Origin of the sequence: Prauserella sediminis, from assembly GCF_014195435.1 — a bacterium.
Lineage (GTDB): Bacteria > Actinomycetota > Actinomycetes > Mycobacteriales > Pseudonocardiaceae > Prauserella > Prauserella salsuginis.
The window spans coordinates 1-52,280 of record NZ_JACIBS010000009.1 but is presented as its reverse complement, the minus strand read 5'-3'; the positions used below and the strand labels follow the sequence as shown (position 1 = coordinate 52,280).

Annotated in this window: 80 protein-coding genes and 1 tRNA gene (1 of these 81 running past the window's edge); 26 read left to right on the top strand and 55 right to left on the bottom strand. The window is 67.8% G+C overall.

Going from position 1 to position 52,280, the window contains the following annotated elements:
* From FB384_RS24360 to FB384_RS24340, 5 genes are all read left to right on the top strand, one after another.
* A protein-coding gene (locus FB384_RS24360) for a hypothetical protein (protein ID WP_183787185.1) crosses the window boundary here: on the top strand, positions 1-76 show its end. The gene continues 1,025 nt to the left of window position 1, outside the view; 76 of the gene's 1,101 nt are visible here — the last part of the coding sequence; the start codon falls outside the window, past its left edge; it ends in the stop codon at positions 74-76.
* 3 nt (positions 77-79) lie between these two features.
* The gene (locus FB384_RS24355) at positions 80-262 is read left to right on the top strand and encodes a hypothetical protein (protein WP_183787184.1); all 183 of its coding nucleotides are present in this window, start codon (positions 80-82) and stop codon (positions 260-262) included.
* Positions 263-299: 37 nt separating this feature from the next.
* Positions 300-2,408 carry a hypothetical protein gene (locus FB384_RS24350; RefSeq protein ID WP_183787183.1) on the top strand — a complete coding sequence of 703 codons (2,109 nt, stop codon included), beginning with the start codon at positions 300-302 and terminating at the stop codon, positions 2,406-2,408.
* Between the two features lie 81 nt (positions 2,409-2,489).
* A complete protein-coding gene (locus tag FB384_RS24345) occupies positions 2,490-4,616 on the top strand; it encodes a hypothetical protein (RefSeq protein ID WP_183787182.1) in 2,127 nt (708 codons plus the stop codon).
* Positions 4,617-4,741: 125 nt separating this feature from the next.
* Complete coding sequence (locus FB384_RS24340; RefSeq protein WP_183787181.1) at positions 4,742-5,392, top strand: hypothetical protein; 651 nt, start codon at positions 4,742-4,744, stop codon at positions 5,390-5,392.
* Between the two features lie 64 nt (positions 5,393-5,456).
* On the opposite strand, the gene FB384_RS24335 is transcribed toward FB384_RS24340, so the two are convergent.
* The 30 genes from FB384_RS24335 to FB384_RS24190 all read right to left on the bottom strand — a co-directional run bounded on the left by FB384_RS24335 (position 5,457) and on the right by FB384_RS24190 (position 22,976).
* A complete protein-coding gene (locus FB384_RS24335) occupies positions 5,457-5,645 on the bottom strand; it encodes a hypothetical protein (protein WP_183787180.1) in 189 nt (62 codons plus the stop codon).
* Between the two features lie 222 nt (positions 5,646-5,867).
* Complete coding sequence (locus FB384_RS24330; RefSeq protein ID WP_183787179.1) at positions 5,868-6,857, bottom strand: hypothetical protein; 990 nt, start codon at positions 6,855-6,857, stop codon at positions 5,868-5,870.
* Between the two features lie 494 nt (positions 6,858-7,351).
* Positions 7,352-7,678, bottom strand: a complete 327-nt coding sequence (locus FB384_RS24325) for a WhiB family transcriptional regulator (RefSeq protein ID WP_407676110.1) — start codon at positions 7,676-7,678, stop codon at positions 7,352-7,354.
* A 29-nt stretch (positions 7,679-7,707) separates the two neighbouring features.
* Complete coding sequence (locus FB384_RS24320) at positions 7,708-7,956, bottom strand: helix-turn-helix domain-containing protein (protein WP_183787178.1); 249 nt, start codon at positions 7,954-7,956, stop codon at positions 7,708-7,710.
* Positions 7,957-7,999: 43 nt separating this feature from the next.
* Complete coding sequence (locus tag FB384_RS24315) at positions 8,000-8,260, bottom strand: hypothetical protein (protein ID WP_183787177.1); 261 nt, start codon at positions 8,258-8,260, stop codon at positions 8,000-8,002.
* Positions 8,261-8,288: 28 nt separating this feature from the next.
* Positions 8,289-8,708, bottom strand: a complete 420-nt coding sequence (locus FB384_RS24310) for an SsgA family sporulation/cell division regulator (protein WP_183787176.1) — start codon at positions 8,706-8,708, stop codon at positions 8,289-8,291.
* Positions 8,709-8,809: 101 nt separating this feature from the next.
* On the bottom strand, positions 8,810-9,076 hold the full coding sequence (locus FB384_RS24305) for a hypothetical protein (protein WP_183787175.1): 267 nt from the start codon (positions 9,074-9,076) through the stop codon (positions 8,810-8,812).
* Complete coding sequence (locus FB384_RS24300) at positions 9,073-9,672, bottom strand: hypothetical protein (protein ID WP_183787174.1); 600 nt, start codon at positions 9,670-9,672, stop codon at positions 9,073-9,075. The genes FB384_RS24305 and FB384_RS24300 overlap by 4 nt, the downstream gene beginning before the upstream one ends.
* Before the next feature lie 77 nt (positions 9,673-9,749).
* On the bottom strand, positions 9,750-11,237 hold the full coding sequence (locus FB384_RS24295) for a UvrD-helicase domain-containing protein (protein WP_183787173.1): 1,488 nt from the start codon (positions 11,235-11,237) through the stop codon (positions 9,750-9,752).
* The gene (locus tag FB384_RS24290) at positions 11,234-11,740 is read right to left on the bottom strand and encodes a hypothetical protein (RefSeq protein ID WP_183787172.1); all 507 of its coding nucleotides are present in this window, start codon (positions 11,738-11,740) and stop codon (positions 11,234-11,236) included. The genes FB384_RS24295 and FB384_RS24290 overlap by 4 nt, the downstream gene beginning before the upstream one ends.
* A gap of 117 nt (positions 11,741-11,857) precedes the next feature.
* Positions 11,858-12,130 carry a hypothetical protein gene (locus tag FB384_RS24285; RefSeq protein ID WP_183787171.1) on the bottom strand — a complete coding sequence of 91 codons (273 nt, stop codon included), beginning with the start codon at positions 12,128-12,130 and terminating at the stop codon, positions 11,858-11,860.
* A gap of 109 nt (positions 12,131-12,239) precedes the next feature.
* Entirely contained in the window at positions 12,240-12,416 is a 177-nt protein-coding gene (locus FB384_RS24280) for a hypothetical protein (protein WP_183787170.1), read from the bottom strand.
* Positions 12,417-12,434: 18 nt separating this feature from the next.
* A complete protein-coding gene (locus FB384_RS24275) occupies positions 12,435-13,187 on the bottom strand; it encodes a DUF2786 domain-containing protein (protein ID WP_183787169.1) in 753 nt (250 codons plus the stop codon).
* Positions 13,188-13,276: 89 nt separating this feature from the next.
* Positions 13,277-13,600, bottom strand: coding sequence for a hypothetical protein (locus FB384_RS24270; RefSeq protein WP_183787168.1), 324 nt, complete (start codon positions 13,598-13,600; stop codon positions 13,277-13,279).
* Positions 13,601-13,741: 141 nt separating this feature from the next.
* The gene (locus FB384_RS24265; protein ID WP_183787167.1) at positions 13,742-14,044 is read right to left on the bottom strand and encodes a hypothetical protein; all 303 of its coding nucleotides are present in this window, start codon (positions 14,042-14,044) and stop codon (positions 13,742-13,744) included.
* Positions 14,045-14,438: 394 nt separating this feature from the next.
* A complete protein-coding gene (locus tag FB384_RS24260) occupies positions 14,439-14,597 on the bottom strand; it encodes a hypothetical protein (protein WP_183787166.1) in 159 nt (52 codons plus the stop codon).
* Positions 14,598-14,600: 3 nt separating this feature from the next.
* On the bottom strand, positions 14,601-14,840 hold the full coding sequence (locus FB384_RS24255) for a hypothetical protein (RefSeq protein ID WP_183787165.1): 240 nt from the start codon (positions 14,838-14,840) through the stop codon (positions 14,601-14,603).
* 85 nt (positions 14,841-14,925) lie between these two features.
* Positions 14,926-15,648, bottom strand: coding sequence for a hypothetical protein (locus FB384_RS24250; protein ID WP_183787164.1), 723 nt, complete (start codon positions 15,646-15,648; stop codon positions 14,926-14,928).
* Positions 15,645-15,845: a hypothetical protein gene (locus FB384_RS24245; RefSeq protein WP_183787163.1), complete on the bottom strand. Its 201-nt coding sequence runs from the start codon at positions 15,843-15,845 to the stop codon at positions 15,645-15,647. Before FB384_RS24245 ends, FB384_RS24250 begins: the two co-directional genes overlap by 4 nt.
* Positions 15,842-16,087, bottom strand: a complete 246-nt coding sequence (locus FB384_RS24240) for a hypothetical protein (protein WP_183787162.1) — start codon at positions 16,085-16,087, stop codon at positions 15,842-15,844. Before FB384_RS24240 ends, FB384_RS24245 begins: the two co-directional genes overlap by 4 nt.
* The gene (locus tag FB384_RS24235; RefSeq protein ID WP_183787161.1) at positions 16,084-16,314 is read right to left on the bottom strand and encodes a hypothetical protein; all 231 of its coding nucleotides are present in this window, start codon (positions 16,312-16,314) and stop codon (positions 16,084-16,086) included. Before FB384_RS24235 ends, FB384_RS24240 begins: the two co-directional genes overlap by 4 nt.
* A gap of 191 nt (positions 16,315-16,505) precedes the next feature.
* Complete coding sequence (locus FB384_RS24230; protein ID WP_183787160.1) at positions 16,506-16,736, bottom strand: hypothetical protein; 231 nt, start codon at positions 16,734-16,736, stop codon at positions 16,506-16,508.
* A gap of 2 nt (positions 16,737-16,738) precedes the next feature.
* Positions 16,739-17,209, bottom strand: coding sequence for a hypothetical protein (locus tag FB384_RS24225; protein WP_183787159.1), 471 nt, complete (start codon positions 17,207-17,209; stop codon positions 16,739-16,741).
* 108 nt (positions 17,210-17,317) lie between these two features.
* Complete coding sequence (locus FB384_RS24220; protein ID WP_183787158.1) at positions 17,318-18,694, bottom strand: tyrosine-type recombinase/integrase; 1,377 nt, start codon at positions 18,692-18,694, stop codon at positions 17,318-17,320.
* Entirely contained in the window at positions 18,687-18,872 is a 186-nt protein-coding gene (locus tag FB384_RS24215; protein WP_183787157.1) for a hypothetical protein, read from the bottom strand. The genes FB384_RS24220 and FB384_RS24215 overlap by 8 nt, the downstream gene beginning before the upstream one ends.
* Positions 18,869-19,198 carry a WDGH domain-containing protein gene (locus tag FB384_RS24210; RefSeq protein ID WP_183787156.1) on the bottom strand — a complete coding sequence of 110 codons (330 nt, stop codon included), beginning with the start codon at positions 19,196-19,198 and terminating at the stop codon, positions 18,869-18,871. Before FB384_RS24210 ends, FB384_RS24215 begins: the two co-directional genes overlap by 4 nt.
* A gap of 141 nt (positions 19,199-19,339) precedes the next feature.
* A complete protein-coding gene (locus tag FB384_RS24205) occupies positions 19,340-20,803 on the bottom strand; it encodes a hypothetical protein (protein WP_183787155.1) in 1,464 nt (487 codons plus the stop codon).
* Positions 20,804-20,814: 11 nt separating this feature from the next.
* Positions 20,815-21,627, bottom strand: coding sequence for a hypothetical protein (locus FB384_RS24200; RefSeq protein WP_183787154.1), 813 nt, complete (start codon positions 21,625-21,627; stop codon positions 20,815-20,817).
* The gene (locus tag FB384_RS24195) at positions 21,624-22,427 is read right to left on the bottom strand and encodes a terminase large subunit domain-containing protein (protein WP_183787153.1); all 804 of its coding nucleotides are present in this window, start codon (positions 22,425-22,427) and stop codon (positions 21,624-21,626) included. The genes FB384_RS24200 and FB384_RS24195 overlap by 4 nt, the downstream gene beginning before the upstream one ends.
* Positions 22,428-22,430: 3 nt before the next feature.
* A complete protein-coding gene (locus FB384_RS24190; RefSeq protein WP_183787152.1) occupies positions 22,431-22,976 on the bottom strand; it encodes a hypothetical protein in 546 nt (181 codons plus the stop codon).
* A gap of 121 nt (positions 22,977-23,097) precedes the next feature.
* Between FB384_RS24190 and FB384_RS24185 the strand changes: the two genes are divergently transcribed.
* The 4 genes from FB384_RS24185 (at position 23,098) to FB384_RS24170 (ending at position 26,048) form a co-directional block, all read left to right on the top strand.
* Positions 23,098-23,169: transfer RNA gene (locus FB384_RS24185), tRNA-Gly, on the top strand.
* A gap of 64 nt (positions 23,170-23,233) precedes the next feature.
* A complete protein-coding gene (locus FB384_RS24180) occupies positions 23,234-24,565 on the top strand; it encodes a putative antirestriction adenine methyltransferase (RefSeq protein WP_183787151.1) in 1,332 nt (443 codons plus the stop codon).
* Positions 24,562-25,152 (top strand): hypothetical protein, encoded by a 591-nt coding sequence (locus FB384_RS24175; RefSeq protein WP_183787150.1) that lies wholly within the window; start codon positions 24,562-24,564, stop codon positions 25,150-25,152. The genes FB384_RS24180 and FB384_RS24175 overlap by 4 nt, the downstream gene beginning before the upstream one ends.
* Positions 25,149-26,048, top strand: a complete 900-nt coding sequence (locus FB384_RS24170; protein WP_183787149.1) for a ParB N-terminal domain-containing protein — start codon at positions 25,149-25,151, stop codon at positions 26,046-26,048. Before FB384_RS24175 ends, FB384_RS24170 begins: the two co-directional genes overlap by 4 nt.
* 78 nt (positions 26,049-26,126) lie before the next feature.
* Here FB384_RS24170 and FB384_RS24165 read toward each other — a convergent pair whose 3' ends face one another.
* The 12 genes from FB384_RS24165 to FB384_RS24110 form a co-directional block, all read right to left on the bottom strand.
* Positions 26,127-26,393 carry a hypothetical protein gene (locus FB384_RS24165; RefSeq protein WP_183787148.1) on the bottom strand — a complete coding sequence of 89 codons (267 nt, stop codon included), beginning with the start codon at positions 26,391-26,393 and terminating at the stop codon, positions 26,127-26,129.
* A complete protein-coding gene (locus FB384_RS24160) occupies positions 26,393-26,692 on the bottom strand; it encodes a hypothetical protein (protein ID WP_183787147.1) in 300 nt (99 codons plus the stop codon). Before FB384_RS24160 ends, FB384_RS24165 begins: the two co-directional genes overlap by 1 nt.
* A gap of 30 nt (positions 26,693-26,722) precedes the next feature.
* Positions 26,723-27,190, bottom strand: coding sequence for a DUF488 family protein (locus FB384_RS24155; RefSeq protein WP_183787146.1), 468 nt, complete (start codon positions 27,188-27,190; stop codon positions 26,723-26,725).
* Positions 27,191-27,399: 209 nt separating this feature from the next.
* Positions 27,400-27,678, bottom strand: coding sequence for a hypothetical protein (locus FB384_RS24150; RefSeq protein WP_183787145.1), 279 nt, complete (start codon positions 27,676-27,678; stop codon positions 27,400-27,402).
* Positions 27,679-27,703: 25 nt separating this feature from the next.
* A complete protein-coding gene (locus FB384_RS24145; protein ID WP_183787144.1) occupies positions 27,704-27,994 on the bottom strand; it encodes a hypothetical protein in 291 nt (96 codons plus the stop codon).
* Positions 27,995-28,036: 42 nt separating this feature from the next.
* The gene (locus tag FB384_RS24140; protein WP_183787143.1) at positions 28,037-28,264 is read right to left on the bottom strand and encodes a hypothetical protein; all 228 of its coding nucleotides are present in this window, start codon (positions 28,262-28,264) and stop codon (positions 28,037-28,039) included.
* Positions 28,265-28,371: 107 nt separating this feature from the next.
* Positions 28,372-28,635 (bottom strand): hypothetical protein, encoded by a 264-nt coding sequence (locus FB384_RS24135; RefSeq protein ID WP_183787142.1) that lies wholly within the window; start codon positions 28,633-28,635, stop codon positions 28,372-28,374.
* A gap of 74 nt (positions 28,636-28,709) precedes the next feature.
* Positions 28,710-29,021, bottom strand: coding sequence for a hypothetical protein (locus FB384_RS24130; protein ID WP_183787141.1), 312 nt, complete (start codon positions 29,019-29,021; stop codon positions 28,710-28,712).
* A 119-nt stretch (positions 29,022-29,140) separates the two neighbouring features.
* The gene (locus FB384_RS24125; protein WP_183787140.1) at positions 29,141-29,401 is read right to left on the bottom strand and encodes a hypothetical protein; all 261 of its coding nucleotides are present in this window, start codon (positions 29,399-29,401) and stop codon (positions 29,141-29,143) included.
* Positions 29,402-29,404: 3 nt separating this feature from the next.
* On the bottom strand, positions 29,405-29,632 hold the full coding sequence (locus FB384_RS24120) for a hypothetical protein (protein WP_183787139.1): 228 nt from the start codon (positions 29,630-29,632) through the stop codon (positions 29,405-29,407).
* On the bottom strand, positions 29,629-30,735 hold the full coding sequence (locus FB384_RS24115) for a DNA methyltransferase family protein (RefSeq protein WP_183787138.1): 1,107 nt from the start codon (positions 30,733-30,735) through the stop codon (positions 29,629-29,631). Before FB384_RS24115 ends, FB384_RS24120 begins: the two co-directional genes overlap by 4 nt.
* Positions 30,735-31,586, bottom strand: coding sequence for an ERF family protein (locus tag FB384_RS24110; RefSeq protein WP_183787137.1), 852 nt, complete (start codon positions 31,584-31,586; stop codon positions 30,735-30,737). The genes FB384_RS24115 and FB384_RS24110 overlap by 1 nt, the downstream gene beginning before the upstream one ends.
* Positions 31,587-31,974: 388 nt before the next feature.
* On the opposite strand from FB384_RS24110, the gene FB384_RS24105 reads away from it, so the two are divergent.
* The 14 genes from FB384_RS24105 (at position 31,975) to FB384_RS24040 (ending at position 43,865) form a co-directional block, all read left to right on the top strand.
* A complete protein-coding gene (locus tag FB384_RS24105) occupies positions 31,975-32,661 on the top strand; it encodes a hypothetical protein (protein ID WP_183787136.1) in 687 nt (228 codons plus the stop codon).
* Positions 32,648-33,238: a hypothetical protein gene (locus tag FB384_RS24100; protein WP_183787135.1), complete on the top strand. Its 591-nt coding sequence runs from the start codon at positions 32,648-32,650 to the stop codon at positions 33,236-33,238. The genes FB384_RS24105 and FB384_RS24100 overlap by 14 nt, the downstream gene beginning before the upstream one ends.
* Before the next feature lie 100 nt (positions 33,239-33,338).
* A complete protein-coding gene (locus FB384_RS24095; RefSeq protein WP_183787134.1) occupies positions 33,339-35,987 on the top strand; it encodes a phage tail tape measure protein in 2,649 nt (882 codons plus the stop codon).
* 12 nt (positions 35,988-35,999) lie between these two features.
* Complete coding sequence (locus tag FB384_RS24090; protein WP_221213633.1) at positions 36,000-37,352, top strand: hypothetical protein; 1,353 nt, start codon at positions 36,000-36,002, stop codon at positions 37,350-37,352.
* The gene (locus tag FB384_RS24085) at positions 37,352-38,566 is read left to right on the top strand and encodes a hypothetical protein (RefSeq protein WP_183787132.1); all 1,215 of its coding nucleotides are present in this window, start codon (positions 37,352-37,354) and stop codon (positions 38,564-38,566) included. Before FB384_RS24090 ends, FB384_RS24085 begins: the two co-directional genes overlap by 1 nt.
* A 10-nt stretch (positions 38,567-38,576) precedes the next feature.
* Complete coding sequence (locus tag FB384_RS24080; protein ID WP_183787131.1) at positions 38,577-38,786, top strand: hypothetical protein; 210 nt, start codon at positions 38,577-38,579, stop codon at positions 38,784-38,786.
* An 11-nt stretch (positions 38,787-38,797) separates the two neighbouring features.
* On the top strand, positions 38,798-39,130 hold the full coding sequence (locus FB384_RS24075) for a hypothetical protein (protein WP_183787130.1): 333 nt from the start codon (positions 38,798-38,800) through the stop codon (positions 39,128-39,130).
* Complete coding sequence (locus FB384_RS24070; RefSeq protein WP_183787129.1) at positions 39,127-40,083, top strand: peptidoglycan recognition protein family protein; 957 nt, start codon at positions 39,127-39,129, stop codon at positions 40,081-40,083. The genes FB384_RS24075 and FB384_RS24070 overlap by 4 nt, the downstream gene beginning before the upstream one ends.
* Before the next feature lie 13 nt (positions 40,084-40,096).
* On the top strand, positions 40,097-40,327 hold the full coding sequence (locus FB384_RS24065; protein ID WP_183787128.1) for a holin: 231 nt from the start codon (positions 40,097-40,099) through the stop codon (positions 40,325-40,327).
* A 31-nt stretch (positions 40,328-40,358) separates the two neighbouring features.
* On the top strand, positions 40,359-42,179 hold the full coding sequence (locus FB384_RS24060) for a hypothetical protein (protein ID WP_183787127.1): 1,821 nt from the start codon (positions 40,359-40,361) through the stop codon (positions 42,177-42,179).
* A 30-nt stretch (positions 42,180-42,209) separates the two neighbouring features.
* Positions 42,210-42,677 (top strand): hypothetical protein, encoded by a 468-nt coding sequence (locus FB384_RS24055; protein WP_183787126.1) that lies wholly within the window; start codon positions 42,210-42,212, stop codon positions 42,675-42,677.
* Between the two features lie 144 nt (positions 42,678-42,821).
* Complete coding sequence (locus FB384_RS24050) at positions 42,822-43,193, top strand: hypothetical protein (protein WP_183787125.1); 372 nt, start codon at positions 42,822-42,824, stop codon at positions 43,191-43,193.
* Between the two features lie 40 nt (positions 43,194-43,233).
* Positions 43,234-43,449 (top strand): hypothetical protein, encoded by a 216-nt coding sequence (locus FB384_RS24045; RefSeq protein ID WP_183787124.1) that lies wholly within the window; start codon positions 43,234-43,236, stop codon positions 43,447-43,449.
* Entirely contained in the window at positions 43,446-43,865 is a 420-nt protein-coding gene (locus tag FB384_RS24040) for a hypothetical protein (protein WP_183787123.1), read from the top strand. The genes FB384_RS24045 and FB384_RS24040 overlap by 4 nt, the downstream gene beginning before the upstream one ends.
* Positions 43,866-43,874: 9 nt before the next feature.
* Here FB384_RS24040 and FB384_RS24035 read toward each other — a convergent pair whose 3' ends face one another.
* Positions 43,875-44,750: an endonuclease/exonuclease/phosphatase family protein gene (locus FB384_RS24035; RefSeq protein ID WP_183787122.1), complete on the bottom strand. Its 876-nt coding sequence runs from the start codon at positions 44,748-44,750 to the stop codon at positions 43,875-43,877.
* A 104-nt stretch (positions 44,751-44,854) separates the two neighbouring features.
* Here FB384_RS24035 and FB384_RS24030 point away from each other — a divergent pair, with 104 nt between their 5' ends.
* Positions 44,855-45,136: a hypothetical protein gene (locus FB384_RS24030; RefSeq protein WP_183787121.1), complete on the top strand. Its 282-nt coding sequence runs from the start codon at positions 44,855-44,857 to the stop codon at positions 45,134-45,136.
* A 187-nt stretch (positions 45,137-45,323) separates the two neighbouring features.
* Here the strand turns inward: FB384_RS24030 and FB384_RS24025 are convergent, their stop codons facing one another.
* Genes FB384_RS24025 through FB384_RS24015 form a run of 3 tightly spaced genes read right to left on the bottom strand, consistent with a single transcriptional unit; the run spans position 45,324 to position 47,107 of the window.
* Positions 45,324-45,614, bottom strand: a complete 291-nt coding sequence (locus FB384_RS24025) for a hypothetical protein (RefSeq protein ID WP_183787120.1) — start codon at positions 45,612-45,614, stop codon at positions 45,324-45,326.
* Entirely contained in the window at positions 45,611-45,925 is a 315-nt protein-coding gene (locus tag FB384_RS24020; RefSeq protein ID WP_183787119.1) for a hypothetical protein, read from the bottom strand. The genes FB384_RS24025 and FB384_RS24020 overlap by 4 nt, the downstream gene beginning before the upstream one ends.
* A gap of 45 nt (positions 45,926-45,970) precedes the next feature.
* Complete coding sequence (locus FB384_RS24015; RefSeq protein WP_183787118.1) at positions 45,971-47,107, bottom strand: tyrosine-type recombinase/integrase; 1,137 nt, start codon at positions 47,105-47,107, stop codon at positions 45,971-45,973.
* A gap of 154 nt (positions 47,108-47,261) precedes the next feature.
* Between FB384_RS24015 and FB384_RS24010 the strand changes: the two genes are divergently transcribed.
* The gene (locus FB384_RS24010; RefSeq protein ID WP_183787117.1) at positions 47,262-47,624 is read left to right on the top strand and encodes a type II toxin-antitoxin system Phd/YefM family antitoxin; all 363 of its coding nucleotides are present in this window, start codon (positions 47,262-47,264) and stop codon (positions 47,622-47,624) included.
* Here the strand turns inward: FB384_RS24010 and FB384_RS24005 are convergent, their stop codons facing one another.
* Positions 47,625-47,843: a hypothetical protein gene (locus tag FB384_RS24005; RefSeq protein WP_183787116.1), complete on the bottom strand. Its 219-nt coding sequence runs from the start codon at positions 47,841-47,843 to the stop codon at positions 47,625-47,627.
* Between the two features lie 81 nt (positions 47,844-47,924).
* On the opposite strand from FB384_RS24005, the gene FB384_RS24000 reads away from it, so the two are divergent.
* Positions 47,925-48,071, top strand: a complete 147-nt coding sequence (locus FB384_RS24000) for a hypothetical protein (protein WP_183787115.1) — start codon at positions 47,925-47,927, stop codon at positions 48,069-48,071.
* A gap of 19 nt (positions 48,072-48,090) precedes the next feature.
* Here the strand turns inward: FB384_RS24000 and FB384_RS23995 are convergent, their stop codons facing one another.
* From FB384_RS23995 to FB384_RS23960, 8 genes are all read right to left on the bottom strand, one after another.
* Entirely contained in the window at positions 48,091-48,405 is a 315-nt protein-coding gene (locus FB384_RS23995; protein WP_183787114.1) for a hypothetical protein, read from the bottom strand.
* Positions 48,406-48,445: 40 nt separating this feature from the next.
* Positions 48,446-48,763 carry a hypothetical protein gene (locus tag FB384_RS23990; RefSeq protein ID WP_183787113.1) on the bottom strand — a complete coding sequence of 106 codons (318 nt, stop codon included), beginning with the start codon at positions 48,761-48,763 and terminating at the stop codon, positions 48,446-48,448.
* Positions 48,760-49,050: a hypothetical protein gene (locus FB384_RS23985; protein WP_183787112.1), complete on the bottom strand. Its 291-nt coding sequence runs from the start codon at positions 49,048-49,050 to the stop codon at positions 48,760-48,762. Before FB384_RS23985 ends, FB384_RS23990 begins: the two co-directional genes overlap by 4 nt.
* 8 nt (positions 49,051-49,058) lie before the next feature.
* Positions 49,059-49,262: a hypothetical protein gene (locus FB384_RS23980; protein WP_183787111.1), complete on the bottom strand. Its 204-nt coding sequence runs from the start codon at positions 49,260-49,262 to the stop codon at positions 49,059-49,061.
* A complete protein-coding gene (locus FB384_RS23975) occupies positions 49,259-49,747 on the bottom strand; it encodes a hypothetical protein (RefSeq protein WP_183787110.1) in 489 nt (162 codons plus the stop codon). The genes FB384_RS23980 and FB384_RS23975 overlap by 4 nt, the downstream gene beginning before the upstream one ends.
* The gene (locus FB384_RS23970) at positions 49,744-50,241 is read right to left on the bottom strand and encodes a hypothetical protein (protein WP_183787109.1); all 498 of its coding nucleotides are present in this window, start codon (positions 50,239-50,241) and stop codon (positions 49,744-49,746) included. The genes FB384_RS23975 and FB384_RS23970 overlap by 4 nt, the downstream gene beginning before the upstream one ends.
* 7 nt (positions 50,242-50,248) lie before the next feature.
* Positions 50,249-51,142 carry a hypothetical protein gene (locus tag FB384_RS23965; protein ID WP_183787108.1) on the bottom strand — a complete coding sequence of 298 codons (894 nt, stop codon included), beginning with the start codon at positions 51,140-51,142 and terminating at the stop codon, positions 50,249-50,251.
* A partial coding sequence (locus FB384_RS23960; RefSeq protein ID WP_221213632.1) for a hypothetical protein occupies positions 51,139-52,280 on the bottom strand: 1,142 nt, incomplete at its 5' end. The genes FB384_RS23960 and FB384_RS23965, both read right to left, overlap by 4 nt.

Here is a 52,280-nt window from a genome sequence, read left to right as displayed (position 1 = left end):
GCGCTACTCGAAGGGCAAGCTCACCGCCCAGTGCGCCGTCGACATCCTCTCTGACCAGCGGAAAGGGGGTGAATGACTCATGGCAACGATCCTTGGCTACGCCAAGTTCATCCTCATGGCGATCATCTTCTGCGTCATCGCGTGGTTCTTGATCCAGAACCCCGAGCCGGTCGCGCAGTTCTTCGTCACCGTCGCCCGCGCGATCGTCACGTTCTTCACGACGCTCTGGAACGGCGTCATCAGCATCGCGAACTCGTTCTGACCTGCACTAATGCACTCATTGGGAAGGAGGGCCGGTCATGGCCGATAGCGCCACTGGTGGACAGGCACCGCAGACACAGCCGGACGTGTTCGCGCGTCGTGCGGAGCACACCACGCAGCCGCCGGCCAAGCAGGACAAGGCGCCGTCCGAGGACGGCGACAAGACCAGCTCGTCGAAGTCGAAGTCGGAGTCGACGGGCACGACCAGCGGAAACGACAAGACGCAGTCCGGGGTGCCGAAGGCGAAGCTGCTGATGGTGGCGGTGCCGACGGCGGCCCTGGTGGCAGGAGTGGCGATGTATCAGCAGTCTCCGGTCGCCGCTGCTGTGATGTTCGGTCTGGTGTTCCTCGTGCTGGCCGGGATGGGCCTGCACTACCTGCTCAAGGGCAAGGGCGGATCGAAATCGAAGGCAGCGGCGGCGCCGGGCGCCTCGCGCGGTGTCGGCAGTAACCATCGTGGCGGTTCGCGGCTGAACCCGCGGAACTGGGGCGGTGGCGCTGGTCGACGCGGGTCCGGTGGGCCTGGAAGCAGTGGCGGTCTCCGTAGCCGCTTCGGCGGCGGTGGTTCCGCAGGTCGCGGCCCCACCGGCGGGAAGATCGGGCACGGCAAGGCGTCACCGAACCGGCCAACGGGATCGATCGGTCGTGGCAAGGCAGGCGCGGCGCGGGCTGCTCGTTCGACCGGCAACGGTTCTTCGACGGGCACCTCGTCGAAGGCGTCGACCACGGGAAGCGGTACGTCCGGTGGTTCGCGGAACCCATTCAAGCGGGGTTCGAAGTCCACGGCTGGCGGTTCTGGTGGTCAGGCGTCGAAGACGTCGACCACGTCAACGCGTACGACGGGCACGACCGGCGGCGCGACTGGTGGCGCCGGTCGTGCCCGTGGCGGCCAGTCCGGAGCGGCGGGGAGCAGCAATGCGCACAAGCAGTCGCGGAACCCGTTCAAGGCTGGTTCGGGCAGTGGTTCGGGGTCGTCGACGTCGAAACGCTCGTCGGCGAGCCATCACACGGGCAGCGGCTCGGGTGGCAGCGGTTCCGGAGGACGAGGCCGAGGCGGCAGCGGCGCCGGTACTGGCGCCGGTGCTGGTGCTGGTGCGGGCGGTGCTTCCGGGAAGGGTCGTGGCGGTTCGGCCGGCGGGTCGGGCAGCGGTTCCGGTGGAAGCAGGTGGCGCCGCGGCGGCGACCAGCGCAAACAGAACGGTTCCCAGTCGCGCGGCAATGGCCAGGACGGTCGTGGCGGTGGCCAGTCGGGCGGTGCCGGGGCCGCGGTAGCGGACAAGGCGAAGCGGCCGTGGCGACGGAACAAGGGCGCGGATCAGAAGGCCGACTCGAAGTCGGATGAGCAGGGCAACCAGGCCGAATCTGGCCCTGATCAGCAGAACGGTGACGGAGACAAGAAGCGTCGCCGCCGCGGGCGCCGCCGTGGCGGTGGTGACGCCGCCGCTACTGAGGAGACGACCACCGCCAATCAGCAGCAGGCCGTCACGGATCAGCCGCGGAAGTCGCGCAATCAGCGGCGCAAGGACAAGGCACGTCGGCGCGAGATCGACCGCACGATCGACGAACTCGGCATCGACGAGGCCGGGATGCCGACGCGGACGGCGGCTCCGACCAGCAAGAAGACGAAGGACGAGACCACGACCTCGTCGCGGTCGGAAGGCGCCTCGGTGAAGGACGAGGACGTCGCCGACCTCGACGAGAACGGGTTCCCGATGGTGCCGGCCGAGACGGCACCGAGCACGAAGTCGGACAAGGCCAAGAAGTCGGCGCCGGTGTCCGACGAGGACTTCATGAACTCCCCGCCCCCGCCTGTGGAGGACCGGGGATCGCAGGAACACACCACGAAGAAGAAGGGAAACACCATGGCTGACACCGCTGTGTACAGCGCAAACCTGGACCCGACGACGCCGGAGACGATGAGGACGTCGCTGCGTGAGGCATCCGACGAGGCCAGCTCGCAGGCGGTCCAGTACCAGGAGCAGGCCGACAGCCTCCGTGCCGAGGCGGCCGGGCTCGAAGGCAACAAGGGCATGGCCGGCAAGCGCGAGCAGCTGCTGCGCGCTGCGGAGAAGGCCGAGACCGAGGCTCAGGAGCACCGCGGCATGGCCTCCGGCTACCAGGCCAAGGCCGACTCGATCACTCTCTGATCCGACTGGCATTTCCGCTGGTCCGGCCCCGTTTCTTGCCCGGCCCGGGGCCGGACCAGCACCCCACCTTGGAGGGCTTTCGTGATTCCGTACAAGACGTTCTTCGCCGCGCTGGGTGCGCTGGTGACGTTGGCGGTGTCGCTGCTGTTGGCGCTGCTGCACGTTCCGGGACTGCTGGCGTTTCCGCTGGTGATCGTCCTGGCCGGGGTGGTGGCGCTCGGTTCGCGGAAGGCTGTCGACGAGGCGTTCGAGACGCTGTCGATCGAGGACCGCGACCGGATCAAGAACCTGCTGACCTGTGCCGTGCTCGCGAACCTCGCGTTGGCGGTGTTCGTGCTGGTCTCGCCCGGTCTATGGCTGCTGTGGCTCGCGTGCGGGGTGGTGCTGGCAGTCGTCGAGTACGGGTTCGCGCGCTATCAGGAGTACGTGCTCTACAAGGTGAAGCCGAAGCTGGAGAAGCGGCAGGCGTCCGAGGTGGAGGCCGCGCCGCAGCCGGCGCAGTGGGACCCGACGATCCAGATCGCGAACAACGCGTTCAAGCGCTCCGGCCACGGCTGGCTGACGGTGATGAAGTGGGAGTCCGTATCCCGCGGCGACAAAGCCGTCGGAGTGCGGTTCGACGTGCGCGTTCCGTCGAAGATGGCCGCCAAGCAGCGAGCGAAGCAAGAGGCCAACGGCGACAAGGGCGAGGGCAAGGTCGGCCTGTCCAGCTCGGATATCGAGCCGATCGCGATCGCGTTCTCCGAGGAGCTGGGCCAGCCGCTCGAAACCGACTGGGTGCACATCAACAAGTTGGCCGGTGCGGGCACGTACACGGTGACCGTGATGACCGAGGACGTCATGGCCGCGGTCATTCCGTATGTGGACGACCCGTCGCTGGCGCACATCGAAACCGCTGGTCTGGTCGGATACCAGATCGACGGGTCGCCGATCTACGCGCGGTTCGACATTCACTGGGCCGACGTCGGCAAGTCCCGCTCGGGCAAGTCGTCGCTGGTGCACGTGAAGATCGCCTATCTCACCCGGTGCTGGACGTCGGCGCTGGTCATCGCGTGCGGCACCGAGAAGGTCTACGACGCGGTCGGCGGGTGGATTGAGCCGTTCGTCGGCACGAGCTACAAGATGCCGATCCGCGCGGTGCGGGGCGCGCAGGACACCGCCGACCTGCTCGCGCAGATGATGAAGCTGGCCCGGTGGCGGCAGTCGCAGCCGTACTCGGCACGGGGCGACTTCAAGACCGTGATCATCGAGTACGACGAGGCCAGCTTCGGTCTCCAGATCAAGACCACGAAGGCCGAGTTCGACGGCCGGAACTACACCATGTCCCAGCTCGCGGACATGATCACCAAGGGCGCCGGGAGCGCGGGCATCCACCTGCACCTGGCGGCCCAGCGCGGCACCAACGACAACTGGGGGGACGCGGGGGGCAATATCAACGCCAACATCGCAGGTCAGACCCTGTTCCGCACCAAGGACCAGGGCGAGCTCTACCGAGCGTTCGGCGACCAGCAGCTCCCGATGCCGCGCCACAAGGGCGAGTTCTGGTTCGACACCGACGACGCCGAGCCGGTCAAGGTCAAGGCGCCCTACATCCAGGAGATGGACCCGAAGCGGGCGAAGCTGCACGACGGATTGACCGTGGAGGACGTCGCCAGGGCGCGGATGGGCAACGACTACGACCTCGACGCCGGATCGGCGAAGTTCCTGGGTCCGTACTGGGCGGGGATGACGCACTACGCCACCGAGGAGTACGTGGCGTACCTGCGGAACGCGGACGGTGAGGAGACGCCGTCGGAGTCGCCGGAACAGGCCGAGGCGAAGGCCCAGGTGATGTCCGAGGTCGACGCGATCATCGCCGCCGCGGGGTGGAGCAGTGAGCAGCCGGCGGCCGCCGAGTCCGCTCCGGCGCCGGTGCCGTCGGCGACGTCGGTGGGGTCGGCCGGCGCGGCGACGCCGACGGTTCGGGAGCCGCAGTCGAGCGGCGCCGCTACGCGTGCCGCGCGGATCTTCCAGCTCCTCGACGAGGCGCCGGAGGGCATGACGAAGGCCCAGATCCTCGCCGGTCTGTTCCAGCTGGGGGACGAGTCGGTGACGGACGCATCGCTGCAAGTTGAGCTTCGCCGACTCAAGGATTCGGGCCGGTTGGAGCAGGTCGCCGGTCGTGGCAGCGCGTACCGCTCCACCGCCGCTTTGATTACGCAGAGTTGATGAACAAACACAACAAACAAACAGGCGGCGCCTCGCGCGCGCCCGCGCGCATAATGCGCGCGCGAGAGCGGGTCAACGGTGCTTGTTTGTTTGCTTGTTTCGATACAGAAAGTGAGCACACGAACATGAGCTACGACGACGACATCCAGGAGCTGGAGCGGCGGATCAACGAGCTGCACGGGCTGCGTGAGGCTCAAGAGGACGAGGACTCTCCGCGGGCGAGCTACTTCCAGGAGCAGATCAACACGCTGACCGACACGCTCATCGAGACGCAGATGCGGAAGCAGCGGCGGGAGTCGATGGGACCGCAACTCGAGAAGGCCGAGGAGGCGGTGACCCAGGCACGGTCGCGGCAGGCAAAGCTCATCAACGAGGCCGAGGCGGTCGCACAGCAGTGGCTGAACGCGGCCAAGGGCGCCGGCGTCGTCGGCATGGTCGGGGTGCTCGTGGCGCTGACGGTGTCGGTGCCGTGGTGGGTGCCGACGTTCGCGGTCGCGCTGTTGGCGGGGTCGGCCGGTGCGGTGTTCCAGCGGATGCGGGTGCAGCGTGAGGCTGACCCGGCGATCGATGAGGCGGAGGCCGAGTTGAAGGCGGCGCAGGGCTACCGGCAGCGGCTGTTGGCGGAGGTGGAGAACCCGTCGCACGCGTTCGCCGCGGCGCCTGCCGGCTTTTCCCGGCAGCCCCGGCAGGCACATGCCGAAAGGATCACGGGCGATGGTGGAGACCAGCCTGATGCGGCGCGTGAGCGTCGCTTGGAGCTGGCCGAGGGTGATTAGCCGGGCGAACACGAAGAAGCCCCCCAGGAAGATCCTGGGGGGCTTCTTCGTGTCTGGTGCAGGTTCAGGCCGCGGCAGGGGCGGGGGAGGCGGGGAAACCGCAGTCGTCGACCGGGATCTCGCTGATGGGCTCCTGCTCCGCGGCATGCTGGCTGATTGCCGCCATGAGCCAGCCCTTCACGTCCATACCCTGCTCGCGAGCCGCGCTCGTGGCGATGGTCAGGGCCTCGTCTGGGATATCGATGCTGCTCATGGTGGGTTTCTCCTTGGTCATCCGGGTCTGCTCATTGTCTCAGCTCCACGGGCTGTGTCCAGCCGGTCACGCCGAGCGGGGTAGGCCCTGATCGACAAGACCGGCTGAGATGGCCTGTGCGCCTTCGATCAGTGCCGCCCGGTGTATCGGGGGTCGGCGAGGCGCCCCGTAGCGCACACGGCCACGTGGGCAGGCCGGAACTGGCCGCGTCGATCTTGTTGCCTACACCGGCTGGCGACGGCCGAGGACCGATCGCATGTGATCCATTGCTTCTTCCCGAGCGCTCTTCGGCCCAGCTGAACCGCGGTCGTCCTCGCGCGCGTGTGGGTGGTTACTTACCTGGTTGCTTTGATCAGTGTTGGACTGAGCAGAGCGACCAGCTGTGTCGTTAGCAAGAACGTCGGAGCGAAGCGAGACGTTCGCGGTAGTAGATACACCCGTGGTTGTTCCACTCGTGGTTGTTCGTCCAGCCCCGTTGTATTTCGGGCCGCTGTGTGGCGGCCCCCCCTCCGCCGTTGTGTGGCGGCCCCCGGGGGCCGCTGTGTGGCGGCCCCCCTGTTCACCAGGAGTTTCGCCGGACTCGCCCTGGTCAGGGGCAGGCTCCTCCTCAGGGGCCTCGGTCGATTCGTCCGCGCTGAGTTCTTCCTGGTCAGACCCCGGCCGCTGATTTGCGGCCCCCCCTTCACCTGGGGTTTCGCTCTCATCGTCGGAGCGTCGTTGCGACTCCAAACGTGCCGCCATCTTGGACGGCTTGTAGAACTCGCCGACGGAGATCGGGCCGGGATGCGACTGGCCCTTCGGCGGCGCGATGCGAACGCGATAGCGGTTGGGTGCCTGCGCGCGCTTGTTGCCGTAGCTGTCGGTCGGATTCACCGACCGACCCCTGCTGTGGTCCTTGGCGTCGCGCCAGTACATGGGCTTCTTCTGCATGGCGTCCTTCTCGGCGAGCGCCTTCAGCCTCTTATCCACCCAGTCCAGCGACTTACCGAAGCGCTCAGCGATGCGTTTGCGACCGAACCGCGCCGTGAGCTTGCCGGTGTGCGGATTGACGTGGGCCATGATGAATGAGTAAACGCCCAGCTCATCGGCCGTCGCGTCGCCGAACACCACCCAGTGCTGGGTCTGTCCCCAGGGCCAGACGAAGTCCGACTCGAAGTCGTCTTCTGCCTCGAAGTCCTCGAGTGCGCTGGTGTCGAAATCTTCCGTGCTCACGTACGTTTCTCCTCTTCTAAGGAGACCTCTGTGACACGGGCACGAACGGTGCTGTCGCTCTGTAGCAGCAAACCGCTATAGTGGCCACTGTGCGGATGGTGAGTCCGCACGGTCACGAGAGCTCCCACTGGCAGGTGTTGACTTTCTCGTGACTCTGATGAGGAAACGGCCGGGCAAAGGCCTTCAAGCCCCCTGGGTGGTGCCGGGGGGCTTTTCCTTTGCCTAGGCATCCCCCATCAGAGATAGCCCGGATCGTATCGGACAGTGCACGACTTCCTGCGCTGTGACACGAGGAGAACGGGCACTTCGTCCAGCCCGATAACATGGGCGGCGACTCCTATTCATCCGGAGATCAACCCTGCGACCAGCACGTTCGTCTCTGATGTGCGTGCTGGTCGCAGGGTCTCGTTCAGGGGGACGGTGCCGTCACCTGACGAGCCCCAACGCCCACGACGGCCGGGGGATAGGGGAGGCGTCGTGGACGAAGGGGCTCGTCAGGTGCTCGGGGAAACCCCGGCGAGCCGCGGACCGGCCGGCATTCGGGGCTGCCCGCCGTCCGAGTCGGTGTTCGTCAGCGTGCGCTCGTGGGCGCGGACCATGGCCCGGCGCTCGTCTGCATCCAGTCCGCCGAACACGCCCCAGTGCTTGGGGTGCGTGATCGCGTCGGCCAGGCATTCGTTCGCGACCGGGCAGCGGGCGCACACGGATTTCGCCGTGGCCAGCTGCCACTTGCTCATCGCGTCCTTCGTCCCGTCCGGGAAGAACAGGTCCGGGTCCTCATTGCGACATGCGGCGCGGTCTCGCCAATACACGTTCGTCACACCACCTCATGATCAAGTTACTACAATCATCATAACACGATATTGGGCACGGAAACAGGGTGGACCTGCGGTTTCACCCCCTGGCATTTACGCAGGTCGCGCCGCACATTTCGACTCTTGACGTCGAGCTGTCGAGCGATGGCGTCGACGGGGTAGCCGTCGGCATAGAGCCTGGCCACGGCACAGCGCAGCTCGGCCTTGGTGAGCTGGTCTCCGTTCCGCAGCTCGCGAACACGAGTGACGGCGACGTGGTCGAGCGGTTCACGGGTAGTAGGCACTGGCGGTACTCCCTTTCGAGTGGGGTTGATCGTTGGTCGCTGGCTATTCCCAGTCGCTGCCGTCGGGGTTGTAGATGTCGACGGCGTACTCGTCGGGGGAGTCGTTCAGTGCTACAAGGACCTCGCCGGGGACGACGCCCCAGTACGCGCCACGGTCGGACCCGTAGTCCCTGATCCAGACCTCCCACCAGCCGTCGCCGGCGTCCTCGACGACGATCTCGTCTTCGGTCTCGGCGATCTCGGTCGCGAGCTTGTCGACGGTGTCCTGGCTGACCGTTTCGAACATCGCGTGCTTCTCCTTCATCCGGTGATCTGTTGGCCTGCCTGTCTGGTTATCGCTGGTCGACGCGGCTCTCCGACGTGTGCGTGTGACCCGTGAGCAGCGTCGCTACGTCATCGGTGCCCAACACCTCGAAGCCCTCCGGCACCTCGGCGAGCGTGTCGACCAGGAACTCGGCGACGTCGCTGCCGGGCATCGTGAACGTGGCGTCGCCGGTGGGGGACGAGAGGCGCACCTCGAGTTCGCCGTGGTCGCCGCGGTGCAGCTGCACGTCGCCGTCGCCGACTGGCGTTCGGCTGGTGATGCCGTCGAGCAGCAGCTCCCGGCCGATGACCCACTGCACCTCGGACGGCCTGGTCTGGAACGCCCAGGTCACGGCGAACGGGTCGGTCGCGTCGTAGCTCATGCGCACGCGGACTCGGGCTCGTGTTCCGGCGGTCGTGGTGCACAGCGCGAGCGTCGTGGACTCCATGCCAACTCCCTCCGTAGTCGAGTTCATATAATCATCATAACCGGATAATGCGGCGAAGGAAGGGGCCGACCGGGTGAAAACCCAGGTCAGCCCCTTCCCGGTCACGGCGTCTGCCGCTCGACCTCTTGCCGCACCCGATCCAGCCACTCCGGCAACTGGCCACGGTCGACGCCGATCCCGCCGGCCACACGCGTCATCGCCTCGTCGTAGCTGTAACCCTCGTCGGCAAGGTACTCGCGGTCCATCAACACCAGCGCGACCAGCAATTTCTCGCCCGTGGACCACACCCCAAGCGGGTGCCTGTCGTTCTCCCGCACGCTCGTCACGCTGCGGCGAACCGCATCGTCGAAGTACTGATCAGGGCTCATGACGTCTCCTCACCGGGGAATCCCTCGACGTGTTCGGCTAGTAGCTCACCGAACGCGGCCACCGCCTCCGGGTCCGGCTGACGTCCCGAATCCAACACGCGCTCACGAGCGGCCCGCAACAGCCCATTCGTGCAGGTCGACAGGCCCACGCGCACACCGGTCGGCATCTCGCCATAGACCAGCGCCAACGCCCGGCGCGCCTCGTCGAAATCGAACGTGACCGACTCGTCGATCCGGCAATGCGTGGCCTGCTCCGGGTCCAGCCCGAGGCGCTTCACCGACGAGAACTTGCCGACGTTCTCCACCCACGCGAACCGGAAGAACTTCGCCCGATGCCGCTCAAGCGCAGCCTTGTACCCGTCGACCAGGTTCGGGTCGGGCTCGTGCGGCAACTCGCGCTGGTACTGCATCTGCACCGCGTGGTGCAGCCCGTGCCGCAGCTGCATCTCACCCGTCATCACCGTGCCGCCACCGGCGTACAGGCACGCCAACATCCGCGCGGCCTGCTCCTCGCTCAGGTACCGCGGAGCCTCCACCCGCACCGCCGGCCGCCCGTCCGGCTTCGTGTACTTCGCCCTCAGAGGCTCGTGCCCCATCCGTCGCCGCCCCTTCTGGTTATGATCATTTTCAGGCGACGATATACGACGGGGCTGGATGCTGCGCACGGCTGCGGTCACTGGGTCACCTCCTTCACGGTCTTCTCGGGCTGGTCGACGTGGTCGTCGATCCACTCAAGCCCGCCGACGTCCAAGCAGTTCTGAGCGCGGGTCACCGCCACGTACGCCAGACGCACCTCTTCCGCCTCCGGGTCGACCGGCTCGCCGTCCGCGCTCTCCGGCTCCTGAAAGTCACCACCGATCCGCACCGTCGGCCACTCACGCCCCTTGGCCTTGTGCGCGGTCGACACCGTGACCTGGGCACGACTCTCCGGCGACAGCCGCTCCATCGCCTCGATCACCACGTCCGACCCGTGGTTGTCGATCAGCGTGACGAACGCCCGCAGGTCCGAGCCGGACGACTCGTGGGTGGCGTAGTCCTGCACCTCACCCCAGTCGCGGAACGCCACCAGCTCCGGGTGCGACGTCGCCCGACCAGCGCGCAAGTCCTCGCACGCCTCGGCGAGGTTCTTGATCGCCGCACCGCCGCCGACCAGCGCCACCCTGGTGCCGGCCTTCTGCGCCCGCAGCACCTCCTGCGCCGCGCCGCCGTTCGTGCGGCACAGCACCGCGTTCGGCCGCACCACCGGGCCGACCACCGACGTGCCGGTGCCGCTGATCCGCATGTCCGTTCCCAGCAGTGTCAGCCACTTGTTGCCTTCGGCCGCGATCTGCTGGCCGAACCGGAACGACTGCGTCAGCCGCAGCCGCTCCTCGGCAGGCCACCGGTCCAGCGTCTCCATCGACCCACCGGCCCAGCCGTAGATCGCCTGCGCCGCGTCGCCCACCGCGATCAGCTGGGCGTGCGTTTGGGCCATCAGCATCTCCGCCACGACCGGCGACGTGTCCTGGCACTCGTCGAGCAGGATGAAGTCGAACGGCAGCCGCGGCTTCCGCAGCGCGTAGATCTTGCGGTAGTGGCTGTGCGTGAACCGGAACAGGCCGCCACCGTCGGCGTCCGTGTGCTGGAGGTCGGCCCAGATCGCTTGAGCGTGCGGCATGACGAGCCGCTTCACCGCGGCACTGGCCTCCGGGTCGTCCTCCACGGTCAGACCGTTGATCTGCGGCACGTGTGACCAGCCGATCTCGTCGTCGGCGGAGTTGCAGAACCGCTCCACGGCATCGACCGCCAGGCGAGCGATCGTGGCCGGATACAGCTCGACGTCGCTGATCGTCACGGGCTCGCGGATGCCGAGCAGGTGCGCGACCTGCCGCGCCGGCTGCCGCGGCCCGTTCAGCCGGCCCTTGTACCGCGTGCCCACCTGACCGAACGCCAACGAGTGGATCGTCTTGCAGGTCACGTGCTTCGGGAACTTGGCAGCGGCCTCGTCCGCGATCGCCTTGTTGAATGCGCCGTACAGCCCGCGGCCCTTCATCTTCTCGGCCGCCAACTTGAGCACCGACGTCTTGCCCGCCCCGGCGCCGGCCTCAATCACGAGGTTCCGGCCCGCGGCGCACGCGTCGATGATGGCGACCTGCTCATCGGTCGGGGTGAACCCGCTCATCGCCCGATCACCTCGTCCACGGCGAAGGACTCCAGCCGCTCGCCCGTGTCCTCGCGGCGGGCCTCGGCCACGCTGGTGTAGAGCTCCACGACGACCTGCTCGCGGTCCAGGTTGTGCGCGTTGCGGACCAGGTCGGCGATGCGCAGCCCCAGCTCGGCGTCGTTGATGACCTCGAACGTGACCAGCGGGGGAATGCCGACGCCCACGGTGTCGCCGCCCGTGCTACCCGTGCGCACCTCGTAGCGGCGGAGCGGGGAGTCGTAGGCCAGGCGAAGCACCGCGTTGGCCACGGTGCCGAGGAACAGGCCGTACGCACTGCCGCCGTAGCGCTGGTAGGCGTCGTTGGCGCGCTCCATGAACGGCATGGTCGGGGTGTTGGAGGCGTGGGTGAACGTCTCGCGCGGCATGTTGTCGAGGCGCAGCTCAGCGGCCATGCGCTGGACCGCGGGGTCAGCCGCGACCGTGTCCACGGCCTCGGCGTATCGGGGGTGCTCGATCGTCATCTCAACTCCAACTCATCCGGGTTATATAATCATCTTAACACGATAACAGCGATAAGGGGCAAGAGTGTGCCCTGCGAAACAGTCCCGACCAGCAGAAACGCCGTGTCGACGCGCGTCCTAGCGAGGGCGGATCGTCGACGCCCTCACCACCTGCGGACCCAACGGCAGCGACAGCTCGTTGTTCTGCGACCCGAGCTGCAACCCCTCGACAACACCGAGCCAATCGCCCGCGCAGGTCAGCAGCCAGTGCGTCAGCGTTCCCTCGACGTCCTCGTGCAGGTCGACGCCAGACGCGCGAACCCAGATGGGCGTATCCCTCGCCCAGCGAACACCGCGCTCAGGCGGCCACAGGTGCCGCAGCTCGACCACGACAGGGCGCGGCGGCTCCACCGGCCGCAACGCACGCCTTTCAGTATCGAACGCAGTTTCGATTGTGCCACGACATCGGCGGGGCCTCAGCAGGTAGCCGAGGCCCCGCCGGTCGGCGAGAAGCAGCAGGTCACCACATGGGTCGGTGCTTCATCTCGTCATCGTCGATCGGCTCCCGGAGCGCAGCCGGACTGTCAGGGCAGATGTCGTAGTGCCCGTCGTCGCCGACCTCGACCCAACCGACGCCGTCCAGGTGTTCGATCTCCTCGTGGCAGTAGAAGCAGTAGCGGCGCGTCTTGACGATCATCGCTGGTCCCCCTTCTCGTCAGGCGCTGACCGCGGTCTGGCCCAGGTCGGCCTGCTCGCCTGCGGCGTAGCCGGCCTGGTATCCCGCGCGGGACGACGTGGAGGCGGTGCGGGCCTGCGCGTTCGGGTTCTTCGACTGGAAGAACTCCTCGACCAGCGCCTGCCGATCACGCAGCACCAGCGCTGTCGACCGCCCGTCGGACTCGGCGTTCGCCTCACGCTCAGCACGCTGGCGCATCTCCTGCATCCGCGCGCCGACCGAGTCGCAGAACCCGAACAGGAAGCTGCGTCGGTGGGCGCCGGGGTCCTCGCCCGGCTTCGGCATCGACCGCATCATGTCCTTCGTGGCCTGCATCATCAGCAGCGTGAACAGCAGCTCCACGCGCTCAAGATCACTGGGAAAGCCGTAGACCTTCGCGTCCACGCCCTTGCCGTAGTGGAACACCGTCCGGCGGCTGCCGTCGCGGTTGCGGCCCTTGCCGTAACGCCAGTCGCGCGGGTACGCCACCATCCGGCAGTTCGACGTCTGCGCGATCACGTGCAGCAGCATCGACTTCTCCTGCGCGTAGGACGGCTCGATCGCGATCTCGCGGGTCTCGACGTCGCTGCCGGTGACGTGGCCGTCCTCGAGCAGTGCCGTGTCGATGCCGTGCCTCTCGGCGATCTCGATCGCGCGCTGCTGGGCCAGCTCCGCCTCGGCCGGCGGCGTGTTCGGGTGGGCCGCCTTGTCGAGCAGGCGCCGAACGCGCTCCAGAACCTTGTTCTCGGTCACGGTGTCTCCTTCTCCAGTATGGGCATCCGGGAGTTTGTCCTTGTTATATGATTATCTTAACTTGTTTTTCGGGAAAGTGGAGAGGCGAATCACCAGCCCGACTTCATCTCGCCGAACGCCAGGCCAGCAACAACCTCGGCCGCGATCTCGTCGGTGACCTGCGACGCGTCCTTCTTGTCCACCAGCATGGCCAGCGCCTCGACCGCCTGCTCGGACACCTTCGTGGTGCCGGAGAAGATCGAGGAGAGCGTCGTGGTCAGGCTGCGAATGGTGATCGTGCGGTTCGTGTTGGCCAGTCCGATGAACCAGTCGCGGTCGTCGTCCATGCGGCGCTTGCGGGTGACCTGAACGTCAGCCTGAGCCAGGACCGTGTCGGTGGTGAAGATGTCGCGGGCGGTGATGGCGTCCAGCATGTCGTCCTCCGGGTCTGTGTTATCTTTCTTTCTTATATAATCATCATAACATGATATCGGCCACGTGGAAGGGTGTTGTGCTCTGGGGAACACTGAAAGGCCCTGGTCAGAGGGTTGCTGACCAGGGCCTTTCAGTTCGCCTCACCTCGGGAGCTGGCTCTCATCCGCCCTCGGGTACGCCTGCTTGGTCGGATGGAGCCACAAGTAGCCGCTGCGGACGGCCTGACCAGCTTCCGTGACGTAGTGCACGTCGACCGGTACGTCCTCATCCCGCATGTGCAGCACTAGCCGGCGGCTTCCGTCGTCCTGCGTCGTACCGTGCTGCCGGAACAGAGACCTCACCGCCGCCATGGCGAGGTTGGCGGCTTCCCCGTAGTCCACGCCCTCGCAGCGGGCGAACACCGTCACCGCGACGTCGTGCACGGGACGTTCGTCGTCACTCACGCTGACCTCCCCACAACAGCCGCCGTCTCAGGCAAGACCGGCATCCGAACCGCCCGCTCCGGCCGCGGAAACAGCCCCTCCATGTCCAGCGGCTCCGGCTGCGGCCGCGGCTCACCACCACCGCCACCCGGACGCCGATACTCGACACACACGTACTGCTCCGACATCCGGTACCGGCCCTGCTCATCGCGAGGCCCGTCCAACCACTCCGCCGGCGTCCGTTCCGAGAACGCCACCATCACCAGCGGACAGTCCGAACCGGACCCCATGCGGCGATGCGGCGCGTCACGCAGACACGTGCCACACCAGCTCTCGGACCACTCTTCCCACTCGTCCCCGTTCGCGAACGGGGAGACAGGACGGGCACGCTCGTATGCCTCCTCGAAGTTCAGGCTCACCACGCACCTCCGAAGACCTCGGCGACCAGCACCACCATGACCGACACCAACCCGCCAACCAGCGCTGCGACCACCGCCAACGCCACGAGCCCGGCCAAGCACTGCCCGGCCCGCTGCTCCGCGCAACGGGGTCCGCCACGGCACGGGCGGCCCACCGGTCACACCTCCCACGCATGTCCGGTGTCGAAGTCCACGACCCGCACACCGTGGCCATCGACAAGCTCGTCCAACACGTCGTCGGTCAGCACCTCGTCGACCTGCCACGCGGTCTCGAGATCGAGCCCGTCGACGCCGTCCTCGTCGGGGTACAGCCCAACCCACGTTCCATCGCTGTTGACGTTGACCCAGAGCACGTCGGTCTTGTCAGCAATGTCAGCGGCCAGATCCGCAACGTTCATCGGTCTCTCCTGTTCATCCGGGAACCCAGTCGTGAGCTGGGCAGACAGCCCACACAGCGAGGCGTGTGCGGGTTGTCCTCTCAGCTCACGACTCGGCGTCGGGCTCGGGCAGCTCGTCGCCGCGGATGATGCGGACGCCACCAGGCATGTCAGCGGGGTGCCTGCGGCCGGTCTGCCGCCAATTGCCATCGAGTTCGACGAGCTGTTCGACCGGTCCGGCACCGCTCCAGCGGTAGTAGTAGAACGGCTCGTCGACACCGCCGAGACGCAGGTAGACGTACCGCTGGTCGTCGACGGGCTCGACGTCAGGCGTGTCGTCCGGGTCGTGCCACGCGAGAGCCCGAGCCAGGTTCTCGCTGATCCCACGCACAGTGGCCACGAGATCGCGGTGGACCTGCCGGGAGTGTTCAGCGGCGCGGCGCCACTCGTCGCGCTCGGTCCCCACCGAAGCCCGAGCGTCTTTCGCCGAACTGGACTCGACGGCTTCGTTCACGATGGCGGCGACGGTCGAGGCGACACTGGCGCGCTCCACGTCGTTGGCCATCGTTCCGACGGTGAGCACGTGCCGCCCGTTGGCATCGACAACGGTGCCGCCCTTCTGTTCCCACGGCGTCGGCAACAGCGGCTCGTCGTCGCCGTGCTCGGCGAGGACCTTCTCCGCAGCGTCGAGCACAGCCCCGCGCACTGAATCCGGCAGGGAGTCGCTGACGCCCACGAGCGGTTCCGCGTCGCCGGTGAGGTAGTTGCTGCTGCGACTCACCGCGCCGACGTAGTCCGGCTTCGGTCCGATGAGGGGTCGTCTACTCATGGGTTCCGTTCTTCCTCGTCGTACGTGATTTGCCATGTGGGGTGGTAGCGCACGGAACGGCGTTCGCCGTCGAGACGGACAGTCAAGGACGCGTCAGCCGCGCCCGTGATGACGCCGGAGCGGCCCTGGTAATCGCGGATGCGGCCGCCGCGCTTGGCGGGCACGCCGTAGTGCCTGCGGATGTAGTCGAGGCTCATTCGCGGCCTCGCTTGACTCCGAGGAACGCGACACCGGGCCGCGCGTCCTTCGGCGGGTGCAGGTCGCTGGCACCACGTAGCTGACCCTGGCGGCGGACGTACTGGCCGGGGAACGTTCCGGCCCAGTGGGTCACGTCGTCCGGCAAGGCCGCCAATGCTTCGGTGATCGTGGTGGTGCCGAGGACGTAGATCGACGTGTCCTGCTCGTACGTCCGCAGTCGTGTCGCGTGGTGGACGGTCATTCGTACACCTCTTCTGCAAGTTCGGGCCGACGGCAGCCGCAGGGGACACCGGTGGTGGTGTCGAGCGGCGGAACGTCCGGCAGGGTTGTGTGCGCGTGCCCGTCGTCGTCCCAGGCGAGGCCGGGCAGGTGGAGCGTGCGGTGCCATTCGCCGTGCTCGCTGCGGAGGTCGCAGCGCCACGTCAGTGCTCTGATCGACGGGCGGAGCGCGTCGCCGATCGTGACCATGGCGTGCCGGTACGGCTGGCACGTCGCCGTGCACCGCGGCGCGTCTGGTTCGCACCACTGGCCGTCAGCGGTCCGCGTTTCCCACCAGGCTTCGCACGAGGGGCACAGGTGGCCGTATCCGTCGTACACGGTGCCGTCGAAGCACAGCGGGCACCGCGGCCCATCGAGTAGGGGAGGGGGCGGTGTGCGGTTCATGCCGACCTCCCCAGGTATGCGGCGGGGTCGACGTCGTAGCGGGTCATGGCCGGCAGCGACGGCGGCAGCCAGCTCTTGAGCCGGGGTTCCCATCGCCATCCGACGACCGCGGTGCATTCGAACTGGGTGTGGTCGCCTTCCCACATGGTCAGCCAGTTGTCGTCTTCGGACGGTTCCGATTCCGCGCCGCAGGCACAGACCACGATCTGAGTGCGCGGGTGTCGCATGGTCAGTGCACCTCGAATCCATCTCCGGCTGCGGCCCGCTCGAGGAACGGGATCAGCGAGTCGAACGACTCGGGGTGCTCGTAGCCCTGCGCGCGGGCGATCCAGTAGCAGCCGATGGCGGTTGCGGCTTCCCAGCCGGTAACCACCCAGCCGTCGTTCGAGCTGAGCTTGTGCAGCGGGATACCGGCGCGGTCATCGTCGTCGCCGTGCCAGCGCAGCAGCTTCTCGTGTTCTTCCAGCCATGCCTGGCCTTCGCTGGTGATGCCGTACTCGTCGCCGTTCTCGTCGACGCCGATGTGGTCGTCGTAGGAACCGGGAAGGCTGGGGAACGCGACCCCGTGGGGCAGGTCGAAGGCCATGCCCAGGCGTAGGAGGTCGTCGACGACCACGGCGAACCCGCGGTTGTTCCAGTGCAGGTCGCTGCCGTTGGGGCCGCGGCCAGCTTCGCCACGCAGAACCAGGTCGAAGCTCATGTGTATCTCCATTCATCCGGGTCAACAGTTCCTGTTGATATAATCATCATAACACGATATTCAAGGATGGGGAAGTGGTGCGGGCGGGTGAATTCGCAGGTCACGCGCTCACGACTCGTCCCCGACGTCGCGGCGACGCTCCGCGGACCGCTGCATCGCCTCCGGATACCGGTCCCACTCGCGCAGCTGCTCGTCGACCATCTCCGCAGCCTGCGCATCGAACGACCGGTCCGCCCGCAGTCGGAACGGTCCGAGATAGGTCGCCGAACACGTCGCACACACCGGATTCGGCAGCGCCGCCAGCACACCCGGCCCGTACGCCTCGGTGATCTCGATGCGACACCACTCGTCGACACCGACGGCCTCGGCCCACACGCGCGCGTTCTTCCACTGCGGCGTGCAGTCGCACTCGTGCTTCCCGGACGCCACCGGCGTGGCCGGCATGGCGTGCGCCAACGGGCGCGTCAGCTCCTCAGCCGGGTAGTCGTCGTGCACCGCGGCCAGGCGGATCGCCGGGTCCAGCTCCATCGACCACGCCGTGTCGTCGTACAGCTCCGTTGTCGCCGGACTGGAGTGACCGAGCGCCCGCTGGCGGGACTGGAGATCCGACACCGAACGGGTCGCCGTCGCGAAGTAGTGCCGGAAGTCGCGAGCGGTCAACCGCCACGGGTCCGCCACGTCCGCCCGCCTCGCCGCCCGCTTGACCAACGCCAACACGTCGTCACGGTTCACTCGTCGGTACAGCCTCGGATGCACCAGCAGCGCCTCACCCGACGCCGGTTCGACACGCGCCCGCGACAGGTAGGCGTACCAGTCCGCCGCCACCACACGCGGCACCCAGCGCACCAGCTTCTTGTCACCCTTGCCCGTCAGGTCCAGCGCATACGTCCCGCCGTCGGCATCGTGTACATCGTGAAGGTCGAGGCGGCACAGGTCCGTCGGACGCACCCCGACCAGCGCCAACGTCGCCAAGATGGCCTTGGCCTGCACCCCACCCAGCACGTGATCCTCACGCGCCGCCAACACCAGCCGGTGCACGTCATCCCGCCGCAACCGCGCGCTGCGCCCTGAGCGACTCACTGACGGCCGATCCACCTTCGACAGGGGAATCGGACCCTCCGGCCGCTGCCCGGCCGCCTCGCAATACCTCAGCCACCGAACACCAGCCGACAGCACGCCGTTGATCGCCGACGGCGTCCGCACCCGGCCCGTCGACGGCGACGGCGCCGACGCCAACCAATCCACCAGCCGAGCCGATGCCCGCCGATCCAACAACACCGGATCCACCGCCTCGGCCGCACACCAACCCAGCAGCGCACCCAGATGCGAGCAGTACGTATCGCCCGTCGCCACCGACCTGGCGTACACCTCGCCCAACCACTCCCCGAGCAACGCCGACACCTCGGACGACGGCGTCGACGGGAACGAGAGCTCAGCGACGCGCTCACGAAGCACCGCCAGGCGGTGCGGACGGTTCTCAGTCATCGATTTCCACGGGCCGGTGCGTCGCGCGGATGTTCCACCAGCGATTCGCCGGGTCGTAGTAGACGCGGTAGCGGTACCGGGTCAGCGCAGCACGCCGGTCGGCCTGGCCGATGGCGTCAGCGAACTTCTTGAACCACATGTGGCCGTCGGGGCGCGTGTCTTCTGGGGTGTATTTCATGAGCCGAGCTGACTCCTCAGCCGCTCCGCCGCCTCCGACGGCGTGTGCCCATCCCACAGCGGAGACACCTCAACCTCGGGACAGTCGAACAGCTCCCAATCATCTGCCGGGTAGTGATTCGACACCTGCCCCGCTGGCAACTGCGCAGCGACGATGAACCAGCCGCCACCGAAGCACAGCTCACCGTCGTGATGGCGCCACGACTTCGAGACCGGCCAACCGAGCTGGACCCACGCTCGGACGGCGTGCGCGTGGTACAGCATCCGGTACTCGTACAGCTCGCCGAACGTGTGAAAGCCGTCGCTGATCTCGTCGGTGTTCGTCACTCGTCTCCTCCTTGGTTCGGGTTTCATGCGAGGTACCTCGATTAATAGGCATTCAGCGGGTCGGATAAGCACTCATCACGCGAGCCGTGAAAGACGAACGAGAGCCCCGACCGGAACCCGGCCGGGGCGAGAGGGCGAGAGCTACGCGGAGTTCATCTGCTGACGAACGCGCTGGTCGGACTCCTGCGCATCCGGCGGCCCGGACTGGCCGACACCGCCACCGGGCGGGTCGGCGAACTGCGGCGGCATTTCGCCGGGAGCGGGCGCGTCGTCCTCGTCGAACCCGAGTTCGCGACGGGTGGCCTCGCCGCCGATGATGCGGTGCTTGAACGCCTCGATCGCGGTGTGCGACCGGTCCGGGCGCAGCTCGATCTCCGAGGCGTCCCACCAGATCACGATGTTCTCCACGTCGCCCTGACCGGCTGCGCGCAGCGCCGGCCACAGCACTTCGCGGGTCAGGGTGACGCAGATCAGCGACACCAACGGGCCGAGGTGGGTGCGGATGGCGTCTTCCTGCACCGACCAGGCTGACCAGTGGTTCAGGTCCTCGATGCCCTGCACCACGGTGGCCGGCACGTCGAGCGCCACCGCGACGGCATTGCGGGCGCCGTCGCGCAACGTCGGGACCTGCGAATCGAACTCCGAGAAGAAGTTCAGGTGCTGCATCTTCGCGATCGCTTCGTCGGCGATGGTCGCGGTGATCGGCACGGTCGCCGACGGCGAGTCCGGGTCCTGGATGGCTGTGCTCGCCGCGGCGGTGAGCGCCGCGACCAGCGGATCGCCGTGGATCGGGGCCACACCGCCGCCTTCGGACATGCCGGGGTTCGGCACGGTCGCCGACTCGGGCAACAGCAACAGGCCAGCACCGGCCAGGCGGGACTTGATGTCGGCCGCGGTGCGTCGGGACAGGCCGTCCAGCTCGGCCAGGTCGTCCATCGCGGACTCGAACCGCGACGTCGATCGCGTCGCGTCCTGCGGGTCGGGTTGGTAGATCGGCACGACCACCACGTCAGCGGACGGGAACTCGACCCAGCCGTCATCGTCCGCCTTCGGATGTCGGGGGATCTTGACGGTGACCGTGTCATCGCCGACCGAGCCCAGCTCCCACTCCTTGCGCGAGCACACCTGCCACGCGGTGCCCCGATCGGTGGTCTGGTCCTTCTTCTCGCCGGGCTGGGGCGGCCGCGGGTAGCCGATCAGCCAGCTTTCGCCCGGCACGAGCAGGTGCACCGCGAGCCGGTGCAGCATGTCTCGCTGCCCCAGCCGGCCCTCGTGCAGCTCGGCCAGGATTTCCCCGGCCAGTCCGGGGTCGGGGACGGGTTCGGGATCGCCCACGCCGTCGGTCTTGATCTGCCCGATGTACAGGTGCATTCGGGAGATGCCATTCGCCAGCCAGTCGACCGCCTGCCGTGCCGGCCCTTTGGCGCGGTAGAACGCCCACGCCCGTTCCTGCCAGTCCTGCGACTGCGGGGTGGACCGTGCCTTCTTCGGCGTGGTCGGTTGCGGCGGCGTCGTCGCGGCCGCCGACAATGCCGGCGGCACCCAGTCCTCCACGCCCGGTTCGTGCGGTGTCGGGGCCAGAAACCCCGCGATGCGGTCCACCATGTTCGCCACGGTCACGCCCCTTTCACAGGCAGGTTCAGAGCAGGAACGTCAGGGGAGGGCATGGCCATCGACACGCTCGTCGTCGTGGCCTGGAACGCGCGCGGATGGCCGTGCCGGTGGGCCTGCTCGTGGGCCTCCTGCTCGGACAGGCCCATCTCGATCTGCCAAGCCCGCACCAGCCGGTCCTTCTGCCGCCACCGCTGCTCCGCGGTCGGCATCGGCGGCGGCAGCAACGACCGGGCCGCCAGGCACGACAGCGCCACCGGCAACGCGATCGCGTCGGTGTCGTCGTGGCGCCACCCGTCGATGTCCGCGTCATGCACCGGCCGGGCTCGCCGCCCGCTGTAGAGCGACACCGCCTCCTGCTGCGTGCTGGTCAGATGCAGGGTGTGCGCCGTGAGCCGCTGGGCGATCATGTCGCGCAGCTTCTTCCGCGGGACCAGACCGCGGCCGCCGGACTGTTCGCCGGCGTAGTCGCCGACCGCGACCAGCCGTCGCCGGGTCGGAGGGTTGTACCAGTCGGCCAGGTGCTGACGGACCTCGCGACGACCCTCTCCCGACAGCACGGTCACCCCGATCACCACCACGGGCGAGACCCGCCAGTACTCCGGGTAGGACTCGGCCAGCCCCTCAAGGACGTCGAGCTGGTCGCGCACCGTCGCCTCCGGCGGCAACAGGTCCGAGGCGTGGGCGTGCAGGTGGCCGCCCTGGCGGTACCAGAACATCGCCGAGATCGAGCCCTTGTGGCCGTAGGCGCCGACATCGAGCGCCAGCACGCGCGCGTCCGGCGCGTCGGGCGCATCGGTGCGGACTTCGCGGGTCATGACGCGGCCGCCTGGAACGGAGCCCGGTTACGGGCCATGATCTGCCACGGGTCTGGCAGCCCGCCCTCGTCCGGCAACGGGCGGGGGCCGGCGGCCGCGATGTCGGCGGCGTTGAACAGGCCGAACGTCGAGCTGTTGAAGCTGCACTCATACTCGGCGGCGAACCGTTCGGCCGACATCGACGCCTTCTGCTGGGTGATGAACTCCTCGGAGATCCGCGAGATCTCGGTGTACGGCACTTCGATGCGCTCCCACCCGTCGGCGCCCTCGCCGTTCCACTCGTGCCAGAACCACCCGTCCCGGCCTCGCGGTGTGGAGATCGCCACCAGATCGCCGCCGGTCGCGGCCAACATCGGCAGGCACGCGGTGTACAGGTCCTCGGCGGTGTAGGCAGCCTCATCGATGATCAGCAGCTCGGGCGAGTAGCCGCGCACCGTGTCGGCGTGGCCGGGCAGCGCGTAGATCGTCGACCCGTTGGTCAAGCGCAGGAACGTCGCCGCGTCCCGGGTCAGCTCGATCCCGAGCGCTTCGGCGAACCTTCGCACCTTGCTGACCAGCAGCGTGGACTGCCGCTGCGTCGGTGACACGACCACGATCTCGGCGTTCGGGTCGGTGAATGCCCGGTGCAGCGCCTTGCCCGCGCACACGGTGCTCTTGCCGGCCTGCCGGGAGCACACGACGATCGCCCGATGTGGCCGGTCGTGCAGCAGGCGGGACTGCCACACGTCCGGCGACAGCCCGGAACGAGCCATCACCAGCGGCGGGTGATGCTCGATCAGCAGCTTGGAGACGATCCGCACGGCTCACTCGCCTCCGCCGTGGGTGCGCTGGTCCAGCGCTTCGAGCGCTTCGAGCGCGGCCGCCTTCGCCTCCGGGTGGGCGTTGAGGGCGGTCAGGATCGTGTCGCCGATCAGGTACTGGTCCTGCGAATCGCCGTGCGTGCGGATCAGCGCCTGCACCTCAGGCTCACGAGCCACCCGCAGCGCCGACGTGGCGGCCTGCAACGCCCGATCCGGCGGCACGGACTCACCAGGGTTCTGCACCGCCAACGCCGACAGCCGGGCGAACGCCTGCGCGAACGGGGCCAATCCCTGCTCGATCACATCGTCGAACCGCTCGCGGATCTGCCGGGACTGGTCCGACTTGAACTCGGCGAGCCGCAGCGGCCACTCGTAGCGCTGTGCCGCGCCCCGGACACGGGCCAGCGTGACCTCGAACTTGTCGGCCGTGCGCTGGTAACTCCGACGGTGGCCCTCGTTGCGGTAGTGGGTGAACCAGTCGAACTGTTCAGCAGGTTCGCCAGGCTGGCGGTCCCACGCATCCCGCTCAGGATCACGGCGATACGGCATCGAGCGGCCTCCCGGTAGCGCGCATGTGCAGTGCTACCGGCGGCCACGATCCGCCAGACCCGGTGCCAGCGAGTGTAAGACCATGTCGGCGTCGGGTGTTACTCTCCGACCCGTTCGACGTGCGCTGGTGGTGTAACGGCAACACACCCCACTCCCGGTGGGGAGCTACCTGGTTCGATTCCGGCCCGGCGCTCGATTGGCGTCGACTGGCGAAATCGTGGCCGGACGCTCACCTACCGGGAGAAGGTGAGCATTCGATGTTCCAGGGCACGATCCCTGCCGAAATGCGGTCCATCGTGGCCGAACACGCCCGCTCGTGGCCCGACGGCGACGTCTACATCGGCTGCTCCGGAAACCTCACCATCGAACGCACCCTCGCCGCTCAGGGCCGATTCCGGCTCCACTCCAACGACGTCAACGCCTACTCCTGCGCGTTGGGCTGGTACTACTCCGGCCAGCCGTTGCCGTTCCGCGTGGCCGACGACTCCCGCGACGAGCTGGACTGGCTGGACCAGTACCTCGACGACGGCGCCGGCACCCTCGCCACGCTGATGATCGGCACCCGGTTCCTCCAGTTCGTCGGCAAGACCGGCCGCTACCACCAGCGCATGGTTCAGGCCCATCGCGACCAGTTCGACCGGATGCACGCCGACACCGTCGCCAAGATCGAGGCCACCACGTTGCAGCTGGCCAGCTTCACCGCGGGCGACGTGCTGGACTACCTACGCGACGACGTGCCGCGCGAAGCGCCGTTCGCGAGCTTCCCGCCGTTCGACGCCGGCGGCTACGAGGCCATGTTCGCCGGCATCACCAACCACTTCGACTGGCCCACGCCCGTCTACGAGGAGTTCGGCGAGGACGGCCGCGACGAGATGATCTCGCTGATCACCGACCGGCCGAACTGGATTCTCGGGCTGCTGAACGAGGCCCCGGAGCTGGAAGAACACCGGGTCGGCTACGTCCAGGTCGGGCCGCGAGCGCGCCCGTTCTGGGTCTACGCCCAGCCGGGACGGCACCGGTGGGTCGGCCCGCGGCAGAAGGTCGAGCCGGTGCTCATGCCCAGGCTCGGCCCCGGTGAAGAGATCGGCGACGACCTCACCCTCCACCCCCTCAGCGGCGGCCAGTTCAACTCGCTGCGCTCGGCGTACCTGGCGAGAGGGATCGCACCTGGTCAGCCGTTGTTCTCGTGTGCCGTGTCCTCCGGCGGCCGCATCATCGGTGCGTTCGGGTACTTGCCGCCGAAGTTCGGCCTCGACGCGTACCTCATGTCGGACTTCTCCGTCGCGCCGACCAGCTACAAACGCCTGTCGAAGTTGATCGTCATGGCCGCCATCTCGTCGGAGGCGCAGACCCTAGTTCAGCGCGCCCTGTCGAAGCGGGTCACGACCTGGTCGACCACGGCATTCACCAACAACCCCACGTCCGGCAAATACGGCCGCGGCGTACCCGGCATCAAGCTGCACTCGCGCAAGCCCTGCGACGACGAGCACTACGCCTACCAGCTGCAATACGGCGGACCGCTCGGCCAATGGACACTCGCCGAGGCGCTGGAAATGTGGAAGGCCAAGCACGCACAGGTGGCGGCATGATCTCCATCGGGCTCGACGTCGGCCGCGAACACGACCCCGCCGCCCTCGGCGTGCTGCACTCCGGCGACCCGCGGCCGAACAGCCACCGCCCGCACTGGTCCGTGCTGGAGATCGGCAACATCGAACTCGGCACCGAGTACCTGGACCTGGCGAAGATGGCGACCAGCCTCGCGGGCGCGTTCCACGCCGCCGGGCACCAGACCGTGCTGTCGATCGACGCCACCGGCATCGGAGCGGCCGTGGTCGAAATGGCCCGCCGGAACCGGCCCGGCCTGCACATCTGCGCGATCACCATCGGCAGCTCCCGCACCCTCGCCCGCACGGACGAGCACGACTACACCGTCGGCAAACACCGGCTGACCGAAACGCTCCAAGTCGCGCTCGAACAGTCCGGCATCTCCCTGCCCGACAGCGACGGCGGCGTGGCCACGATGGACCAGCTGCGCAGGTTCGCCCGCCGACCGACCCGATCCGGCTACCACAAGCACGAGGCCGCATCCGGTCACGACGACCTCGTGCTCGCGCTCGAACTGGCGCTGTGGACCGGCGACACCCTCCACGACGAGTACGCAGGAGTGCGCACATGACGAAGCTCGACACCACCATCGTCCGCCGCACGCTGGCCGACCTGACCCCGCTGGACACGAACGCCCGCTACATGCGGCAGGAGACCTACCAGCGGCTGGTCGAGAACCTGCGCGAGGACGGGGAGCTGACCTCCACGCCGCTGATCTACTCCGGCGGCGAGTATGACGAGGGCCGAGAGCTGATCCTGTCCGGCAACCACCGCGTGCAAGCTGCCGTGGACGCCGGCATTGTCGAGGCCGACTGCAAACTCATCACCCAGAACCTGCCGAAAGCCCGCCAGGTCGCGCTCCAGCTGTCGCACAACGCCATCGAGGGCGAGGACGACATCGCGATCCTCAAGCAGCTCTACGAATCCATCGAGGACATCGACTACCGCGGCTACGCCGGGCTCGACGACAAGACCCTGGAACTGCTGGACAAGGTCGACCTGGAGAGCCTGTCCGAGGCCAACCTCGATTTCCACACCGTGCAGTTGACGTTCCTGCCGCCGGAGGCCGACGCCGCCCGCGACGCCCTGGAATCGCTGAGCAAGGCCGTCGACGAGACCTGGCTGGCCGCCTACCGGGACTACAACCCGATGCTCGACGCACTCGCCGCAGCGCACAGCTCGCACAACATCGGCAACGTCGCCACCGCGCTCGGCGTGCTGATCGCGCTGACGGAGAACCACCTGACCGACCTGCAAGAGGGCTACCTATCCCCAGAATCGGCGGAGCCGCTGCATCAAGGCCACGTCGGGTTGGAGGTGGTCTTCGGCTCTCGGACCGTCCCAGCGACCACAGCAGCGGCCATGACGAAGGCCCTCAAGACCGCCACCGACTCCGGAGAGATCGAGGCCGGCAAGCCATGGCAGCTGCTCGACAAGATGATCGCGGACTGGATGAACGTCCGCTGACGCTCAACACACGTCGATCCCCTCGCCAACGTGAGCGAGGGGATCGACGTGTGTTGACCAGCGGAAACGCTGGGGCACTTATAGATTTGCGACCTCAGATGAGGGGTCTCGGCTGATGTAGCGAGAGGACTCGGCGTCCGCTGCCCACTGTCGGATCACCGCGGCCGCCGCGACGCTGGCGGCCTGAGCATCAGCCTCACGTTCCTTGCGCCACTCGCGGAGCTCCCAGCCGCCACGTCCGGGATCGAGATGGGTGACCTCGGCGTCGACCCGCACGCCATCCACGAACACCGCCTCGAACGTGCCCTCGTCCTCCGTGGTGTAGAGCACCACCTCGCACCGCATCACGCCCTCCCCTCGGCCTCGACCGCGTCCCGGATCCTGTGCATCAGCTCCTCACCGGTGGGCAGCGACGTTCTCGCCGCGTGCAGCCGTGCCTGCTCACAGGCCGTCGGGTCATCGCACACGCACTCCTCGGTCAGCGGCGCCTCGACCCCCTTGTAGTCGCTGAACTGCGAGAACAGCGCCCCGCCGTCGACCGCGGCGCGGTCCACGATCCAGTCGTCAGCGTCGAAGTCGTACTTGAGGTACACCACCACGGCGTCTTCCACGAGGTGGTGACCTCCGTTCTCCTCCGGTGTCATGCCGGTCCCTCCTTCAGCTGGGGTGAGGTGTCAGAACAGGCCGAACTGATCGGCCGCGCGCTCCTGCGCTTTCGTCTCCGGCCGCGGCATGGCGCCGAACTCCGGCACGTCTTCGCCGGTCAGGTCGCGCCACACCGCGGCGAACACGTGCCGGTGGCAATACTCGGGCTGCTTCTTCGGGTTGTCCCAGCGCTCGAAGCACAGCAGCACCACCGGCAGGTCGGCCGCGTCAGCACGCAACGCCTGCTCCTGAGCGCGGATCTCGGCGGCCTGCTCGCGCAGCCGCTCCACGCCCTTCGTTTCGATCATCGTGCGGTACAGGTCGACGAACTCGCGCTTGTCGACTCCGCGGAGCCACTGTCGCTTCGGGTAGGTGTCGGGCATGGCGTGGACCAGCGGGTATTTCAGCGTGAACTTCGGGAATCCGAGGCTGGAGCGCACGGGGATGCCCATCTCGCGCCGGAATTCGTAGTACGAGCAGGTCGCGAACGTCGTCATTCGGGGTGATCCTCACTGATCAGGGTGGTCGGGGGCGGCCTTGTGGCGGGGGATGCGGCCGGTGTTGGTGACGCGGAGGTCTCGCCTGCATGTGGGGCAGGTGCCGAACACCGCTCCGTGCAGATGCGAGAACTTGTAGCCGAGGCCGGCGGCCGACACCCGGCGCGTGCTGCTCGGCTCGGCTGTTGTTCCTGAGCAGGGCGTGTACCTCACGACCGCGCTCCCGTTCGATACTCGGAGGCGTTGTATGCCTGCTCGGCGACGGCGTCGGCCAACAGCGTCAGGAGCTGGTGCCCCCTCGGGTAGTCCGTCTCCGCGGCTCGGTCGAGCTGGGTGGCGCAATCGAACTCGCTGCACGCGCAGGCGGTTCCGGATACCTCCGTGCCGGTGAGCGGATAGCCGTCGAGGTTGAGCGGCGAGACGTACCAGCCGCGTTCGTCGCACCATTTCAGGTGCACGGTCACGGAGCCTTCGATCTTGTGGTCCATGGGCGTCTCCAATCTGAGCGTGGATTCAGGGGTGCCAGGCGGGCACGCGCGGCTGACGGGCAAACACGCCGCGGAAGTCGCCGCGCGCCATGAGCAGCGCTTTCACCGCGGAATCGCGGGACGGGAAGTACGGCGTCCACGCGTTGTGGCCGAGTCCGAGGGCGACCCAGTCGCCGCGGAACCCGTTCACGCGGCCGATCGACCAGCGGGCGCCGGTAGTCGGATCGTGCCGCTCGATCACGTACGAGGACAGCTCACCCGCTGCACGCGGGTCCTCGCGGTAGTGCGTGTGCACGTCGGAGAAGTGGCAGCTCATGGTTGGCGCTCCTTCCTGGTCCTCTCGGTGTGCTGGGGCTGATCAGGCGGCGAGCTTGCGGGCAACGGCGAAGAGGTCGGCGACGAGGTGGCTCCGGAAGTGGCCGCGGAAGGTCTCGGCATTGCCGATGGCCTTGGTGACCGTGGCGCGGGCCTTGCCGGCGGTCATGTCGAACGTGGCCGTGCCGTCGGCGATGGCCACCGAGTCCGTCGTGCGGAGCGTGGCCTTGAGGGCTGCGGCTTCCTGGGCGGTGATCTCGATGACCTGCATGACTTCCTCCTGCTACTGTGTATCTTTCGTTGTTATATAATTATCTTAACCTGTTTTGAGCTCTGGCGGTAGGGAATGTGATCTGCGGGATATGGTGTTTTCCCTGGTCAGGCGGCCGGAAGAATGACCAGGCCCTGCTCGGACCCGGCGGCCACCTTGAGCACGTGCAGCAGCTCGGTCCGGGTGGCCTCGTCCGACAGGCGAATGGCGCCAACGACGTCGCGCACCTCCGCCGCCTCCTCCGGTGCCAGCTCGTCGGCGTTGATCAGGTCCAGCTCGCACGTCTCGTCGACGACGAGCCAGTTGGCGTAGGTGATGGTCAGGGACGTGCTGCCGGTGTCGCCGTAGGCGATCAGCATGAAGTCGTGCATGGCGGTCTCCTTGTGTCGTGTCGTCGGTGGTGACGGGGAGGAGGGCGCGCGGTCCGGCGCGCCCTCCTCGGTGGTCACTTCTGGTTGTAGATGCCAGCGAAGCTGCGGAGCGTCCGCGCAAGCCCGTCGAGCCGGGTGCGTTCCTGCATGTAGCGCTGGTGCAGGTCGGACGGCTGACTCGGGGTGATCTCGATGTCAGCGTCGGCTACCAGCTGGAACTCCTTGCTGATCCGGCGGGCGATGGCCTGCACCTCGAGGCGGGCATCGGCGTAGTCCTCGGCGTACTTGACGACCATGCGCTGCATCGGGTCGTTGAGGTCGAATCCGTCGCGGTCGGTGCCGAAGATGTCGGTCAGGGTCTTGCTGGCCAGCTCGATGACGTCCATGTCGGTCTCCGATTCATCCGGGTTGTTTCTTTGTTATATAATTATCTTAACCTGTTTTGAGCTCTTGTGGTGCGTTTTGTGATCTGCGAGATATGATTATGGACTGCTGTTTTCGCAGGTCAGGAGTGGTTGGCGGTGGCGGTTTTGATCATCTCGGCCAGCTCGCGGCCGGACGGAATGTGTCCCCAGACGGCGCGGGAAGACACGGCGTCGCACTCGTCCTGCTCGTCGCACTCGCACTTGTCTGTCGAGCAGTGCTCCGGCGGTTCGGGGACGTCCAGCTCCGACCCGTCGAGCGCAGCGGGCGCGAGTCGCCACTTTCCAGCGGTGTCGTCCCAGGTCATCGGCACGAGCACGTCTGTGGTGATGATGTGCTGCAACGGTCACTCCTCCTGGTTGGCGTGTGAGACGAGCTGGTCGGCAAGGTGTGCCGGGTCGTCGTCGATCGGGAAGGCGTCGGCGGTGGTGCACAGCTCGGCGGCCAGGTCCGCCACCCGAGGCCCGTAGCGGCCGCGCCGGGCGGCCTCGAGGAACTCGGCATCGGCGTCGACGCTGGTGCGGGAGCGGCTGTGCCAGAACTCGCGGGCACTGGTCAGGGTGGGCGCGTTCATGACCCGACCTCCTGGGTCTGCGCGCTGTCGAACACCGTCTGCATCGTGAACCGCGGCGTCGACTGTCCGTCGTCGCCGTCGGACTCGGCTGGTCCTGACGGCGCCCCACGGGCGGCAGTCGGCACACCGGCCGCCGCTGGGCCTTCGTTGGCCGGCTGGCCGGACGACTGCTTGTCGGCCCAGTCGCCCATCGGCGCGACGATCCGCAGGGCCTGCGAGCCCTTCACGATCGCCCTGCCTTCGCGGCGCCAGGCGGCGAACGTGCGGAGGTCGCCGGTCAGTGTGATGCCCTGGCTCGCCGCCTGGATCAGCACCAGAGCCTGATTCCGCGGGCTGTAGGTGCGCAGCTTGGCGTCCGCCGGGATGCGGTGCACTACCTGCTCCAGCTCGGTCGAGAACTCCTCGTCCTCAAGTGCGAGATCCGCGGCCTGCCGGAGCTTCCGGTCGGCCGCCATGCGGGCCTTCTTCGCTGCGATCTTCTCTTCGCGGCTCATCTGCTTCCACGACGGCTTCGCCGGCTCGACGACGTCCTCGCCCGGCTTGGTCGCCACGAGCACGCAGGTGCGCACGTTCGTGCCCTCGAACGCTCCTGGTTCCAGCGGGTATGCCTGCACGTCCCACTTGTCCATCCGCTCCCGGATGTAGCGGTGCTTCTTGTCGGTGCGGAACATGAACCCGGCCGGGACGATGGCCACGAGCACGCCGCCGACGTTCATCAGGTCCATCGCCGCGTCGACGTGGTCGATCCACACCGTCGGCTTGTGCGGCAGTGCGAACGGCGGGTTCATCACGCACCCGTCGAACCGCATGTTCGGGTCGTCGACCATCCGGCCCCACGCGGCCTCGAAGTCGCACGGCATGATCCTCACCTCGTCGTGGTTGGGGATCTCCTGCCGGTGGTGCCCGTTCGGCTCCACCGCCGTGATTCGTGCCTGCGGGTGCCAGCGGATCATCGCCTCGATGAGGTTCCCGGTTCCGGCGGACGGTTCGAGCAGGCGCACCGGGCCGTCGATGTGGTCGAGGTCCAGGTGCGAGAGCACGATCTCCTCGGCCAGCGGCATCGGCGTGGCGACGAACCCGCCGTTCTCCTTGATCGACGTCATCAGCGCACCCCCTCGGCGGCCGCGGCGTCCTGCCGCACGTGCTGGGCCAGGACGGTGCCGCCGTCCAGCGGGATATACGCCATGCAGGACGGGCACATGCCGTACTCGACGCTGCCTCGCGGCGATATCGCGAACGAGCTCTCGGGCGACTCGCCCGACCCCTCACACAGCTCCTGGCCGCCAGGCTGGGGCTGTTCGGCCACGACGTCCTGCTGCGCCCGCTGCTGCGACGCCGCCCGCGCGGCCTTCCCCGCTTCCACGATCTCGCCGAGCGTGGCCTCGTCGGCGCCAGCGGCCTTGGCGTGCCGATGCAGCATCAACAGCCCGTCGACGTTGCCGCGCATCGCCTCGAGGTCCGACGTCCAGTCGATGTTGACCGCAGGCGCGGCCGGGGACCGTTCGTAGGTGGTCTCGTCCGGGTCGGGCTCCTCGGTCGGCAACGTGAGCGCCTGGAGCAGGCAGATGCGGAACGCGACGCTCATCGCCTTGGCCACGGCCTTGTCGCCGGTGTCCATCGCCGATCCCGGCACCACGGCCGACGTCTCGTCGCCGGCTGGGCCGGTGAAGGTGTACCGCACCTGCACCGTGACGAACTGGCTCAGTGTGCGGTTCTTGCCGACCTCGACCTGCTCGGACTCGTAGTGCAGCAGTTCCGGCCGCACCATCACACCGTGCCGACGCAGCGCCGGTCCGACCGCGTTGACCACGCCATCGATGCCGCGGAAGTTGTATCCGGACTGTCCGTTGAACCCGTCCTTGCCGACGGCGCGGACGTCCTGCATCACGGCCATGAGCGCGGCGTGGACGTTGTTGTCGCTGGTTGTCGGTGGCGTGTCGTACGCTATGGACACGTCGGACTCCTGTTCTGTCGGGTGGCGGCGCCTGTTCAACTGCCAGGTCGTGCGGGCGCCGCTTCTTCTTGGTGTCTTATTTGGTTATTGCAATCATCTTAACATGATTACTTGACGAAAAGTGGCCTCTGACCTGCGGAAATGTGTGTTACCCGTTACTGATCCCACAGTGCGGCATCGCGAGTCGACCCCAACGCTCACAGCGACGTAATCTGGTTCTCGCGCGCACTTCCCCTGATGGGCATCTGGGCTGTGAGCGTCACGCCCGCCCCGTGAGCAATCCCGGGGCGGGCTTTTTCATGCCCTCGATCCGCGTACGCTGGCGACTGCCGGGACTGGCGAAATCGTGGCCGCCGGGAACCATCCACCCTGACCTGGAGGCTCCCGGATGAAGACGCTGACGTTCGAGACCCCACGCTCCAAACGCACGCCGATGCCCGTACAGGTCGACCTGTGCGGCGAACACATCACCGTGCAGCGGCCGAAGGACTCGGTGCTGTTTTTCGCTCAACAGGTCGCTGGCCAGTCCGTGGGTGAGGCCGACCAGGCGATGGCCGTGCTCGACTTCGTCGAAGGCACCCTCGAACCGCAGGACCGGCAACGGTTCTTCGAGCGCATCTGCGAGTTCAACGACCCGGTGAACCTGGACGCGTGCCTGACGATGCTCACCGGCCTGGTCCAGCGGTGGTCGAACTGGCCCGACGACGACCCGCACTACGAACCCGATCCTGTCGTGGTCACTTCGGACTACACACCACCGACCGACCGGGAAATCCCGGTCGAGCTGCCCGACCTCGACATCCAGCTCACGGCCTACCCGCCGAAAGACATCGTCCTGCTGTTCACCTCCGCCTCCCTGGCCACCGGCGCGAACACCGGCCAGCAGGCATGGCTCGTCGCGCTGTTCCTCGACGCCGCGCTGACCGAGCAGGACGCCTGGATGATCAACCGCAGGCTCCGAAGCCGCGACGACGACCTGGAACTGATCCACGTCGCCGAGATGGTCAAGCACCTCATCGAAGCGTGGAAGCCTGGTCTGAACCGCCAGGAGCGCCGCGCCCGTGCGCGCAGCTGACCGACGGCTGGGTCCACCTGCGCAGCTGCCGATCACGTTCGCCGTCGACGACGACACCTACACCCTGCCGGAGCTGGACACGCGCACGATCCTCGACGCACTCGTCCTCGACCCGCCGGGGTGCTGGTGGCACCTCATTCCCACTCAGCTCGACGGCGACGGCCCCGAGCGGCTGTGGCTGCGCCTGCGTGACCCGGACGACCCGTTCGACCTCGACGACCTGGAGAACGTCGCCGAGACCGTGCTGGGCGATCTGTGCGGCATGGACCTGTACGCCGCCACACGCCTCGCCGGGTCGGTGTACGGCAACTGGATGATCTTCGACGGCTGGTCCTACACCCGCGGCGTTGACCCGCTCGCCCAGCCGATCGGCCGACTGCTGTCGGCGGCGTACTACTGGCGACGTTCCCTGTGCACCAAGGACACGGAACTGGGCAGGCTGGATCACGAAATCTGGGGTCCGCCACCGCCGCGAACCATGTCCGGCAAACCCCGCGATCCCGCGCCGGCGTCGTGGTCGGACGAGGTCGAAGCGAACTCGTTCATGCAGGCCATGGCGCAAATCGGGCGCGGCTGACCTGCACCCCAGACCCACACCGTTATCCTGACTGCAAGCTCAGCGCGTTGCCTGGCGAAATCGTGGCCGGACGCCCCACTCGTACGTAGGGGTTGGTCCGATGCCGTCCGGAGGCGCCGTCGCGCAGGCCGTCGTCGAGCTGACCGTTGACGGATCCAACGTCTCCAGCGAAGTCCGCTCCGCCATGTCTCAGGCGGGCAACGCGGCCCAGTCCGCCGCGGCCGAGACCGGGCAACAGGCCGGTCGCTCACTGTCGCAAGGCATGTCCGACTCGCTGCAATCCGCCGGCGGCCGGATGCAGGCAGTGGGCCAGACCCTGACGAAGTCGGTGACGCTGCCGCTGGCCGGCGTCGGCGCCACCGCACTCAAGATGTCCGGCGACTTCCAGGCGTCGATGAACAAGGTGAGCGCGATCTCCGGCGCCACCGGCGGCGAGCTGGCCAAGATGGAAGACCTCGCCAAGCAGATGGGGTCGACCACGCAGTTCTCGGCGAGCGAAGCCGCCGACGCCATGACGTATCTGAGCATGGCCGGTTTCGACACCTCCGAGACCATGAAGGCCCTGCCGGACACGATGAACCTCGCAGCGGCCGGTGGGCTGAACCTCGCGGACGCGGCCGACATCGCCTCGAACGTCCTGTCCGGCTACGGGATGCAAGCCGCTGACCTGGGCAAGGTCAACGACGCGCTGGCCAAGACGTTCACCAGCACGAACACCGACATGCGGATGCTGGGCGAGTCGTTCAAGATGGTCGCCCCCGTCGCCTCGAGCGCTGGCCTGGAGTTCAACGAGGTCTCCTCGGCGATCGGTCTCCTCGGTAACGCCGGTATCCAGGGCTCGGAGGCCGGCACCGCGCTGCGCAGCTCGATCGCGATGCTGCTCAACCCCAGCGCGCAGGCGCAGAAGACTCTCAAGAAGCTCGGCGTGTCCGCCGTCGACTCGAGCGGCAACCTCAAGAGCCTGACCAGCATCGTCGGCCAGCTCGAAAAGTCCGGCGCCTCCACCGCCGACATGATGACGATCTTCGGCCAGGAAGCCGGCCCAGCCATGTCCGCCCTGGTCGGACAGGGTTCGAGCGCGTTGAAGGACCTGACGAAGGAGCTCAACAACTCCGGCGGAACCGCGGAGAAGATCGCGGGCAAGCAGATGGAGGGCTTCAACGGGTCCATGAAGCAGCTCAAGTCTGCGTTCGAGGGCCTGATGATCTCGATCGGGCAGTCCGGGCTGCTCGACTTCATGACGTCGATGGTGTCCGGCCTGACCGGCCTGATCTCGAAGCTCAACGAGGCGTCGCCGACGACGATGAAGGTCGTCACCGCGATCGGCGCGCTCGTCGCCGCGATCGGCCCGGTCACGTGGGCGCTCGGCACGATGACATCCGGCGTCGGCCGGGCGATCGGCATGTTCGCCAAACTCGGCAAGGGCGTCCTGGCCATGGGTAAGGCGATCCGGGTCGCCGGGGTGGCGTTCAAGGCGTTCGGCGCGATCCTGCGCGCCAACCCCATCGGCCTGGTCATCACCGCGATCGGCCTGCTCGTCACCGCGTTCATCACCTTGTGGAACCGGTCCGCCGCGTTCCGAGAGTTCTGGATCGGCCTGTGGAACGGCATCAAGGGCGCCGTCTCGGCGGTCGTGACGTGGTTTCAGACCACCGTGCTGCCCATCTTCACCGCCGTCGCGAACTGGATCACCGCGCGGTGGAACCAGCTCGCCGCCTGGTGGTCGAACCTTTGGAACAGCCGGATCGGCGGCGTGATCCGCAGGGTCCTTGCCGTGATCGGCGCCGCTATCCGCGCCTCGTTCAACTCGGCGATGTCGGTGATCCGCGGCGCGATGACCGCCATCAAGGGTGTCATCTCCGGCGCATGGAACGCGATCAAGAGCGTCGTGAAGGGCGCCCTGACCGTGATCCGCGGCATCATCTCGACCGTCCTCGGCGTGATCACCGGCAACTGGACCGCCGCGTGGAACGGCATCAAGACCGTCGCGTCGGGCATCTGGAACGCGATCAAGGGCGTGGTGACGGGCGCGCTTAGCGCGATCCGCGGCGTCATCTCCGGGGCGCTCAGCACCATCAAGGGCGTCTGGACCTCTGCCTGGAACGGGTTGAAGTCGGTCGTGACGACCGCGTGGAACGGCATCAAGGGCGGCGTGCAGCGCGGCATTTCCGCGGTTCTCGGGTTCATCCGCGGCCTGCCCGGCAAGATCATGGGCTTCTTCTCGGGCGCCGGCACGTGGCTGCTCCAGGCGGGGAAGAACATCATCAGCGGGCTGATCGACGGCATCAAGTCGATGATCGGCAGCATCGGCGACGCGATCGGCAACGTCGCCGGGAAGATCCGCGACTTCCTGCCGTTCTCCCCTGCCAAGGAGGGGCCGCTCTCTGGTGGTGGGGCGCCGGAGAACTCGGGCGCGGCAATCTCCCGCAACATCGCCAAGGGCATGTCCCGCGGGGTGCCGCAGGTTCGGCGCGCCGTCCGCAAGGTTGCCGGGGCGGTGTCGGCGGACGTTCCCGCGGTGCCGTCGCCGGCCCTGCTCGCCGCCGGCCAGGTCGGCGGCCGCCGCACCCCGGAAATGGCGCACGCCGAACGCACTGTGCACGCGCTGACCAGGAACAGCCAGATCACCAGATCGATGCAACGCCAGGTCACCGTGAACGCTCCGATCACGATGCAGAGCGCCGCTCAGGACCCGGAGATCGCCGCTGCCCGTATCCACCACCGCGTCACCGCGCTCGCGCAGGCATAGGGAGGTATGACCGTGGCCTGGGAAGGTTTCGCCTGTTACTCCGGGATGGAGATCGTCAACTCCGCCCGTGCCGCAGCCTATGCGCGCGCCTACGGGATCAACGTCAACTGCACCGGCGGGCCGTGGATGGCCGAATCGCTCGGCCACGCGCCCTACAGCTCCCCCGACCAGGACGACGCTCCCTGGTACGACGCCTTCAACCCCGACTCGAAGCAGTTCCTCGGCGTCGTCGGTTCCGCGATCGACGGGGCCGGCGGCACCGGTTCGTCGTCGTGGACGGACCTGCTCAGCGACGGCGCCCGGCCGGGGCCGATCCGCCGCGGCGCCCGCGAAGTCGGCTTCACCGCCACCCTGGTGGCCGCCGACCGCGCCGCACTGGCGTACGGGCTCGGGTGGCTCGCGTCCGCCCTGCGCGGCGACCTGTGCAACGACGCCGGCGAGGCCGACCAGCTCGTTGTCTACGCCGCGCCCCCGGTGCCGCCGGCTGCGACCCCGTCGGAGCCGTGCACGACAGCGCTGTACTCCCGCGCGGCGCCCGTCGACTTCGACGCGGCAGCGCGGGGCGACGAGCTGGAGCGCACCCTGTTCCGCTGCCGCCTCCTCGAAGGCCCCGAGATCGCCTCGATGACCCGCATTCAGGGCGGGGTGACGGCGGAGGTCACCTGGACCATCAAGGCTGGCGTGCCGTACTGGTACCACCGGCCGACCGTGCTGTGGGCGCTGTCGAACACCGACCTCGACGACCACTGGACCGCCGTCGCGTTGAACTGGGACTCCCAGCAGATCTACGCCGACTGCGAGCGCGTCGAGCAGGACAACTCGTGTCTGACCCCGCCGCCGGACGCGAACTACGACTGCCCGCCGCTGGACACGCCGATCGTGCCGCGGCCGCCGAAGGACCCCTGCTACAAGGGCGATTTCTACCCCAACGCGTGGCGCACGCTGTACCGCATCCCCGCGGGCAGGACGGACTCGTGGCTGGAGAAGGCGCCGGTCTTCGAGATCGCCAACGGCGACCGTCAGATGCGGTCGCTGATGCTGCGCTGGCACTCGAACCCGGCCGAACTACCACCCCACCCCGACAACTTGAACCCGTGCGGCGTGTGCGCCGAACTGTGGATTGCCTACCTGCCGCCGTACGCGACGCTCTACGTGGACTCGCGCCGCCAGGTCGCCACCGTCGACTGCGCCGGAAGCCGCACCGCTGAGCCGATCCTGTTCGGCCAAAACGGCGGGGTCTACACCTGGCCGACGCTCGAATGCTCCACCGGCATGTACCTCGAAATGGTCATCGACGGCCGCTACGGCGTCTCCCAAGGGCTCGACCTGACCATCTCGCTCGCCGAACGACAGGACGCGTGCTGATGGTTCTCGGAATCGCAGACAGCTACCAGGCCGTCATTCACATGCAGGGCGGCGACCGCGTGTTCACCCACGTCAACGGCGCGACGAACATCTCCTGGGGTCGCAAGCTCGACGACTACTCCGAAGCGTCGATCACGGTGGCCAAGTCCGAGGCGTCCAGCGACGTGTGCTCCCGCCTGGGCCACGTGCACACGTGGGGCCACGAACTCAGCATCTACCGCAACGACCAGTTCGTCTGGCAAGGCCCGATCGTTAACAAGGAGGAGACCCGCAGCGGCTTCACGTTCGAGGCGCGCGACATGCTCGGCTGGTTCGATCGGCGGGTCACGCTCGAGCCGTACAACTGGACCGAACGCACGCGGGAAAACCCCGGAGCATGGGGGCCGGCCGACAGCGCGGTCATCGTCGGCGACGTCATCGCCGGCGCGCTCGGCGTGCGAGGCACGGACATCAACGACGACCGGCTCGACCCGAACCTCCTGCCGTACCTGATCATCCCCGGCGAGTCAGGCGTACGGACGACGTTCCAGGCGTTGCAGATCGGGCAGAAGAACCTCGGCGAGGCCGTGCGCAGCATCATCGACGCAGGTCTGGCCATGTTCACCATCGGCCGCTACTGCTGCTTCTACCCCACGGCCACGACGCGCACGTGGAAACCGCTGCGGCTGACCGAAGACGACTTCCTCGCCGACCTCGTGGTGCGCGAGGCCGGCCTGGACGCGGCCACGCTCGGCGTCGTCGTCGGCTCCCAGCCGCAGAACGAGGTTCAGGACAACGGCACACAGCCCCCGGCGAGCCAGCCCACCCCGGTGGGTGTGTGGCCGTACTGGGTGCCCGGTCAGGGGTGGACGCCGGTCGACCCGGTCGACCCGTTCTACGGGGCGATCTTCCGCTCCTCGTCGTCGCAGACGGCCACGACCAACGAGGCCGCCCGGTCGTTGGCCCGGCTCATGGCGTCGTACGGCAACCCGCCGCCGGTCGACATCATCGTGCCGAACAACGCGCAGCTGTCCCCCGACGCGAACGTGACCATCGACGAGCTGGTGCCCGGCTATCCGGTCACCGTCGCGCTCCGTTCGTACTGCACCCCCGTCACCCAGCGGTTCGTCATCAACGAGGTCGAGGTCACCGCTGACGTGTCCAGCGACCGCATGAACGAGTCCGTGCAGGTCTCCCTCGCCAACGAGGGCTCTCCGTTGTCCGACACCGAATAGGAGCGTGCGCATGAAGTTCCGAGGACCATCCGCCAGCCTGCGACCTGCGCGTGAGCAGGCCCGCGCTGCTGCGCGGACGACGGCGTATCTGCACCAGGCACTCACCACGACCGGCGGCAGCAACGTGTCGATCCCCGGCTGGCGCCTCGCTACCGACAACTCCGGGCGGCTCGTGGCGATCAACGACAGCACGGGTTCCACGACGGTTGTCGCGGCGTAGGAGGCGAGGAGATGAGCACACGGTTTTCCCGAGCAGTGCCCCGCACGGACGTCACCGCCGATCCGAGCCTCCTCGAGGAGGTCCGCGCGGACGTGCGGGCGCACCTGTCCGTCATCACCACCGAGGACGACGACGAAGAGACCAACGCGGCCGAGGTTGACACGTGGGTCGAGGAGCGCGGCGACGAGCTGCTTGTCCACGGCTCGATCGACCGCGACCCGGTGGCGGTGTACCTGCGCACCGACTTCGACCCGGAGCAGGAAGCCGCCGGCAACCCGCTGTCGGTGCCCAGCGACCACGGCGAGCACAGCATCGCCGCCACACCTGAGGAGGCAGAACGGTGAGCGTGGCACGGGTTCGCGAGATCGCGAACCGCATGAAGGCACGCGGGTTCCGCGTCGTGTTTGAACCGGGCTGGGAGCGGCGCGGCAACGGCATGTCGCCGGCCTACACCGGGGACATCGTGCACCACACGGCCACGGGGTTCGCGAACTCGAACCTGTCGATCCTCATCCACGGCCGGTCGGACCTGCCGGGACCGTTGTGCAACTTCACGACCTGGGCGGACGGCACGCTCGGCGTGATCGCCGCGTTCCCGGCCAACCACGCCGGCGCATCCGGCGGCAGGAACACCCGGCCGCTGCCGGTCACGCGCTCGTTCAACAAGTACGTGCTGGGCAACGAGATCGCCTACCCCGGCACCGAGCCCATGACCGACGCCCAGTACCACACCGCGACGACACTCAGCGCCGTCATCAACGAGGTCCTGGGCCACAAGGACGACGCCCACACCAAGGCCCACGCCGAAACCTCGGTAACGGGCAAGTGGGACCCCGGCCGCGGCAACGGCGTCACCTACGACATGAACGCCTTCCGCTCCATCGTGCGCAAGGCGATGCACGGCAACGGCCGCACACCCTTCGGCGGTTCTGCCGCCCCGAAACGCTCATCCCTGGCGCTCTTGGAGGACGCTGCTATGGAACTCAAGCCCACCCCGCACGGCACCATCTCGCTCGGCGTGCCCGAACGCGGCCTCTCGCTGCAAATCCAGGTCGCGGGAGCCGCCGGAACACCGCCGCCCAAGCTCACGATCCACCGGATCGCCTTCATGACCGGCGACGGCAAGAAGCGGCCGCTCAAGATGACCGGCCCCAAGACCGTCCCCGCGGGAGACCCGTGGCAGGGCGATTGGCTGAACGCGCAGCCCGGTGAGACGTCGGTGCTGATCGAGTACTCGTTCGCCGGCCGCGGCGCGAAGAACCACACCGCCACCGCCTCGTTCCGCCGCGACTACTGACAGGAGCGCTCGCATGACCAACTACTTCAAGGATCTCGGCGAGCGCGTCGTGTCGTCGTTCACGCAGGGCGCGCTGAGCGTGCTCGGTCTGGACGCCATGAACGTGCTGACCGTGGACTGGACCGCTGCGCTGGGCGTGGGCGGAGGGGCTGCCGTGCTAGCCCTGCTCAAGGCACTCGCCGGGCGTGGCGTCGGACAGAACGACAACGCGGCTGTGACGCCGTCTGTGGCCAGGAAGGAGTGAACCAGTGGCCGGCAGGTGCGGATGCGGAGGCGTGACCACCGCGAACATTCAGGGCCGATACGGCGTCACCACCAGCGGATCGGGTAGCGCGAATGACCCGGCTGTGGTGCGTTTCGACCCACGTCAGGACGACATCCTCGGCAACGGCCTGGCGTGGAACGAAACGCAGCACGAGCTGCGCACCAGGATCTCCGCCGACGCCGGCAACGCAATCCAGTGGGGATCGGACGGTGGGGTCTGGGCTCCCGAAGGCGGTGGCGACGGGAACCCGGCCCCCACCCCGACCTACGGGGCGTCCGTGGCCTCACTACCCGAGACGAACGTCGTCGGCGGCATCAACGGATTCGGCTACATGATCGCCGCCGACACCATCGTCTCCTCGTACCGCGAGGCGGTGACCTACGGGCTGGACATGACGTATGTGCCGGTCAAAAGCCTGCGAGACGGGCGGGTCGTGGTGTGTCCGGACGACACGCTCGACCGGCTCACGCAGGGCGTGGCCAAACCGAGGTTCCGCACCCTGTCCGGCGTGACGCCAGCTCAGCTGACGACGCGGGACTGGCAGCACATGCTCGTGATGCCCAGCGAGTACCAGCAGAACACCGATGGTCTGAACACGTGGAACGGCCTGAACGCCTCCCCCGGCGTTGACCCGGCCGTCGGCTACTTCGGCTGGTCCACCACCCCGCAGGACGGCGGCACGTTCCTCTCCGACGTCGCCGCCGCCGTCGGCAACCGCATCGTCATGGTGCTGCACACCGAGAACGGCGCCGACTACGAGGACATGGTGCGAGTGATCAACCGGTTCAACCTCGCCCAGTCGGTCATCGTCGTGTCCAGCCAGCTCGAACTGGTCGAGCCGTTCAGCAACCTGACCGGCATCACGCTCGGCGGCTACTCCGACCCGGACATGGCTCAGCAGCCCACCGCCGCCGACGTCGCGGCCGCCGGCGGCACGTGGAGCCTGGTGCGGAAAACCCAGCCGGACACCGTGTTCGACGAACACACCGCCGCCGGACTGCACACCATGATGATGGGATCCAAGTACCACTCGGACCACGAGCGCGTCACCACGCTCGGCCTACGCGGCGGACTGTCCGGCGACCCGATCTACTACAACGGCCCCACCACCGGCTACGACTACAAACCCGACCCGACCAGCGGCGGAGCGATCTCCTGGAAACTCGACTCGCCGATCATGAACCCAGGGCAGCTGACCGCCGTGGACACCTACGAGGCGATCGGACCGCGCTACCGGGGCTACGGCAAAAACGACGACGGCGAGTACCTGCAACTCGGGCTGTACGCCACGTGGCGCGAATTCCAGGGCGATGCGACCACCGACTCGTGGTACATCCTGCCCGGCCAGGTGTGCCCGATCGCAGGGAACGGTCCGGACGACTCCTACTCGGTCGTCTGGACGTTCAGCTTCGACGGCACCAACATCTCGCCAAACGCCCGCATGTCGTTCGCGTTCGGCGTGCCGCACGACGGCGACTTCCGCGACGGGGACAACCTCAACGACGAGTCCATCGGATACGTCTACCAGGAGGAGTTCAACGGCTTCGGCACGCTGTACCGCATCCGCTCAGCCACCGAACTCACCGTCGTCGGCACGCACCAGTTCCCCGCGCACACCGTCGGCGAACGCATCAGCCGCGGCGTCCGCATGAGCGCCGCCAAAGCCTCCATCGTCGGCAGCGACAGCACCGAGGTCATCGTCGACCCGAACCCGGAGCTCCGCGGCGGCTACATCTACATCGGCAAGCGCGACATCCGCGTCAGCGATTCCAACGACGGCCGCTTCCGGCTGCACATCCACCAGCTCGACACCTACTCCCCCGCCATCTGACCTGCGAGGAGAACGGAATCCATGCCTCGCATGAGCGAGAACACGAAGCAGCGCAGCGGCCTGGGGCTGCTCGGGACGTGTTTCGCCGCGGTCACCACCGCGCTGATCCTGCTCGGCGTGGGGGTGATCGGCCCCGGCAGCGCGGTCGTCCTGTCCATCATCGTCATCCTGGTGACCAGCGGCATCGCCGCTCTGCTGAACACGATGAAACCGTCCCGCCAGGACGGGAGAAACTCCGCACGGCAGCGCACGGGCGTACTCATCGTGGCCGGGCTGTTCGCCATCTCCATTGGCGCCATGGTGGTGCTGGTGACGGTGACCGAACCCATCGAGCTGGTGAAGACCGCGCTCGGCGGGGTGATCGTGCTCGCCGGTACCGGGGTCACGGCGGTGCTGACGATGCTGCGTTCCGACGCGGCGCACGAAGCCGCTCGACGTGCCGAACAAGCCACTACCACCGCTGACCGTGAGGACGAGACCACCAACCGGGAGGAGTGAACTCGGGTGGTGTTCGTGGTTGGGGTCGGCAGGCCATGCGACGATCACGGCTACCGGGGGCGCGGTCCCTCCGTAATGATCACATGTTGAACCGCGCCCCCGGCCAGCTATGACACCTACGTCGCCGACCGGCAAGGACGTTCCATGCGCAATCCGCTGCGGATGTTCCGCCGCCGAACCGCCGATCCCTCATCTCGTACCCGGTCACCAAGTGAGATCTTCACCGCGGGCGGTGGGAATCTCGCCACCGCGAACCCCGTCACCCGAGATCTCCTCCTCGATGCCGATGACGCCCACCGCAGACGAGAGCGCGATAGAGATACGGACGACGCGACCGACGCCGAGCTGGTCGAGCCGCCGCAGGACACGCTGCACGGCTACGAGATCACTACCGCGGACGCCGTGGCCATGCGCATCCTGGCCAACAGCGAGTTCGACCCCGACAGCGTCGTGACGTTGCCGAGTGGACGCGCGGTCACCGGCCGCGAGATGCAACGCTGGATCGACAGCCAGTAGCGACGCCCGAACTCGCCGGGCGACGTGCGACGATGCCGCCATGAACGAGGACACCACGCCCGTGACGATCCATCCGGACGCCGCCCTGCTGGCCGCCGTCGACCAGTGGGCCGACCAGCACGAACTGACCCGCGACGAGGCGCTGCTCCACCTGATCCAGCGGGGCCTCGACAACCCCACGTTCCACACCACCGTTTCCGGCTCGGTCGGGTCGGTGACCCACGTCGGCGATGTACAGGGAGATCTGCACCTATGACCACTCGCAACGAGCCCGGTGCGGATCTGCTGTCCGTGCTGCGCAGCGCGCTCGACAAGCAGATCGGCTGGATCAACGGCCGCCCACCGGCCTGGATTCCGGCCTATTCCAGGGATCGATGGTGGCGGGTGACGGTGGCCTCACCGGTCGCCGACCTCGAGGACAGCCAGAGCTCGCGCGATCCGCGCAGCGGGGCCGCGTGGATGCTCGTCGAATGGCTGGCCACCGCAGGCATCGGCGACCGCCGCGACGACGGCAGCGTCTGGACCGCCTTACCCTCACCCTGGGCTAACAACCTCGACGAGTTCGCAAGTCGACTCGGATGCGTGGTTACCCACGACGCGTGGGACCCCACCGGTGGGCTCGCCCGACCGTCCGACGCCTGGATCTCCGCGCACTTCGGCGAGAGCAACTAACTACCGTGGTCAGGGCAGACGTGCCTCGTCGACAGTGACCACGACCGGCCGGTGATCCGATGCGTCGCCCACGAGATCGAGCGGGGCGACCTGCACATCGGTGATCGCCGCGGCGGGCATCGCCGGGGTAGCGAGCCAGCGATCGATGCGGCGCGGAGGATGCGCGTCCGGCACGTGCCCCACCGTCGGCGCCCAATCGCCCCCGGCGAGCATGACGCAGTCCCGCATTCCGCCCGGCCCTTCGAGCCACCGCGCTGCGTCCCGATCCAGCTCACCGTCGGCGCGGTACTGGTACGCCCAATCCGGATCCCATGTTCTGCCAGCCTCGATCGCCGGCGCATACGGATCCGGGTCGAACTGCACGTCGCTACTGAGGCTGTTCCAGTCGCCTCCGACCAGGCCGCACGGCCCCGCCGTCCGGGCCATCGCCCGGTGCACCTGACGTGCGTCCTGTGCCCGCGAGAGCCCGTCGAACGGCGACAGGTGGGTAGAGCCAATCCTGATCGCGTGGCCGTTGACGTCGAGATCGACGGCCACGCAGGAGTGCCACATGCCGGCCGGAGACCGCTCCAGCCGCTGCACCGTGCCGGGCACGGCACTGATCCGATCGCTACGCCACAGGACTGCGACGTGATGGATTCCGCCACCGACCGCGACCACGGGCTCACCGTCGACCTCGCACGACATTCCCAGTGCCGAGCCGAGCTTCCGCAGCGCGTCCGCAGCGCCGTCGCGCTTGTCCGGCTCGCGGGCGATCAGTTCCTGCACGGCCAGCACATCGGGCTGAATCGTGTCGAGCATGGCCTCGACGCGCGCCCAGCGCTCCTCGTCCGGACGATCGGGATCGTAGATATCCCGCAGATTTGCGGTCGTGATCCGCAGCATCGGTACCCCTGTTCGTTGGTGAGGACGATCGTCGCAGAACGCCCCCACCTTCGCGGGAGGTCTACCCCAGGAGTTCGATCAGGGCCGGACTATGGTGCGCGGGCATGAGTGACGAACTCGCCGCCCCGGACGCGTGGATACGGCAGATCAACTACCTGCGGAAATCGCTGCAACAGTCGGAAGGGTTGAACCCGAACGCCGAGATCGCGATCCGGTACGACCTTGCCCAGCAGCTCCACCCAGCCCGTCAGGACTACGGCCCTTGGCAGGACAGCCTGCCGACGTGGGTCACCGAGGCATTGCGGGATGCTGCGGCGCACCACTACGAACGTGCGCTCGCGATGGATGGTCGCCGCTCGAACATCGAACCGACGCCTCCGTCCTGAACCGTCCTCGAAAGCAGCGAGGCCCCGGACGTCCGATACGTCCGGGGCCTTCACACCTCCACGACTGTGGAGAGCTGAGGAACAAAGCCGGTCAGCACTTCGTCCAACTCGGCTCACCTCCACGTAAGTGGAGAACTGGAGCCGACAGTACCGGACGGCCAGGCTGTCGACCACTGCTGATGACGGCTCAGTGGTCGTCTTCCTCGGCGAACACCGAGCGCCAGTGGTCGAGAAGCCTGTTCGCCTGCTCCACACCATCGGGGTCCCCGTGGTGAATGTGCTGGATGTGGTTCTCAGCTCGCGCCTGAATCGCGGCGAGGTAGGACAGGCAGTGCATTCCGAACGATTCACCGCAGTCGTACGGCTCGCCGGGGCCGCACGGGTCCATGTCCACGCCCATGTGACTCAGCGTGGTGCGCAGCTGGAGCGCCAGCTCTCGCCAGATGTCGGACTCGCCGTTGTTGCTGGTGCTACTCATACTCCCGCCTGCATGTTCCGCACGACGATGTAGACGAGATCGCCGTGGAGTCGTGTCTGCCACGTGCCTTGGTCGACGGTGTGCTCCCCGTAGGGGTGGAACTCCTCCTCGAGGGCATCTCGCCAGGCGCGGAACACCTTGTCCCGCTCGTCCGCCGCGCAGTCGGAACTCGGGAAGCCGTACAACGTGTCCTCGTTGCCAGGGACTACCCAGGTCAGCATCGGCAGGTGTTCCTCAGCGCCAAGGTCGCTGATGTAGGCCAGGGATCGGAAGAGCCGCCGTTGGCGGCGGCGCTGTTCCCTCTCGTCCATGATCTTCTCCATCGTCATCCGGGATGTAGGTCACATCGTGACAGGTCAGGGGTGCTCGTTCGGCAGGAGCGTCAGCTCCTCACCCGCGTGGTAGATCGCCGACACGGTCGGCGCGGCCGACCCGTCCTCTTCGGCGGCCTGCGACAGGTACCGCTGTGTCGTGGTGAGCGATTCGTGGCCCAGGTCGGCCTGGATCTGGGTGACGGACTGGCCGTTGCGCGCAGCGGTGACGGCGTAGGCGTGGCGGAACTGGTGCGGGTGGATCGAGCCGATGAGAGGCGACAGCGTTCGGAAGGCTTCGCGCACGAGCTGTTTCGAGTGGTCCGGGGTCGGCAGGGCAGCGATGCGGTTGAGCATCGGCTGGATGACGTCCGCCGACATGCGCTGGCCGCGGCGGGTGGTGAACATCGCCCTGCGCGGCGACGTCTGGTTCGACACGTCGCCGCGCAGGGCGATCTCGTTGCTCTGCTGCGGGTCGATGCGCACCCGCAGGTAGGCGTCGATCAGGTCGGCCTCGTACGCGGGCACGGTGATCGTGTGCCACTTGCCGCCCTTGCGGTGCAGGCGCAGTTTCCCTGGTCCTGCTGGTGATTCGCGCCAGTAGTGGTCGAGGTCCAGACCGACCAGCTCGGCGGCGCGGCAGCCGGTCGCCGACAGCACGCCGAGGATCGCGAGGTTGCGCTCCCGGTGGGCGGTGCCGTCGAGACGTACGGCGGTGAACATGGCCTTGATCTGGGCGACCGTCAGCGGCCGGGTCGTGCGCTCGGCGCCGCCCTTGCCGGTGAGCTTCATCGTCTTCGTGTTCACCATGTCGTTCGGGTTGACGGTGGTGACGCCCTCGCCGCGGAGGAACCGGTACAGGCTGCACACGCTGTAGAACTGTCGGGACCGGGTGGTAGTGGGCCGTCCGGCTGCGGACTGGGCGTGCAGCCACGCGAGCAGGTCGATGCGCGTCACGGTGAGCGGGTCGATGCCGCGGTCGCGCATCCACGGCAGGAACGCGAGCGGCGACAGGCGCGGGTTGCGCGGGGCGCCGGGCCACCGTCGTGCATCAGGTTCGAGACCGATGTCTGACGCATAGGCGTTGCGCGTCTTGGCCGTCTCGAACGTTTGGAGCCATCCGAGCACGAGTCGAGTCACGACGTCCGACTCGTCGTTCGTGTCGTTCGTATCGAACGACACGACTTCGCCTGTAAGTACTACCGGTTGATTCGAGTCACCCAAGATCATTTCCCATCGGATATGACACCTTATCCAATGTTCTTACTGTAGCAGCCCTACCGTTCGATACACACGACTCGGTTGATCGTGTCGAACGATTCGTTATTCTTGACCTATGCGTACGACAGCAACGGAAATGACATTGTCCGAGTTCGTGACGAACAGGTCGGACGTGAAGCGCGACGTGATCCGCGGAGGGTCCTTCGTCCTGACCGACCGGGGGGATGCCGTGATGGCGATCGTGCCGCCGGAACAGCTCGAAGCCCTGTCCGAGTCCGGCCTCCTTCGCGAACGCGACGAGCTACGGCAACGCAACGAGGAGCTGACCGAACAGCTCGACAGCGTCCAGCAGAAGCTGGAGCACTACGAGGCGCTGATCCGCGAGGTAGGTCGCGTCGCCAAGCAGCTCGACCAAGAGCAGCAGACGGAACGAGAAATCGAGGCGGAACCGCGTCCCGCCGATGACCCGAGTGCGTAGTCAGCCCCAGAAGGGCAGGCTCCGCGGATCATCGTGCGGCAGGTCGGGGTTGGTGTAGAGCGTCGGCAACGGCCCCGCAGGCAGTGGCGCATGGATGCGCTCCCATCGAGTGGCGGCCTGCCGTCGACATCGGTGCACATGCCAGGTCAGCGCTACCGTAACGAACGCCGGGACGGCGGCTACGAGTCCGACGACGAGCCAGAGCACCAGCAGGGACATGCCCGGAGCACAGCACGCCCTGCGTCGAATGTCGGTTCACCATCGAACGCCCAACTGGAGGGGTGCGACAGCGTGACGAGCATGGGCGACCTGGAGATCGAGGTCATGAAGGACTTGTGGAAGCGGGTCAGCGTGCTGGACCCGGAGGCACGGGTGCGCGCGGCTGAGTGGCTGGCTCGAGCGGCGCGGGACCACCGTCACGAGCCAGACCACGACTTGCCGTTCTGATCAGGGGCTCCGACGAGCCTTAGGGCAGGTCGAGTGCGAGTTGACCGGGGATCTCCGCGGCGTGCAGTGGGGAACTCCGCTCGCCGCTGCGGCGGAGGCACCGGTTGCAGGTGACGGGCTCGTCGGTCGGCACGTAGATCTCCAGGTCGAACCCAGCAGTGCCGATGTGACAACCAGGCTGGGGAAACCGCAGTCCGCCGAGCCCGTCGATCCAGTCGACGTGGTGCACGGTGGCGCCGCGCCGGATCCGCATCTGCTTGCCCTCGAAGCGCGTGCGACACCGCTGGCTGAGCCATCCCAGCCAGCTCGATGTGAGCTCACGTTCGGTCTGCACGCGGCCAGTGTGACACCCGGCCGCGGCGCTGCGGTAGTTCTTACCTGGTCACAGGCCAGGGCGAGACCCGTTTGAGCGCGTCGGAGAGGAACGGGCGACCGCGGCGGCCACGGACCCCTTCGTGGACGTAGGTCGCGTAGTTCGTCTCGGCAGACACTGTTCCCACGATGGTCAGCCCCTGCACAGCGACGTTCTCGTTGATCGACGCGCGCAGCAATCCGGTGTCGACCGGGCACAGCGTGCGGGCCATGTTCGCGGTTCGCCGGGTGAGCGTGTTGACCTTCGTCACGATCGGCCCGGAGGAGCTGGTCACGAGCCGTTTGAGCTGCGCTTCGTTGATGGTGATGCGGGCGGTCATCGCGGCACCGGTGAAGGCTGCTGGGGAGCGGCGGCCACCGGCTCGTCGACGGGCGCGGGTTCCTGGTCGGGGATGCTCGGATACCGCCAGGTGCCGCGGTCGCCGCCGGACGGGTCGTGCGGCGCGAAGATGCTGACGTAGTCGAACTGGTCCGGATTCGACGATTTCAGCACGGCGAGGGTCAGTTCGCTCTCGACGGCGTTGAGGCCGATGACGACGGCGCGGCGCTGGTCACCCTGGAAAGTCAGGTAGATGACCTCGTCGGCGATCGCGGGCGTGTGGGACACGGGTCCTCCTATCGTTCCGGGTCGACGTAGTGGATCTCGGTTCCGGTGCTGGTCGGGATGGTCTGGACGCCGTCGGGGAACATGGTCACGCCGTAGTGCTCGCGGGAGGACACGACGGTCATGCCGTCCAGGAACACGACGCCGTCGGCGACGGCGTGCTGTCCGGCCACGAGCACGAACCGGCGGGCGTGGGACAGGTGTTCGCCGATCACGAGGCACCACCGCCGTTCAATGGTTCGGCGGTCCAGACGCCGTCACGTTTGACCAGCACGGACCCGTCGGGTGCGTCGGCGACCTCGCGGGCGACGTCGTGCAGCGTGGCGAGCGTGTCGATCGCGGTCCACTGCGGATCCGGCCGTGGAGTGTCGATCAGCCGGTCTTTGAGCCACACCTCGGTGTCGGAGTCGTCGAACCGCACGGACCAGGTCACGGTGTCGCCTTCGGTGACCTGGTACCAGACGTACGGGCCGGACTCGCCGATCTCGAACTCGGTGTGCGGCAGCAGCGACATGCGCCAGTAGCCGTTGACGTCGCTGTGCACGGTGACCGAGCCGATCGCGCGGCCGCGGGACGGCGACACGATCCACGACGGGCGAGACATGAGCGTGGCGGTGACCTGCTCCCCCACCACCGGTGTCCCGTCCGGGCTGAGCAGCCGCGATTTCAGCGTGACCAGCCGATGCGTCCCACTTGTCACAGCGCGGCCTCCTCGGGGCATCCGCAGTCGATCAGCCGGATGCCTAGCTGGATGGCCGCGCCGACGCAGCCGCCGGACGGGCCGATCGGTTGCACGGTCTGCACCTGCCACCTCGTGTCTTCGAGGGCTGTGCAGCACAGCGGTGTGCGGCGGAGCGCGTGCACGTCGTCGTACATGCCGGGCACCCACGGCTGATCCGGGTTTTCGGTGGTCGGGGCGCACCGGTGCACGCCGATCTCGACGACCGCGGTCGTCGAGCCGCCGGCGCACGGCGACGGGACGGGGCTCGGGTCGGGCTCGATCGCGACGAGCCTGATCCAGGCCACGCCCTGGCCGTCGGGTTCGCACGTGCAGTCGCAGCCGTCGGCCGGCGCGGGGTGGTCGGAGAAGTACAGGTCGAAGCGGCACACGGGGCGGCGACAGCGTCCGAACTGGGACGCCGCGCAGGTCCGCAGCTCCTCGAGCAGCGGCAGGATCAGGTCGTCGCAGGCCATCGCCGGGTCACCACCGGACGGATGGCAGGTCCGGGCTGTACACGGCGGGCGGCTGGCGCAGCCCGCTCGGGTTCACCGACGACAGCCACATGTCGGCCTCGGTGATGCCGACGCGGCCGCGCTCCAGGAACTCCTGCGAGTTGACCATCGTCATCGTGACGCCCTCGCGCTGCACCTGTTCGACGCGGTTCGGCAGCTGGCATTCGAGCCCGTTGCAGGCTTTCCACAGCTCGCAGGCGAGCAGTGCGACGGCGCGGCGACCGCCGGGCGGCACCGGGTTGCCGCGCCAGTAGTCGATGCCGAACGCACCGGGCTCGTCCAGGTCGGCGGTGAAGTCCTGGCAGTCGGGCCACTTCTGCCCGTCGACGCGGATCAGCCGGTTGCCGTCAACCAGGCGGAACACCGTCGGGTCGAGCTGGGCGCCGTCGACGCGGACGGCGACCGGGTGTTCGTCGTCGACGTGCACCGGGCCGGGGAGAGCGATCTCGGAGACCGGGCCGCAGCCGCACGGGCGTTGCTGGTGAGCGCAGCCCATGTTGACCCACCGGCTCCCCAGCAGCAGGCCGGACGTCGCCGGCGGGGCGTAGCAGTCGTCCGGCAGGCAGTTCCGTCGGCACGGGCGCACGGTGTCGTGGCAGAGGCCGAACCGTCCAGCGGTGAGGCGCCACAGGATCTCGCTGGCCGCCTCGACGACGCGCTGGTGTTCAGGTGCCCACGAGGCCGGATCGTCGGGCAGGCATCCGCACGACGGGTCGAGTGGCCAGGTTCGGCACGGACCAGAACCGCCGGATGCGGGCAGCGCCCACGTGCCGTCGACGTCGACCAGTGGACGCGGCAGGTCTCCCTCGCTGGACGAGTCGTCAGCGAGGGAGACCCACTGGGCGTCCTGCGGCGTGGTCACGCGCTCGTGTCACCGCTGTCGGACGTGCCGGAGGTTCCGGAGGTGCCGGACGTGCTGCTGGTCGACCCGGATGCGGTGGAGAGCGACTGTGCCCCGCCCAGGGTCGGCGTGAACGTCGCGGTGACCGGTTCTGCCCCGTTGGCCGGGGTGAACGTGATGGTCTTCTCGCCGGTGGTGGTGTAGGCCGGCGACACCGCGGTGCCGTCGCCGGATGCGGCGACCCTGGTCGGCGCGAGGCCCAGCTCGCCCCAGTCGACGACGCCGCCGCGCGGGTCGAGGTCGGTCCAGTTCGTCACCGACAGGTCGGCCTGCGAGGCGTTCGTGCTGTTCGCCGTGACGGTGATCGTGGGCGCGGTGGCGTCGTCGTTCCACAGCGCCTGAGCGCCGCAGGTCGGCTGCGGCGGCACGAGGTCGACGACGTCGAGGCGGACGTGGCTCGGGCTGCCGGACGAGGTGAAGTCCCAGTCGGGCACGTCGAATCCGGGGTCGAACGGCTGCGGCAGGGGCGCCGGGGCGCCGTCGGCGTCGTGGGTGATGTTGTACGGGCCGCGGCCCCACAGGCTGCCGGGGTTGGTGCGGGCGTTCATCGAGAACGTCACGGCGGCGTCCTCGAACGACCACGACTCGGGTGCGGTGCCGAGGCACCACGGCAGGAGGACGTAGCCGTTGACCTGCCAGTCCTCTCCCTGTCCAGCGGTGAGGCACGCGTTGCCGGCGTTCGCCGCCTTCGGCCACATCTCCAGTGCGAAACCGACGGAGTCGCTGAGGTCCTGGCCGATCTCCACGCCGGAGGCGCGGCCGTGGTAGTCGCGCAGCTGGTGCCATGTCGGGTTCATGATCTGCAACAACTCGGGGTCGACGCGGCAGAAAGTGATCGACGCGGTCGACCACTTGATGATCGACGGACCCTGGCCGGTGATACACGCGGTGCCGTCGGCGGCCTTGGTGGTGTAGTCCTCACCGTCTTCGGTTTCCCAGTCGATCTCGGCGGTCGTGAACCCTTTCGTGACGACCTGGCTGCGCGGGCCGTAGACGGGGCGGCCGCACGAGTCGAGCCGGGTGACCCGGATGACGCGGGCGCCGATGTAGGAGACGCACAACGGGTCGCCGGTGGGTGTGGGGGCAGGGGCGGGAGCGG

Bases quoted from the DNA above. Each gene is read 5' to 3' on its own strand.
- FB384_RS24270 (WP_183787168.1), bottom strand. From the start codon at position 13,600: ATGCTGGACGCCATCACCGCCCGCGACATCTTCACCACCGACACGGTC.
- FB384_RS24190 (WP_183787152.1), bottom strand. From the start codon at position 22,976: ATGCCGTATCGCCGTGATCCTGAGCGGGATGCGTGGGACCGCCAGCCT.
- FB384_RS24130 (WP_183787141.1), bottom strand. From the start codon at position 29,021: ATGGACGTCATCGAGCTGGCCAGCAAGACCCTGACCGACATCTTCGGC.
- FB384_RS24215 (WP_183787157.1), bottom strand. From the start codon at position 18,872: ATGAAATACACCCCAGAAGACACGCGCCCCGACGGCCACATGTGGTTC.
- FB384_RS24085 (WP_183787132.1), top strand. From the start codon at position 37,352: ATGGTTCTCGGAATCGCAGACAGCTACCAGGCCGTCATTCACATGCAG.
- FB384_RS24075 (WP_183787130.1), top strand. From the start codon at position 38,798: ATGAGCACACGGTTTTCCCGAGCAGTGCCCCGCACGGACGTCACCGCC.
- FB384_RS24120 (WP_183787139.1), bottom strand. From the start codon at position 29,632: ATGAACGCGCCCACCCTGACCAGTGCCCGCGAGTTCTGGCACAGCCGC.
- FB384_RS24055 (WP_183787126.1), top strand. From the start codon at position 42,210: ATGAGCGAGAACACGAAGCAGCGCAGCGGCCTGGGGCTGCTCGGGACG.
- FB384_RS24115 (WP_183787138.1), bottom strand. From the start codon at position 30,735: ATGACGTCGATCAAGGAGAACGGCGGGTTCGTCGCCACGCCGATGCCG.
- FB384_RS23990 (WP_183787113.1), bottom strand. From the start codon at position 48,763: ATGACCGCCCGCATCACCATCAACGAAGCGCAGCTCAAACGGCTCGTG.
- FB384_RS23970 (WP_183787109.1), bottom strand. From the start codon at position 50,241: ATGGCCTGCGACGACCTGATCCTGCCGCTGCTCGAGGAGCTGCGGACC.
- FB384_RS24305 (WP_183787175.1), bottom strand. From the start codon at position 9,076: ATGAGCCCTGATCAGTACTTCGACGATGCGGTTCGCCGCAGCGTGACG.
- FB384_RS24045 (WP_183787124.1), top strand. From the start codon at position 43,234: ATGAACGAGGACACCACGCCCGTGACGATCCATCCGGACGCCGCCCTG.
- FB384_RS24280 (WP_183787170.1), bottom strand. From the start codon at position 12,416: ATGATCGTCAAGACGCGCCGCTACTGCTTCTACTGCCACGAGGAGATC.
- FB384_RS24165 (WP_183787148.1), bottom strand. From the start codon at position 26,393: ATGCGGTGCGAGGTGGTGCTCTACACCACGGAGGACGAGGGCACGTTC.
- FB384_RS24335 (WP_183787180.1), bottom strand. From the start codon at position 5,645: ATGAGCAGCATCGATATCCCAGACGAGGCCCTGACCATCGCCACGAGC.
- FB384_RS24340 (WP_183787181.1), top strand. From the start codon at position 4,742: ATGAGCTACGACGACGACATCCAGGAGCTGGAGCGGCGGATCAACGAG.
- FB384_RS24300 (WP_183787174.1), bottom strand. From the start codon at position 9,672: ATGGGGCACGAGCCTCTGAGGGCGAAGTACACGAAGCCGGACGGGCGG.
- FB384_RS24220 (WP_183787158.1), bottom strand. From the start codon at position 18,694: ATGACTGAGAACCGTCCGCACCGCCTGGCGGTGCTTCGTGAGCGCGTC.
- FB384_RS24355 (WP_183787184.1), top strand. From the start codon at position 80: ATGGCAACGATCCTTGGCTACGCCAAGTTCATCCTCATGGCGATCATC.
- FB384_RS24245 (WP_183787163.1), bottom strand. From the start codon at position 15,845: ATGAGCCTCGACTACATCCGCAGGCACTACGGCGTGCCCGCCAAGCGC.
- FB384_RS24020 (WP_183787119.1), bottom strand. From the start codon at position 45,925: ATGGACGAGAGGGAACAGCGCCGCCGCCAACGGCGGCTCTTCCGATCC.
- FB384_RS24200 (WP_183787154.1), bottom strand. From the start codon at position 21,627: ATGACCCGCGAAGTCCGCACCGATGCGCCCGACGCGCCGGACGCGCGC.
- FB384_RS24160 (WP_183787147.1), bottom strand. From the start codon at position 26,692: ATGACACCGGAGGAGAACGGAGGTCACCACCTCGTGGAAGACGCCGTG.
- FB384_RS24205 (WP_183787155.1), bottom strand. From the start codon at position 20,803: ATGGTGGACCGCATCGCGGGGTTTCTGGCCCCGACACCGCACGAACCG.
- FB384_RS24140 (WP_183787143.1), bottom strand. From the start codon at position 28,264: ATGCAGGTCATCGAGATCACCGCCCAGGAAGCCGCAGCCCTCAAGGCC.
- FB384_RS24010 (WP_183787117.1), top strand. From the start codon at position 47,262: ATGCGTACGACAGCAACGGAAATGACATTGTCCGAGTTCGTGACGAAC.
- FB384_RS24225 (WP_183787159.1), bottom strand. From the start codon at position 17,209: ATGAGCTTCGACCTGGTTCTGCGTGGCGAAGCTGGCCGCGGCCCCAAC.
- FB384_RS24095 (WP_183787134.1), top strand. From the start codon at position 33,339: ATGCCGTCCGGAGGCGCCGTCGCGCAGGCCGTCGTCGAGCTGACCGTT.
- FB384_RS24000 (WP_183787115.1), top strand. From the start codon at position 47,925: ATGGGCGACCTGGAGATCGAGGTCATGAAGGACTTGTGGAAGCGGGTC.
- FB384_RS24145 (WP_183787144.1), bottom strand. From the start codon at position 27,994: ATGAGCTGCCACTTCTCCGACGTGCACACGCACTACCGCGAGGACCCG.
- FB384_RS24315 (WP_183787177.1), bottom strand. From the start codon at position 8,260: ATGAAGGAGAAGCACGCGATGTTCGAAACGGTCAGCCAGGACACCGTC.
- FB384_RS24170 (WP_183787149.1), top strand. From the start codon at position 25,149: ATGACGAAGCTCGACACCACCATCGTCCGCCGCACGCTGGCCGACCTG.
- FB384_RS24080 (WP_183787131.1), top strand. From the start codon at position 38,577: ATGAAGTTCCGAGGACCATCCGCCAGCCTGCGACCTGCGCGTGAGCAG.
- FB384_RS24240 (WP_183787162.1), bottom strand. From the start codon at position 16,087: ATGACCGTCCACCACGCGACACGACTGCGGACGTACGAGCAGGACACG.
- FB384_RS24005 (WP_183787116.1), bottom strand. From the start codon at position 47,843: ATGTCCCTGCTGGTGCTCTGGCTCGTCGTCGGACTCGTAGCCGCCGTC.
- FB384_RS24035 (WP_183787122.1), bottom strand. From the start codon at position 44,750: ATGCTGCGGATCACGACCGCAAATCTGCGGGATATCTACGATCCCGAT.
- FB384_RS24135 (WP_183787142.1), bottom strand. From the start codon at position 28,635: ATGCACGACTTCATGCTGATCGCCTACGGCGACACCGGCAGCACGTCC.
- FB384_RS24350 (WP_183787183.1), top strand. From the start codon at position 300: ATGGCCGATAGCGCCACTGGTGGACAGGCACCGCAGACACAGCCGGAC.
- FB384_RS24310 (WP_183787176.1), bottom strand. From the start codon at position 8,708: ATGGAGTCCACGACGCTCGCGCTGTGCACCACGACCGCCGGAACACGA.
- FB384_RS24180 (WP_183787151.1), top strand. From the start codon at position 23,234: ATGTTCCAGGGCACGATCCCTGCCGAAATGCGGTCCATCGTGGCCGAA.
- FB384_RS24025 (WP_183787120.1), bottom strand. From the start codon at position 45,614: ATGAGTAGCACCAGCAACAACGGCGAGTCCGACATCTGGCGAGAGCTG.
- FB384_RS24150 (WP_183787145.1), bottom strand. From the start codon at position 27,678: ATGGACCACAAGATCGAAGGCTCCGTGACCGTGCACCTGAAATGGTGC.
- FB384_RS24030 (WP_183787121.1), top strand. From the start codon at position 44,855: ATGAGTGACGAACTCGCCGCCCCGGACGCGTGGATACGGCAGATCAAC.
- FB384_RS24295 (WP_183787173.1), bottom strand. From the start codon at position 11,237: ATGAGCGGGTTCACCCCGACCGATGAGCAGGTCGCCATCATCGACGCG.
- FB384_RS24105 (WP_183787136.1), top strand. From the start codon at position 31,975: ATGAAGACGCTGACGTTCGAGACCCCACGCTCCAAACGCACGCCGATG.
- FB384_RS24290 (WP_183787172.1), bottom strand. From the start codon at position 11,740: ATGACGATCGAGCACCCCCGATACGCCGAGGCCGTGGACACGGTCGCG.
- FB384_RS24255 (WP_183787165.1), bottom strand. From the start codon at position 14,840: ATGAACGTTGCGGATCTGGCCGCTGACATTGCTGACAAGACCGACGTG.
- FB384_RS24250 (WP_183787164.1), bottom strand. From the start codon at position 15,648: ATGAGTAGACGACCCCTCATCGGACCGAAGCCGGACTACGTCGGCGCG.
- FB384_RS24175 (WP_183787150.1), top strand. From the start codon at position 24,562: ATGATCTCCATCGGGCTCGACGTCGGCCGCGAACACGACCCCGCCGCC.
- FB384_RS24230 (WP_183787160.1), bottom strand. From the start codon at position 16,736: ATGCGACACCCGCGCACTCAGATCGTGGTCTGTGCCTGCGGCGCGGAA.
- FB384_RS24050 (WP_183787125.1), top strand. From the start codon at position 42,822: ATGCGCAATCCGCTGCGGATGTTCCGCCGCCGAACCGCCGATCCCTCA.
- FB384_RS24155 (WP_183787146.1), bottom strand. From the start codon at position 27,190: ATGACGACGTTCGCGACCTGCTCGTACTACGAATTCCGGCGCGAGATG.
- FB384_RS24065 (WP_183787128.1), top strand. From the start codon at position 40,097: ATGACCAACTACTTCAAGGATCTCGGCGAGCGCGTCGTGTCGTCGTTC.
- FB384_RS24235 (WP_183787161.1), bottom strand. From the start codon at position 16,314: ATGGTCACGATCGGCGACGCGCTCCGCCCGTCGATCAGAGCACTGACG.
- FB384_RS24040 (WP_183787123.1), top strand. From the start codon at position 43,446: ATGACCACTCGCAACGAGCCCGGTGCGGATCTGCTGTCCGTGCTGCGC.